This window comes from Pseudomonas sp. VE 267-6A (assembly GCF_024126555.1).
GTDB lineage: Bacteria > Pseudomonadota > Gammaproteobacteria > Pseudomonadales > Pseudomonadaceae > Aquipseudomonas > Aquipseudomonas palmensis.
In genome coordinates this window covers 222,208-279,385 of sequence record NZ_JAMYBY010000005.1, presented here as the reverse complement: position 1 = coordinate 279,385, position 57,178 = coordinate 222,208, and the positions used below count along the sequence as shown (strand labels likewise).

The window sequence follows — 57,178 nt, the reverse complement described above, 5'->3', positions numbered from 1 at the left end:
GCCGCGGGTGCAGCAGGTATTCGGGCTGATCGAGGAAGGCGTGCAGCAGGTGGGCGCGCAGCGCACCACCCTGCAACTGAAGGCGCCGACCTGCGTGATGCGCTGGTTGCTGCCGCGCCTGATGGAATGGCAGGCGCTGCACCCGGAAGTGCCGGTGGAGCTGACCACCACGGTGCAGCACGGGGTGGATTTTCGCCGGGAAGCGTTCGATGCGGCGGTGGTGTATGGCGCCGAGCCTGATCCGGCCCTGCAGGTGCTGAAGCTGTTCGATGAACAACTGACACCGGTGTGCGCGCCGCAGTTGCCGTTGCGCACGCTGGATGATCTGCAGCAGCACATGCTGCTGCACCCGGCGCGGGACGAGAAGGACTGGGCGACCTGGCTTGGCGCAGCCGGCGTGCAACTGCCCAGGCAAGGCCGGCGCCAGCATTTCGAAACGTTGGACATGGCCATGTCGATGGCGTCCCAGGGCACCGGGGTGGCGATAGGGGATTGGGCGTTGATCGGCGATGACCTGGCCAGCGGACGGCTGGTGATGCCGTTCGACCTGCGGGTCAAGACCGGCAAGGGCTATTACCTGGTGCGGCCCGCGCAGGTGGCGGCGCCGGGGTTGATGGCCTTGCTGGAGTGGTTGGGCGGGCAGGCAGGGGCACCGCGTTGATGCAGTCGCCGGCAAGGCCGGCTCCTACACCTGTAGGAGCCGGCCTTGCCGGCGAATGCTTTCTAGGCTCTGTACGAAAAGCCTTGATACTCGGTGATGCTGCGTTGAAAACAGCCTCGGAATGCTCATTTACAACCCGTAAACTCCGCTTCCTCGGCTGTTTTCGCCTTGCCTGACCTTCGTCTCAAGACTTTTCATACAGCCCCTAGTACCCCACAGTAAAGCGCTGACGCGAATGCGCTGGCATCTCTACCTCATCGAGCAACGCAATCGCATAGTCGGCAAAGGTGATCCAGCTCCTGCCCTTCGCGTCGACCAGCAGGTGATCCTTGCCCACCCTGTAGCTACCGGTGCGCTCGCCTTCGACGAACTCCGCCGACGGCGACAGGAAGGTCCAGTCCAGTTGCTGCTCCTGACGCAAGGCCTGCAGAAAATCGCCACCTGCGCTCGCCTCGGCCTTGTAGGCCTCGGGGAAGTCCGGCGCGTCGATCACGCGCTCCCCTGACGGCAGCAGCAGGCTGCCCGCCCCGCCCACCACCAGCAGGCGCTTGACCCCGGCCTTCTTGACCGGCCCGATGATCGCCTGCGCCGGCACCGTGGCAAAGTGCGCGGCGCTGAGCACCACGTCATGCCCGGCAACGGCCTGCTCCAGCCCCTCGCCCCGGGTCACGTCCAGGGCTACCGTGCTCACCCCTTCGCGCCCCTGCAGGCGCGACGGGTCACGGGCTATGGCGGTGACGCTGTGGCCACGGCGCAGGGCCTCTTCCAGCAACTGGCTGCCGGCACGTCCGGTAGCACCGATGATTGCGATCTTGCTCATGGAAACCTCCGATCAGGATTGAACGACACTTACCACTTCATTTCGCCCTTGGCGACCTTGGCGCCGAGCTCCAGCGAGCTCTCCTCGCCCAGGCCGGGGTAACGTTTCTTCATTGCAGCGACCAGCTCGGCCGAGTTGGCCGCCCTGGCGCTTTCGGCATCGAAGGCGCGGATGTAATCGGCGGTGAAGCGCACCGCCTCGAGCGACCCCTTGCTCTGCCCCAGGTAATGCCCCGGCACCACCGTCTGCGGCGCCAGCTGCTCGATGCGCGCCAGGGTCGCGAGCCAGTCCTTGTGCGACTGCGCCGACTGGGTGTCGGCCATCCACACGTGCAGGTTCTCGGCCACCACTACCCCGCCGACCACTGCCTTGATCGACGGGACCCATACAAAGCTGCGGTCGGGCTGCGGGCCGTCAAGGCCGATCACTTCAAGACGCTGCCCTTCAAGGGTGAGCACGTTGCCGGGCAGCACTTCAGGCACGATGAGCCGGGCTGGCTTGTCGGCCCCCATCTGCGGGCCCCAGTAGGCAAGCTTGGCAGCCATGGTCTGCTTGATGTGCGCGACCGTCGCCTGCGACGCCAGCACCTTGGCCTTGGGGTAGGCACGGGTCAGGGTGTCGAGGCCGAAGTAATAGTCCGGGTCGCCATGGCTGATGTAGATGGTGGTGAGTTGCTTGCCGCTATCGCGAAGCTTCTTCAGCACCTGCTCGGCCTGGCCCTTGCCGAACTGTGCATCCACCAGAATCGCCTCGTGCTGGCCACTGACGATCACCGAGCTGACCGGAAACAGCGCCTCGCTGCCGGGGTTGTACACGTCCAGTTTCAGCGGTGCGTCGCCGGCAACGGCCTGGGTGATCGCACCGAAAGCGGCACACGCCAGCAGCAGGCGACGCAGGGAAAAGAAAGCAGCCATCAAGCAATACCTGTTCAAGTCATCGATGAGGCACAGCTTAGTTGCACGAACCATCACAAAAAATGCGATGCTCCAACATAGTTTGTTTCTGAAATCGGGCAGATCATGGACCGTCTCACCGCAATGAAAGTGTTCGTCAGCGTAGTCGACCTGGGCAGCCAGTCGGCCGCCGCCGACCAACTGGACCTGTCGCGCCCTGTGGTTTCGCGTTACCTGGCCGAGCTGGAGGACTGGGTGGGGGCGCGCCTGATGCAGCGCACCACGCGCAAGCTGAGCCTGACTGCCGCCGGCCTGGAAACCCTGCCGCGCTGCCGGCAGATGCTGGAACTGGTGGGCGACCTGCACGCGGCAGTGGGCGCCCCGGATGACGCCCCGCGGGGTGAACTGCGCATCAGCGTCAGTACCTCGTTCGGGCATGCGCAACTGGTGGAAGCGGTGGCGGACTACGTCAAGCGCTACCCGCTGGTGAAGGTCGACCTGCAGATGCTCGACCGCACGGTCAACCTGGTGGACGAACGCATCGACCTGGCCATCCGCGTCAGCAACGACCTGGACCCCAACCTCATCGCCCGCCGCCTGAGTTTGTGCCGCTCGGTGGTGTGCGCCTCGCCAGCCTACCTGCGCGAGCACCCCATACCGCGCCAGGTGCAGGACCTGAGCCAGCACAACTGCCTGACCCATTCGTACTTCGGCCACAGCCTCTGGCATTTCGAGGTCGACGGCGAACAGGTGTCGGTGCCGGTGCAAGGCAATATCAGCGCCAACGAGGCCCTGACCCTGGAGCGCGCCACCCTGGCCGGCACCGGTATCGCCATGCTGCCCACCTACCTGGTGTGGCAAGCCCTGCGCAGCGGCACGCTGGTACGCCTGCTGCCCGAGGCCAGGCCCCGCGAACTGGGCCTGAACGCGGTGTACACCTCACGCAAGCACATGCCCGCAACCCTGCGCAGCATGCTCGACTTTCTGGCGGCACGCTTCACCGACCCGCCCCACTGGGACCACGGCCTGGACTGACCGGCAGGCACCTGGCGCAATGCTGGCCTATGCTTGTAGAAGCATCTGTGTGCGGGATACAGGAGGTTGGTGCCATGATCCTGAAATCCAGAAAGTGCGCTGCCCTGTTGGCCATCACTGCCGTGCTCGGGGTGTACGGGGCAGCGGCGTATCGGGTCGAGCTGCTGCGCCAGCAACCCTATGCGGCGTCCAGCTGCAGCTCCGCCCACTGCCTGCCCCATGCCGGCACGCTGAGCGTGGTGAGGTAGCCAGCGAAGGTTCACGACGACGAAAGTCGCGGGGCGAAAGGCCGGTCATGCGCCGGAAGAAGCGCGAGAAGTATGCCGGGTCGGCAAAACCCAGGCTGTCAGCCAACTGGTTGATCGTGAGGCTGGTGTAGATCAGGTCGCGCTTGGCTTCCAGCACGATGCGCTGGTGCACGATCTGCAGCGCCGACTGCCCGGCCAATGCCCGGCACAAGGTATTGAGCGTTGCCACCGACACCCCCACCTGATGCGCCAGCTGCTCCACGCTCGGCTGCTGGCGAAACTGCTGCTCCACCAGCCCGTTGAAACGCTGCAGATACTCGCGCCCACGTTCCGGCACCTGGGCACCGGCACTGCGGCGCAACTGTTGGCGGCTGATCCACACCACCATCAGGTTGATCAGCGAATGCAGCTGCAACTCGCGCCCGGGCAGGTCTTGCTGGTACTCGGCCTGCAGGGTGCTGAACAGGCTGTTGAGGTAATCGGCGTCGGCCCCGGCCAGGTAACTGGCGCCGCGCTGCAGGGCGGCTGGCACGCCCGTCAGTTGCCGCTGCAGCAACTCCACCAGCGGCGCCGCCAGGGTCACCACATAACCGTCGACGTCTTCGGAAAAACGAAAGCCGTGCACGCACAGCGCCGGCACCACCTGGATCGCCGCCTGCTCCAGGCGACACACCTGCCCCTCCAGCTCGATCTCGGCCTGGCCCCTGTACAGAAACAGCAGCTGCCACAGGTCGGCATGCCGGTGCGGCTCGATCTCCCACTGGTGCAGGCGGCTGCGCGCCGGGATCGACTCGCTGTGCAGCAGGTCGGGCGTCGGCCAGCCCAGCGTCTCGCCGTACAGCTTGAATACCGGAATCGACACCCTGCTCATCACACCCTCGCTTCCCGACCACTGTCCGATAAACGCACCCATTAGCGAAAAGTACCGCTTTGTGCTCGGTTTGTCCCTTCAGAAGGCCAGCCGGCAAGCGAAAAATGCAGGTACTCCAATCATAAAAAGTCCAACAACCATGAAAACCCAAGTCGCGATCATCGGTGCGGGCCCGTCCGGCCTGCTGCTCGGCCAGTTGCTGCACAACGCCGGCATCTCCAACGTCATCCTCGAACGCCAGGGCCCCGACTATGTACTGGGGCGTATCCGCGCCGGCGTGCTCGAACAGGGCATGGTCGAGCTGCTGCGCGAAGCCGGGGTCGGTCAGCGCATGGACGCCGAAGGGCTGCCCCATGCAGGCTTCGAGCTGGCCTTCGACGGGCGCCGCGAGCACATCGACCTCAAGGGCCTGACCGGCGGCCAGGGCGTGATGATCTACGGCCAGACCGAAGTCACCCGCGACCTGATGGCCGCCCGCGCCGACAGCGGTGCGACCACGTTCTACCACGCCGAGAACGTGCGCCCGCACGACATGAAGACTGGGCAGCCCTACGTCACCTACGAAAAGGACGGCCAGCAGCATCGCCTGGACTGCGACTACATTGCCGGCTGCGACGGTTATCACGGGGTGGCACGCCAGTCGATTCCGAGCGAGGCGCTGCAGGTGTTCGAGCGGGTCTACCCGTTCGGCTGGCTGGGCATCCTGGCCGACACCCCGCCGGTCAGCGACGAGCTGGTGTACGCGCGCCACGAACGCGGCTTCGCCCTGTGCAGCATGCGCTCGCCCACCCGCACCCGCTATTACGTGCAGGTGCCGGCCGAAGAGAAGGTCGAGGACTGGTCGGATGAGCGCTTCTGGGAGGAACTCAAGTCGCGCCTGCCCGACGAGTTGGCCGAGCGCCTGGTCACCGGCCCGTCGATCGAGAAAAGCATCGCCCCGCTGCGCAGCTTCGTGGTGGAGCCGATGCAGTACGGGCGCCTGTTCCTGGTCGGCGACGCCGCGCACATCGTGCCGCCCACCGGGGCCAAGGGCCTGAACCTGGCCGCCAGCGATGTCAGCACGCTGTACAACATCCTGCGCAAGGTCTACGCCGAAGGCCGCACCGACCTGCTGGAACGCTACTCGGCGATCTGCCTGCGGCGCATCTGGAAGGCCGAACGCTTCTCATGGTGGATGACCTCAATGCTGCACCGCTTCCCCGACAGCGACGCCTTCAGCCAGCGTATCCAGCACACCGAGCTGGACTACTTCGTGGGCTCCGAGGCCGGGCGCAGGACCCTGGCAGAAAACTACGTGGGCCTGCCCTACGAGCCCATCGAAGACGCTTAGCAGGCTATCGAGTACACTGGGCAGCACCCCGGTCCACTTGCCCAGAGCTGCCCCGTGACGCAATTGAACACTCCGCAACCCGCCCTGCGCAGCGTGCTCGTCGCGCTGATGCTGGCGATCTTCCTCGGCGCGCTGGACCAGACCATCGTCGCGGTCTCGATGCCGGCGATCTCCGCGCAATTCAACGACGTGACCCTGCTGGCCTGGGTGATTTCCGGCTACATGGTGGCCATGACCGTGGCGGTGCCGATCTACGGCAAGCTCGGCGACCTGTACGGCCGACGGCGCATGATCCTGACCGGTACCGGGCTTTTCACCCTGGCCTCGCTGTTCTGCGCGCTGGCACAGAACATGGAGCAACTGGTGCTGGCGCGGGTACTGCAGGGCATCGGCGCGGGCGGCATGGTGTCGGTCAGCCAGGCGATCATCGGCGACTTCGTGCCGCCCCGCGAGCGGGGTCGCTACCAGGGTTACTTCAGCAGCATGTATGCCCTGGCCAGCGTCGCCGGCCCGGTGCTGGGCGGGCTGCTGACCGAGTACCTGTCGTGGCGCTGGGTGTTCTGGCTGAACCTGCCGCTGGGGCTGACCGCCTGGTGGGTCACCGAGCGTACCCTGCGCGGGCTGGCCACGCCGCAACGCAAGGCGCAGGTGGACTACCCCGGCGCGGTGCTGTTGATCTTGGGCCTGACGGCTTTGCTGCTGGGCATCACCCTGATCGGCCAGGGCCAGCCCATCGGGTCCGGCCCGGTTGCCGGCCTGCTGCTGGCAGCCCTGTTCGGGCTGGGCGTATTCGTGCTGCACGAACGCCGCGCCGTCGAGCCACTGCTGCCGTTGCAGCTGTTCGGCAACCGGGTGGCGGTGCTGTGCTGGTGCACGATCTTCTTCACCAGTTTCCAGGCCATCTCGCTGACCATGCTGATGCCGCTGCGCTTTCAGAGCATCACCGGGGCGGGCGCCGACAGCGCCGCCCTGCACCTGCTGCCCCTGGCCATGGGCCTGCCGATCGGCGCCTATTGCGGCGGCCGCCTGACCAGCCTGACCGGGCGCTACAAGCCGCAGATTCTGGGCGGTGCACTGTTGATGCCGGTGGCGATCATCGGCATGGCCCTGAGCCCGATCGACAGCGTACTGCTCAGTGGCGCGTTCATGCTGCTGACCGGGATCGCCTCGGGCCTGCAGTTCCCCACCTCGCTGGTGGCAACCCAGAGCGCAGTGGAGCCGCGGGACATCGGTGTGGCGACCAGCACCACCAACCTGTTCCGCTCGCTGGGCGGGGCGATGGGCGTGGCCTGCATGTCGGCACTGCTGCTCAGCCTGCTGCACGACAGCGGCTTCAGCCTGGCCGGCGAGGCGTTGATCGGCAGCCTCAAGGACGGCCAGGCCAGTGCGGCGGTGCAGGCGCAGTTGCTGCAGACCTTTCGCAACCTGTTGCTGGGTAGCGCCGCCGTCTCCCTGCTGGGATTGTCGGCGGCGCTGGCATTGCCCAACCGCGAGCTGCGCGGCCGGCAGTAGTCAGTTGCGCCGCTGCGCCCAGGCCACCGCCAGGCCGCTCAGGCAAATGACCGCAATGCCGACCACGCCGTAGGCGTCCGGGGTGTGATTGAAAATGAGGTAGCCGTACAGGCCGGCGAACAGGATCTGCCCGTAGCTGAAGGGCGCCAGCATGGCCGGCGCGGCATGCCGGAAGGCCTGGGTCAGCAGCATGTGCCCGAGCATCCCGCAGGTGCCCAGGCCGATCATGAACAGGCCATGCCCCAGGGTCGGCATGCTCCAGAAGAATGGCACCAGCGCGGTCATGATCAGGCTGTTGAAGATGCCGGTGAGAAAGTTGCTGGTGGTCGGGCTGTCGATGCCGCTGAGCTTGCGCGTGAGCAACTGGTAGCAGCCAAAGCAGAAGGCCGAACACAACGGCAGCAGGATTGCGGGGGTGAACAGCGCCCCGCCCGGGCGCACCACGATCAGCACGCCGACAAACCCGGCCAGCACCGCCAGCCACTGGGCGCGGCTGACCCGTTCACCCAGCAGCGGTACCGACAATGCGGTTACCAGCAGAGGCGCAAGGAAGTTCACGGCGGTGGCTTCGGCCAGGGGGATGTAACGCAGGCCGGTGGTGAAGAACAGGCTGGTGCCGATCAGGCACAGCGCCCTGGCCAGTTGCAGGCCGGGGCGGCGTGTACGCACCACCGCCGAGAAGCCGCTGCGCGGCACGAACACCACCAGCATCAGCAGGGTGTGCACCACATAGCGCGCCCACACCACCATGACGATGGCATAGAAGCCGGAAAGGTATTTGGACAGGGCATCGTGGCTGGCGAACAACAGCACCGCCATGCACATCAGGGCGATTGCCTTGAGCGGCTGCTCGGCACCTTTGAGGGTCGGGTTGTGCGCACTCATGCCAGGGCTCTACGAAAAGTTGATGGTCCTTGGGGGCAGACTACCCGGTCACCGACTACCGTTCCAAGCAGCGCGGGTGTTTTTTGTTGACCGGGCACGGGGCACGACAGGGAAACGTCCTATGCCAACCTTCACAAATGCTCACAAATGCTCAATTGCGCAGCGACGGGCTCAAGCGCAGCATATCCAGCCCGGTATCCACCCACCGCTCGGCATCCCCGGCAATATCGAAACTGTCCGGCAGCAGCAGCCAGCTGCCAATGATGCCGTCGATGTAAGCGAATATTGCAATAGCGGCACGCTGCGGGTCCATGTCCGCAGGCAATTGCCCACGCCTGACTGCATTGGTCAACGTCAGCGCTATACGCTCGTAGCAGTCGCGGGTCGTGGCCTGGCGCTGCTGACGGATCTCACACATGTCATCGGTGAATTCACACTTATGATGCAGGATCTCATTGATGCGCCGGGTACGCGGCTCGTGCAGCATCTGCTGCATCAGTTGAATCAGCAACTTGCGCATGCAGCCCAGCGGGTCCGGCTCGTCTTCGCTCTCGCCGGCCTGGGCCAGCGCCTCGATCGGCTCACGCAGGCTGTCGAGCAGGGCCTGCACCAGTTCGCCCTTGTCCTGAAAGTGCCAGTAGATGGCACCCCGGGTCACCCCGGCCAGCTTGGCGATATCCGCCAGGGTGGTACGCGCCACCCCACGGGCATGGAAAGCTTTTTCGGCGGCCTCGAGTATCTGTTGGCGGGTTTCCTGAGCTTCCTCTTTGGTGCGACGGACCATGGCAGTACAACCTCATCAAGGAGCCGGACGCGCGCTGCGGGCGTCCGGGTTCTGAGCCGGTATGGCCACTGTCGGGCCCTCTACCGGGTGTCTTAATCAAGCCTGTGGTCACCTCGACAAGGTGCGCCACGGGTATTTACAAACAAGCATGAATGTAAGTATATTCCTTAGCATCCTACTTATCCACCCGGAATTAATTTTCCCTTCATCCCGTTTCCATTACTCTTGAGCGTCTTCAGCTCTTTCGACCCGAGGATCTTCATGCAATTCAAGCCAGCTGTTTCCGCTCTGGTTTCCGCCGTCGCCCTGGCAACACTGCTCAGCGGCTGTAAAAAGGAAGAAGCGGCGCCTGCGGCGCAAGCTCCTCAGGTCGGCGTCGTGACCCTTCAATCCCAGGCCTATACCCTGACTTCCGACCTGCCGGGGCGCACCATCGCCTACCGCGTGGCCGAAGTGCGTCCACAGGTCAACGGCATCATTCTCAAGCGTCTGTTCAAGGAAGGCAGCGAGGTCAAGGAAGGCCAGCAGCTGTACCAGATCGACCCGTCGGTGTACGAGGCGACCCTGGCCAGCGCCCAGGCCAACCTGCAATCGACCCGTTCGCTGTCGGACCGCTACAAGCAACTGGTGGCCGAGCAGGCGGTGAGCCGTCAGGAATACGACGACGCACAAGCCAAACGTTTGCAGGCTGAAGCCTCGCTGCGCAGCGCACAGATCGACCTGCGCTACACCAAGGTGCTGGCGCCACTGAGCGGCCGTATCGGACGCTCGATGTTCACCGAAGGTGCGCTGGTCAACAACGGCCAGGCCGATGCCATGGCGGTGATCCAGCAGCTGGACCCGATCTACGTCGACGTCACCCAGTCTTCGGCCGAGCTGCTCAAGCTGCGCCGCGAGCTCGAAAGCGGGCAACTGCAGAAGGCCGGGGCCAACGCCGCCAAGGTCTCGCTGAACCTGGAAGACGGCACCACCTACACCCACGAAGGCCGCCTGGAGTTCTCCGAAGTCTCGGTCGACCAGACCACCGGCTCGGTAACCCTGCGCGCCGTGTTCCCCAACCCCGAGCACAACCTGCTGCCAGGGATGTTCGTGCATGCACGCCTGGCCGCCGGCGTGAACGCCAACGCGATCCTCGCCCCGCAACAAGGCGTGACCCGTGACCTCAAGGGCCAGCCCACCGCGTTGATCGTGGACAAGGACAACAAGGTCGAACTGCGCCAGCTCAAGGCCAGCCGTACCGTTGGCAGCGACTGGCTGATCGAGGAAGGCCTGAAGCCGGGCGACCGCCTGATCACCGAAGGCCTGCAGTTCGTCAAGCCGGGTATCGAGGTCAAGGTCAGCGAAGCCACCAACGTCAAGCCTGCCCAACCGTCCCAGGCCAATGCAGCGTCAGCAGGGGCCAAAGGGGAATAAACCATGTCGAGATTCTTTATCGATCGCCCCATCTTTGCCTGGGTAATCGCCCTGGTGATCATGCTGGTCGGGGCCTTGTCGATCGTCAAGTTGCCGATCAACCAGTACCCGAGCATCGCGCCGCCGGCCATCGCCATCGCCGTGACCTACCCGGGCGCCTCGGCGCAGACCGTGCAGGACACCGTGGTCCAGGTGATCGAGCAGCAGCTCAACGGTATCGACAACCTGCGTTATGTGCAGTCCGAGAGCAACTCGGACGGCAGCATGACCATTACCGCCACCTTCGAGCAGGGTACCAACCCTGACACCGCGCAGGTCCAGGTGCAGAACAAGCTGAACCTGGCCACCCCGCTGTTGCCGCAAGAAGTGCAGCAGCAGGGTATCCGCGTGACCAAGGCAGTGAAGAACTTCCTGCTGGTGATCGGCCTGGTGTCCGAAGACGGCAGCATGACCAAGGACGACCTGTCGAACTACATCGTCTCCAACATGCAGGACCCGATCTCGCGTACCGCCGGTGTGGGTGACTTCCAGGTGTTCGGTGCCCAGTACGCCATGCGTATCTGGCTCGATCCGGCCAAGCTGAACAAGTTCCAGCTGACCCCGGTGGACGTCAAGACCGCCGTGGCCGCGCAGAACGTGCAGGTGTCCTCCGGTCAGCTGGGCGGCCTGCCTGCCCTGCCCGGCACGCAGCTCAACGCCACCATCATCGGCAAGACCCGCCTGCAGACCGCCGAGCAGTTCGAGAAGATCCTGCTCAAGGTCAACCGTGACGGTTCCCAGGTCCGCCTGGGCGATGTCGCCGACGTCAGCCTGGGGGGCGAGAACTACAGCGTCAGCGCACAGTTCAATGGCAAGCCGGCCTCCGGCCTTGCGATCAAGCTGGCAACCGGGGCCAACGCCCTGGACACCGCCAAGGCACTGCGCAACACCATCGCCGAGCTGGAGCCGTTCTTCCCGCCTGGCATGAAGGCGGTGTTCCCGTATGACACCACGCCTGTGGTCACCGAATCGATCAGTGGGGTGATCCACACCCTGATCGAGGCGATCGTGCTGGTGTTCCTGGTGATGTACCTGTTCCTGCAGAACTTCCGCGCCACCGTGATCACCACCATGACCGTACCGGTGGTATTGCTCGGCACCTTCGGCATCCTTGCCGCAGCAGGCTTCAGCATCAACACCCTGACCATGTTCGCCATGGTCCTGGCCATCGGCCTGCTGGTGGACGACGCCATCGTGGTGGTGGAAAACGTCGAGCGGGTGATGTCCGAAGAGGGGTTGTCACCCAAGGAGGCGACCAAGAAGTCCATGGGCCAGATCCAGGGTGCCCTGGTCGGTATCGCCCTGGTACTGTCGGCGGTACTGCTGCCGATGGCGTTCTTCGGCGGCTCCACGGGCGTGATCTACCGGCAGTTCTCGATCACCATCGTGTCGGCCATGGGCCTGTCGGTGCTGGTCGCGCTGATCTTCACCCCGGCGCTGTGCGCCACCATGCTCAAGCCGGTCAAGAAAGGCGAGCACCATACCGCCAAGCGTGGCTTCTTCGGCTGGTTCAACCGCAACTTCGACCGCAGCGTGCAGAGCTACGAGCGCGGCGTGGGCAACATCCTGCGTCACAAGGCCCCGTACTTCCTGGCCTACATCCTGATCGTGGTGGGCATGGTGTGGCTGTTCATGCGTATCCCTACCGCGTTCCTGCCCGAGGAAGACCAGGGCGTACTGTTCGCCCAGGTGCAGACCCCGGCCGGTTCCAGTGCCGAGCGCACCCAGGCGGTGGTCGACGAAATGCGCGCCTACCTGCTGGACAAGGAGTCCGACACAGTGGCCTCGGTGTTCACCGTGAACGGCTTCAACTTCGCCGGCCGCGGCCAGAGCTCGGGCATGGCCTTCATCATGCTCAAGCCGTGGGGTGAACGTTCTGCCGAAAACAGCGTGTTCAACCTGGCAACCCGTGCCCAACAGCACTTCTTCAGCTTCCGCGACGCGATGGTGTTCGCCTTCGCCCCGCCGGCCGTACTGGAGCTGGGTAACGCCACCGGTTTCGACGTGTTCCTGCAGGATCGCGCCGGCGTCGGCCACGACAAGCTGATGGAAGCGCGCAACCAGTTCCTGGGCATGGCCGCGCAGAGCAAGATCCTCACCCAGGTACGTCCGAACGGCCTGAACGATGAGCCGCAATACCAGCTGACCATCGACGACGAACGCGCCAGTGCCCTGGGCGTGACCATCGCCGATATCAACAACACCCTGTCGATCGCCCTGGGTGCCAGCTATGTGAACGACTTCATCGACCGTGGTCGGGTCAAGAAGGTCTACCTGCAAGGCACTGCCGATTCGCGCATGAGCCCTGAAGACCTGCAGAAGTGGTACGTGCGCAACGCCGCCGGCGAGATGGTGCCGTTCTCTTCCTTCGCCAGCGGCGAGTGGAGCTACGGTGCACCCAAGCTGTCGCGTTACAACGGTGTCGAGGCAATGGAAGTACTCGGTGCGCCAGCCCCTGGCTACAGTACCGGTGAGGCCATGGCCGAGGTCGAGCGCCTGGCGGCGCAATTGCCAGCCGGTGTCGGCTTCGCCTGGACCGGCATGTCGTACGAAGAGAAGCTGTCGGGCTCGCAGATGCCGGCACTGTTCGCGCTGTCGCTGCTGATGGTGTTCCTGTGCCTGGCGGCACTGTACGAGAGCTGGTCGATCCCGATCGCGGTGGTGCTGGTGGTGCCGCTGGGTATCATCGGTGCGCTGATGGCGGCCAGCATGCGCGGGCTGTCCAACGACGTGTACTTCCTGGTGGGGCTGCTGACCACCATCGGCCTGGCGGCGAAGAACGCGATCCTGATCGTCGAGTTCGCCAAGGAACTGCACGAGCAGGGCCGCAGCCTGGTCGATGCGGCGATCGAGGCGTGCCGCATGCGTCTGCGTCCGATCATCATGACCTCGCTGGCGTTCATCCTGGGCGTGGTGCCGCTGACCATCGCCACGGGTGCAGGCTCCGGCAGCCAGCACGCCATCGGTACCGGTGTGATCGGCGGCATGATCACCGCAACGGTACTGGCGATCTTCTGGGTACCACTGTTCTTCGTAAGCGTGTCGTCGCTGTTCGGTAGCAAGAAGCCCGAAGAAGAGGACGCCAAACCTGAAACCCCACGCTATGAGGCCGGGCAATGAGTAAGTCCCTGTTGTCCCTGGCAGTCACCGCCTTCATTCTCGGTGGCTGCTCGCTGATCCCTGATTACCAGACCCCCGAGTCGCCGGTGGCGGCCCAGTGGCCGCAAGGGCCGGCCTACTCGCCGACCCAGTCGGCCGACGTGGCTGCGGCCGAACAGGGCTGGCGCCAGTTCTTCCATGACCCGGCGCTGCAGCAACTGATCCAGACCTCGCTGGTCAACAACCGCGACCTGCGGGTCGCCGCGCTGAACATCGATGCCTACCGGGCGCAGTACCGCATCCAGCGGGCCGACCTGTTCCCGGCGGTCTCGGCCACCGGCAGCGGCAGCCGCCAGCGGGTGCCGGCCAACGTTTCGCAGACCGGCGAGTCGAGCATCAACAGCCAGTACTCGGCCACCCTGGGCGTGAGTGCCTACGAACTCGACCTGTTCGGTCGGGTGCGCAGCCTCAGCGAGCAGGCCCTGGAAACCTACCTGTCGAGTGAACAGGCGCGTCGTTCCACGCAGATCAGCCTGGTGGCCAGCGTGGCCAACGCCTACTTCACCTGGCAGGCCGACAAGGAGCTGCTGACGCTCACCGAAGACACGCTCAAGACCTACGAGCAGAGCTATGCCCTGACCCGTCGCAGCAGCGAAGTCGGCGTGGCCTCGGCCCTGGACCTGAGCCAGGCGCGTACCTCGGTCGAGGGCGCACGGGTCAAGCTGGCCCAGTACCAGCGCCTGGTGGCGCAGGACCTGAACAGCCTGGCCGTGCTGGTCGGCACCGGCGTGCCGGCGAACCTGCCCAACGGCATGAAACTCGACAGCGACCTGCTGGCCGACGTGCCGGCCGGCCTGCCGTCGGACGTGCTGCAGCGTCGTCCCGACATCCAGGAGGCCGAGCACCTGCTCAAGGCCGCCAACGCCAACATCGGCGCGGCGCGCGCAGCGTTCTTCCCGAGCATCAGCCTGACCGCCAACGCCGGGACCCTGAGCCCCGACATGGGCGGGCTGTTCAAGGGCGGCTCGGGCACCTGGCTGTTCCAGCCGCAGATCAACCTGCCGATCTTCAACGCCGGCAGCCTGCGTGCGAGCCTGGACTACTCGAAGATCCAGAAGGACATCAACGTCGCCAAGTACGAAAAGACCATCCAGACTGCCTTCCAGGAAGTCTCCGATGGGCTGGCGGCGCGTCAGACCTTCAACGAGCAGTTGCAGGCCCAGCGTGATCTGGTCGAAGCCAACCAGGACTACTACCGCCTGGCCGAGCGTCGCTACCGTATCGGTATCGACAGCAACCTGACGTTCCTGGATGCCCAGCGCAACCTGTTCAGTGCCCAACAGGCCCTGATCAGCGACCGGCTGTCGCAGCTGGTCAGCGAGGTCAACCTGTACAAGGCCCTGGGTGGCGGCTGGTACGAGCGCACCGGTGATGCCCGCCAGCAAGCGTCGATCGAGTCACCCAAGGGTTGATTCGATAGCGTGGCGACACAACAGCCCACCCTTCGCGGTGGGCTTTTTTGTGCCTTCAAGCCTGCCCCTACCAAAAGTAACCAGACAGTTAGTGTTCGGTTATCGCCCAATTCCGCCTGTAACGAATTGATTCCCCCCTGCCCGCCACAGCACCATCCATCCGCCATCGCCCCAACATAAAAACAAGAGACGCCCTAACGATGAACACTTTCCAGCCCGCACGTCACCTGTTCCCCGGCCTGCTTGCCATAAGCTGCGCCCTGCCCGCCCTGGCCGACGAAGGGGGCTTTGTCGAAGACGCCAAGGTAGGCCTCAACCTGCGCAACTTCTACATCAACCGCAATTTCGTCGACCCGGCCAACCCCCAGGGCAAGGGCGAGGAATGGACCCAGAGTTTCATCCTCGACGCCAAGTCCGGCTTCACCCAGGGCACCGTCGGCTTCGGCGTCGACGTGCTGGGCCTGTACTCGGTCAAGCTCGACGGCGGCAAGGGTACCGCCGGCACGCACCTGTTGCCGGTACACGATGACGGCCGCCCGGCCGATGACTTCGGACGCCTGGGCGTGGCGCTCAAGGCCAAGGTCTCCAAGACCGAGCTGAAGGTCGGCGAATGGATGCCGGTACTGCCGATCCTGCGTTCGGACGACGGCCGCTCGCTGCCGCAGACCTTTCGCGGCGGCCAGCTGACCTCCCAGGAAATCGACGGCCTGACCCTGTATGCCGGGCAATTTCGCGGCAACAGCCCGCGCAACGACGCGAGCATGGACGACATGTCCATGAACGGCCGCGCCGGTATCACCTCCGACCGCTTCAACTTTGCCGGTGGCGAGTACACCTTCAACGACAAGCGCACTCTGGTCGGGGTGTGGAACGCCCAGCTCAAGGACATCTACAACCAGCAATACATCAACCTGGTGCACAGCCAGCCGCTGGGCGACTGGACCCTGGGCGCCAACCTGGGCTACTTCATCGGCAAGGAAGACGGCGCCGAGCGTGCCGGCAAGCTCGACAACCGCACCGCCTCGGCGCTGCTTTCGGCACGCTATGGCAGCAACACCTTCTACGTGGGGCTGCAGAAAGTCAGCGGCGACGACCTGTGGATGCGGGTCAACGGCACCAGTGGCGGCACCCTGGCCAACGACAGCTACAACGCCAGCTTCGACAATGCCAAGGAGCGCTCCTGGCAGCTGCGTCACGACTTCAACTTCGCCGGGCTTGGCGTGCCGGGGCTGACCCTGATGAACCGCTACATCAAGGGCGACAACGTGCACACCGCCGTGGTCAGCAACGGCAAGGAATGGGCGCGGGAATCGGAGCTGGCGTACGTGATCCAGTCCGGCAGCCTGAAGAACCTGTCGTTCAAATGGCGCAACTCGAACATGCGCCGCGACTTCAGCACCAATGCATTCGACGAGAACCGCCTGATCGTCAGCTACCCGATCAGCTTTCTCTGAACCCCTTCGCCGGCAAGGCCGGCTCCTACAGGCCCGCGCTACCCTTGTAGGAGCCGGCCTTGCCGGCGAATAGGTATGTTCAGACACTACAAACTCATTACCCCTTCAGCGTGCGGCTACGCTGCCCCTGCACCCCCACCGGCACATCCCCCTGCAGCGTCACCCGGCGCACCACGCGCCCCTGGGTACCGTAGTCATCCACCGCATAATGCTGGGTCGCGCGGTTGTCCCAGATCGCCACGTCCCCGGCCTGCCAGCGCCAGCGCACGGTGTTCTCCAGGCGCGTCACATGGCTCTGCAGCAGGTTGAACAGGTGATCCGAATCGGCCTTCGAATAGCCCTTGATGCGCTTCACGAAATGCCCCAGCAGCAGGTGCTTCTCACCGCTCACCGGGTGCACCCGCACCACCGGATGCTCGGTCTCGTACACCGTCGAAGTGAACACCTTGCGGTAGTTCTCCAACTGCTCGAGGCTCACGTTCGGCTTGGTCGCGGCATAGTCGTACTCGTTGCTGTGCACCGCCCACAACTGCTCGGCCAGTGCCTGCAAGGCCGGTGACAGGTCGTCGTACGCGCTGGCGGTATTGGCCCACACCGTATCGCCCCCCGACGCCGGCGCCACCACCGAACGCAGGATCGACGCCTTGGGGTACGCTTCGACGAAGGTCACGTCGGTGTGCCAGGAGTTGGCCCGACGCCCTTGCCCGCCATCGAGTTCCAGCAGGTAGCGGGTGCCGTCGCGCACCGGCACGGTCGGGTGCGCGATGGGCTCGCCCAGCAGGTGCGCGAAGGCTTCCTGGGTCTGGTCGTCCAGCTGCGTCTGGCCCCTGAAGAAGATCACCTTGTGCTGCACCAGCGCGGCCTGGATCGCCTCCACCACCGCCGGGGCCAGGTCGGCGCCCAGTGTCACCCCACGAATTTCGGCACCGATGCGCCCGGCCACCGGATGAATCTCCAGCGCATGGCTGACAGGTGCTGCGGCAAATGCGGCGTTGCTCATGGTTCGTCCCTCATCGGTTGCGTCACGGTAAGTGCCGATGAAACTCTGGCGCTATCTATATGCAAATAAGCTCTAACAGATATGCAAGTGCTTCATTGACGGAATAAGAGCTTGCATTTAAAACCCAGACTCCCGGGGCGGCAAATACCTTCGCCCTATTTTTGGAATGCCGGAAAAGCATATGGATCTTCGCCAACTGCGCTACTTCATCGCCCTCACCGAACACCGCAGTTTCGTGCGCGCCGCCGACGCCATGGGCATCACCCAGCCCGCCTTCAGCCGCAGTATCCAGGGCCTGGAGCAGGAGTTCGGCTGTGTGCTGGTGGACCGCGCCAACAAGGATCTGCGCCCCACGCCCGAAGGCCAGGTGGTGCTGCAGCACGCCCTGCGCCTGGTGCAGGGCGCGGCGCAGCTGAGCAGCGAGGTGCAGCAGATGACCAAGCTCGATGCCGGCGAGCTGCGCTTTGGCTGCGGCCCTGCACCGGCGGTGAACCTGGTGCCGCAGGCGGTGGCGCAGTTCATCAACGCCCACCCCAAGGTGCGCACGCATTTCGAGGTTTCAAATTGGGAAAAGCTCAGCCGGGCGCTGAGCCGCGAAGAGATCGAGTTCTTCGTCGCCGACATCCGCCACTTCGAAGCCGACCCCAACTTCCAGACCCTGGCCCTGACCCCGCGCCGCGGCCTGTTCTTCTGCCGCCCCGGGCACCCGCTGCTGGCCAAGGACAGCCTGTCGACCAACGACATGTTCGACTACCCGCTGGCCTGTTCGCTGATTCCGCCGGGGGTGCGCAAGCTGCTGGCCAACCTCAGCGGCAAGACCGACTTTTCGCCGCAGATCCAGAGCGAGCATCAACCCACCCTGCTCAAGATCGTGCTCGGCACCAATGCCATCGGCATCGGCAGCGAAGAGGCCTACGGCGCGGCGGTGCAGGCCGGCGAACTGGTGCGCCTGCACTGGCGCAACCTGCCGGCCAACCTCGACAGCTTCAATGCCCGCTGCGGCATCGTCAGCCGCAGCGGCTACCGCCTGTCCCCTGCGGCGCGGGCGATGATCGAGACCCTGATCAACCTTGACCGCCAGCCTGCGCCACAGGCGCTGGTCGGGTAGCCTGCGGCGCCAGCCACTGGTCGACCTTGAACGGTTTGCGAATCAGGCGTTGCTGCGCGGCGAGGTCCACCGAGGCTTGCAGGCGAGCGAGAAAGTCGGGGTCCAGGGTCGAGTCGAACACCGCGCTCAGGCGCTCCTGGCTGAGGTCACGCTGCAGGATCGCCGGCGGGTAGCTGGCACGCTCCGACACCAGCTGGATGTAGGCGTCCTTGTTGGCATCGTCGGTCAGCCATTGCACCGCCGGCTGCTGCGCGGCGACGAACTTCTCGACCACTGCCGGGTACGCATCGACGAAGGCACCGGCGGCCACCAGCACCGCCTGCACATTGCCCGCCCCACCCAGATCGCGGGTATTGAGCGGCAGTTCGGCCAGGCCGCGATCGGCCAGCGCACTGATGCCGGTGGAGCCCCAGGTGGCGTCGATCTGCCTGGCCGCCAGGGCGGCGATAGCCGCGCTGAAATCCAGGTTGATGACCTTGAGGTCCTTCTCGCTCAGGCCCTGGCTGGCCAGCGCGGCATCGAACGAAAGCTGCGTGGCGGTGCCACGGAACACCGCCACGCGCTTGCCCTTGAGGTCCTGCAGGGTCTTGATGCCGCTGCCCGGCACCACCCCAAGGTAGTGTTTGACCCCGCGCGCGGTGGCGGCCACCAGGCGGGTGTCGACGCCATTGGCCTTGCCGATGATCGCCGCCAGGTCGCCCAGGTAGGCGAAGTCCACCTGGCCATTGGCGAACGCCTCGTTGATGACCGGCCCCGCACCCTTGAAGTAGTTCCACTGGATGCTGATGCCGTCGGCGGCGAAGGCTTTCTCCAGCAGCTGTTGCTGTTGCAGCACGTCGGTGATGCCACCGCCCGAATGCTGGGTGCCGGCACTCAGGTCGGGCACCGCGATGCGGATCTGCTTGAGCTCGGCGCCCTGCGCCAGTGTCGGCATCCAGCCGATCACGGCGGCCAGTGCGGGGGTGGCGAACAGGCTGAAAACACGATTGATCGACAGGTTCATGGCACACAGCTCCTTGTAATGGTGCGGCCACGCTACCCATAGCGGATGCCAATCTTTAAATACTATTAAATTACATTTTAATAACCAGATTACATATTAGCCCTGTCAGGCCCGGCCCTGCGGGTTATGCATTGCACACAACCAAAATATGCTTCGAATGCATTGGCTGCGCGGCGAGTCAGCGGCTTTAAATGCAGTTCTTATCGCTCAATCGAATGTAATTTCTTCTGCATATACCCATAAGAAATATACAAATAGCGAGGCCTGCATGACCCGTACCGCCCTTTCCTCACTGGCCCCCGCCCCTGGCCTGCCGCGTCTGCGCAGCCTGCCCTGGCAGCGCCTGCAAGCCTGGTATCTGCCCGTGCTGCTGGCGGCGGTGTGGTGGCTGGCCAGCCGCAACCACTGGATGAGCGAGCAGATACTGCCACCGCCTGCGCTGGTATGGGACAGCGCCGTGGAACTGGGTCGCGGCGAGGTGTGGGCGCACCTGGCCATCAGCCTGCAACGCCTGCTGCTGGGGCTGGTGGCCGGGGTCGGGGCCGGTGCGGTGCTCGGCGCCTGGCTGGGCTTCAGCCAGCGCGCCGAACGCCTGGTACTGCCGACTTTCAACGCCCTGGCGCAGATCCCCACGCTGGCCTGGGTGCCACTGTTCATGGTGCTGTTCGGCATCGGCGAAGTGCTCAAGCTGGTGGTGCTGGTCAAGGCGGTGATCGTGCCGGTGACCCTGCACACCCTGGTGGGCGTGCGCGATGCCCAACCGCGCCTGCGCGAAGCGGCGGCGGTACTGCGCCTGCCCACGCACCTGCTGGTTCGCCGGCTGATCCTGCCCGCTGCGCTGCCGGCGTTTCTGGCCGGTGTGCGCCTGGCCCTGGCGGCCGGCTGGACCTCGCTGCTGGCGGTCGAGCTGCTGGCCTCCAGCGAAGGCCTGGGCTACCTGATGGTGTGGGCACGGCAACTGTTCATGCTCGACATCGTGTTCGTGTGCATCGCCGTGATCGGCGTGCTCGGGCTGCTGATGGACCGCGGCCTGGGCTGGCTCGACCGGCGCCTGCTGCACTGGCCGCACCCGGCCACCGCACAACTGCGGGTGCGCCCGCTGCTTGGCTGGCAGCACCTGCATGCCCTGGGCCTGCCGCTGGCGCTGCTGGTGCTGTGGCAACTGGCAAGCCAGTACGGTTGGGTCGATGCGAACATTCTGGTGGCGCCGCTGGAGGTGGTGCACAGCACCTGGGCCGGCGTGCTCGACGGCACCTTGAGCGGCGCGCTGGCCGTCAGCGTCGGGCGAGCGCTGGGCGGCCTGCTGCTGGGCGGCAGCCTGGGCTTTGCCTTCGGCCTGCTGCTGGGCCTGTCGCGCCGCGCCGAGCGCCTGCTGGGCCCGAGCCTGGCCGGGCTGCGCCAGATCGCGATCTTCGCCTGGGTGCCGCTGCTGACCGCCTGGTTCGGCCTGGGCGAACTGGCCAAATGGGTATTCGTCGGCCTGGCGGCATTCTTCCCGCTGTTCATCGCCACCCAGCGCGCGGTTGCCAGCCTGCCTGCACAGCTCGACGAAGCCGCCCGCGTGCTGCGCCTGAGCGGTGCCCAGCGCCTGCGCAGGCTGGTGCTGCCGGGCGCCGCGCCGGGCATCTTCGCCGGGTTGCGGGTCGGCCTGATCTACGCCTGGCTGGGCACCATCGGCGCCGAGTACTTCATGCCCTCCGGCGGTGGCATCGGCAGCCTGATGATCGGCGCCCAGCAACTGCTGCGCATGGACCTGATCATGGCCGGCATGCTGCTGGTCGGCCTCACCGGCGCCCTGCTCGGCGCCGTCGGACAACACATCGAACTGCGCGCCACGCGCTGGAGACGGGCATGAATGCACTCGCTCACCCACGGGTCAGCTTCAACCAGGTCGGCAAGCGCTTCAGCGTGGCCGACGGCGAACTGGAAGCGATCCGCGATTTCAACCTGCAGATCGCCGACGGCGAATTCGTCGCCATCGTCGGCGCCAGCGGCTGCGGCAAGTCCACCCTGCTGCGCCTGCTGGTGGGCCTGGACGCCGAGTACCAGGGGCAGATCCTGATCGACGGCCAGCCGGTGCACGGCATCGGCAGCGAGCGCGGCATCGTGTTCCAGGAGCACCGCCTGTTCCCCTGGCTGACAGTGGCCGAGAACATCGACCTGGGCCTGGTCAACGAGGGCCTGGAGCGCACCCGGCGCGCCCGGCGGGTGGCCGACTTCATCAGCCTGGTGGGCCTCGAAGACTTTGCCCAGGCCTACCCGCACCAGCTCTCGGGCGGCATGGCCCAGCGCGTGGCGATTGCCCGCGGGCTGGTGGCCAGCCCGCGCATCCTGCTGCTGGACGAACCCTTCGGCGCCCTCGACGCCCTTACCCGCCAGCAGATGCAGGACGAACTGCTGGCCATTCGCGAACGGGCGCGCATCACCACCCTGCTGGTGACCCACGATGTCGAGGAAGCGATATTCCTGGCCGACCGCGTGGTGGTGCTCGAACCGCGCCCGGGGCGGATCAAGCGCATCGTCGAGGTCGACCTGCCGCACCCGCGCCAGCGCGCCAGCCTGGCGTTCCACCGCCTGCGCGAAACCCTGCTGCACGAACTGACCCACGATAAGCGCTACCTGCCGCCCGCCGTGGAGCAGATCCGCGACCTGCCCCTGACCTACCTTGCCTGCTGAGTGCCGACCATGAGCCAACGCCCCAACTTCCTGATCATCGTTGCCGACGACCTGGGCTTTTCCGACCTGGGTGCCTTCGGCGGCGAAATCGCCACGCCGCACCTGGACGCCCTGGCCACTGCCGGCCTGCGCCTGACCGACTTCCACACCGCGCCCACCTGCTCGCCGACCCGCTCGATGCTGCTGACCGGTACCGACCACCACATCGCCGGCATCGGCACCATGGCCGAGGCGCTGACCCCGGAGCTGATCGGCAAGCCGGGCTACGAGGGTTACCTCAATGACCGCGTGGTGGCGCTGCCCGAGCTGCTGCGCGAGGCCGGCTACCAGACACTGATGAGCGGCAAGTGGCACCTGGGCCTGAAGGCCGAGCTGGCGCCACATGCGCGTGGCTTCGAACGTTCGTTCGCGCTGCTGCCGGGCGCGGCCAACCACTATGGCTTCGAACCCACCTACGACGAACACACCCCCGGCCTGCTCAAGTCGACCCCGGCGCTGTACATCGAGGACGACACCTTCGTCGAAGCGCTACCCGAAGGCTTCTATTCCTCCGACGCCTTCGGCGACAAGTTGCTGCAGTACCTCAAGGAGCGCGACCAGAGCCGGCCGTTCTTCGCCTACCTGCCGTTCTCCGCGCCGCACTGGCCGTTGCAGGCGCCGGCCGAGGTGGTGGCGCGCTACAAGGGGCGCTACGACGCCGGGCCCGAGGTGCTGCGCCAGGAGCGCCTGGAAAAACTGCGCGCCCTGGGCCTGATCGGCGCCGAGGTGCAGGCGCACCCGGTGGATGAACAATGGCAGGCGCTGAGCGACGAACAGCGCCAGCGCTCGGCACGCGCCATGGAGGTGTACGCGGCGATGGTCGAGCGCATGGACTGGAACATCGGCCGGGTGCTCGGCTACCTGCGCAACCAGGGCCTGCTGGACAACACCCTGGTGCTGTTCATGTCCGACAACGGTGCCGAGGGCGCGCTGCTCGAAGCCTTCCCCAAGTTCGGCCCGCACCTGGCCAGCTACCTGGACCAGCACTACGACAACAGCCTGGACAACATCGGCCGCGCCAACTCCTACGTGTGGTACGGCCCGCACTGGGCCCAGGCGGCCACCGCACCGTCGCGGCTGTTCAAGGCCTTCACCACCGAGGGCGGCATTCGCGTGCCGGCCCTGCTGCACTACCCGGCACTGGCGCGCCAGGGGCAGATCAGCCATCAGTTCAGCACCGTGATGGACATCACCCCGACCCTGCTGGACCTGGCCGGCATCCGCCACCCGGGCAAACGCTGGCGCGGGCGCGACGTGGCGCCGCTGCGCGGCAAGTCGTGGCTGGGCTACCTGTCGGGCGAGACCGAGCAGGTACACGACGAGCACACCGTCACCGGCTGGGAGCTGTTCGGGCGCCGGGCTATTCGCCAGGGGCACTGGAAGGCGGTGTACATTCCGGGCCCGGTGGGGCCGGCCACCTGGCAGCTGTACGACCTGAGCATCGACCCCGGCGAGGTCCACGACCTGGCGCAGGCGCAGCCGGCAAAGCTGCAGGCCCTGCTCGGCGAATGGCAGAAGTACGTCGAGGAAACCGGGGTGATCCTCAGCCAGTCGCCGTTCCAGCCGGATTAGCCATCAGTGCCAGGCGCGCGGGGTCGAGAATCTCGATCTCGCCGTAGCTCAGGCGCAGCACGCCATCCTGCTCCAGCGCCTTGAGAATCTGGTTGGTGGTCTGGCGCGACAGCGCGAGCATCAGCGCCAGTTGCTCCTGGGACAATTGCAACACCCTCCTGGCCCCCTCCACTTCGCCGTAACCGGCGGCGATCTGCAGCAGCCGGTAGGCCACCCGCGGCGCGGCACTCATCAGGCTCTGCTGCTCCAGCGCGACAAAGGCCAGGCGCAGCTTGTGGCTCATCAGCAAGGCGAATTCACGCCAGTAATGCGGTTGCGCATCCAGCAATTTCACCAGCGCGCCCTGGGGCACCCGCAGCAGGTGGGTGGCACCTTCGGCATAGGCGTCGTGGGTACGTGGCTGGTCGTCGAACAGGCAGATCTCGCCGAACCAGTGCGGGGCCTCGATCAGGGTCAGCACCGCCTCCTTGCCCTGGGCGCTGACCGCACCGATGCGGATGGCGCCATCGAGCACCGCGTACAGTCCACAAGGCGGGTCGCCGCGCTGGAACAGGCAGGCGCCGGCCTCCAGGCTCACGGGCCGAGCCAGGTGCAGCAGGCTATCCTGCAGGGTAGCGGGCAACTGTTTGAACCAGTGACCCTGGCGCAAGGTTGAAGCGTTCATCGGGGGCCTCGTGGTGACACTGTCGGCTAGCCGACAGACGACGGTGCCTGCGCAGGGCAAGCTCGGGCAATCCTACAGGAGGAACAACAATGAAAAGCCTCGTCGAGCACCTGAGTCAATACGCGGCCTACCACCGCGACCCACGCAACATCGCCACGCACTTCGTGGGTATCCCGCTGATCGTGGTGGCGGTCACAGTGCTGCTGTCGCGTCCGGGCATGGCATTGGGCGGGGTATGGCTGTCGCCTGCATTGCTGGTGGCGCTGTGGTCGGCGTGGTTCTACCTGCGCCTGGACACCCGCTTCGGGTTGCTGATGAGCGTGTTGCTGGGCTTGTGCCTGTGGGCCGGGCAGGTACTGGCGGCTCAGAGCACGCTGGTGTGGCTGAGTGCGGGGCTGGGGCTGTTCGTGGTGGGCTGGGCGATCCAGTTCGTCGGCCACTATTACGAGGGGCGCAAGCCGGCGTTTGTGGACGACATCAGCGGCCTGATCGTGGGGCCGTTGTTCGTGGTGGCGGAGATGGCGTTTGTGCTGGGGTTGCGCGGGGAGTTGAAGCGGTCGATCGAGGCGAATGCGGGGCCGGTGGGTAGTCGCTCGAAAAAGGCGGCGATCTGAAGGCCCGTTCGCCGGCAAGGCCGGCTCCTACAACGGCACATACTGTAGGAGCCAGCCTTGCTGGCGAAGAGGCCCTGAAGATCAGGCGCGGGATTCGACGCCCAGTTCATCCCACACCGACTCCGCCAGGTGGAACGTGGCATTGGCCGCCGGGATCCCGCAATAGATCGCGCTCTGCATCAGCACTTCCTTGATCTCTTCGCGGGTCACGCCGTTGTTCGCCGCCGCCCGCAAGTGCAGCTTCAGCTCTTCATTGCGGTTCATGCCGATCAGCATCGCGATGGTGATCAGGCTGCGGGTATGGCGTGGCAACCCCGGCCGCGTCCAGATATCGCCCCACGCGTGCCGGGTGATCATTTCCTGGAACTCGCCGTTGAACTCGGTGAGGTTGCTCAGGCTGCGGTCCACATGGGCATCGCCCAGTACCGCACGCCGCACCTGCATGCCGGCCTCGTAACGTTCTTTTTCGTCCACAACCTACTCCTCAGCGGGCCAGCAGAAAATCGATCACGCAGCGGCTGAACGGCGCGCCGACTTCAACGTTGGACAGGTGCGCCGCCTGGAACTCGGCATACTCGGCACCCACCACATGCTCCTGGATGAAGCGCCCGCCAGCCGGCGGCGTGACCGCATCGGCACTGCCGGAAATCACCAGCAGCGGCACCTTGATCTCACCCAGCTGGTCCCGGAAGTCCGCATCGCGCACCGCGCCGCAGTTGGCCGCATAGCCATCGGGCGAAGTACCCGCCAGCATGTCGGTGATGCGCTTGGCCTGGTCCGGGTTGGCCTGCGCATAGGCCTTGGTGAACCAGCGCTCGATGGAGGCGTCGCGCAGCCCCACCATCGCCGCCTCGCGGTCGCGCAGCACCATGTCGATGCGCGGGTTCCATACCTCGTCGTTGCCGATCTTGGCTGCGGTGTTGCACACGATCAGGCGGTTCAGGCGCTCGCCGGCATGGATGCCCAGCCACTGCCCGATCAGCCCGCCCATGGACAGGCCGCAGAAATGCGCCCGCTCGATCTTCAGCGCGTCCAGCAGTGCCAGCACGTCACGCCCCAGTTGCTCGATGCTGTACGGACCCTCGGTCACCAGCGACTGGCCATGCCCGCGGGTGTCGTAGCGCAGTACCCGAAAATGCGCGGCAAATGCCGGCAGTTGCGGGTCCCACATGGTGTGGTCGGTGCCCAGCGAGTTGGACAGCACCAGCACCGGTGCGCCCTCGGGCCCGTCGAGCCGGTAGTTCAGTACGCCATCAGCGAGTTGTACGCTAGCCACAACGGCCTCCTTCAACGCTTGAATTGTTGGTGTTCAGCCACCGCCCGCGCCACCCACACGCGGGCCTGGCCCAGATAATGAGCAGGGTCGAGCAGGCGGTCGAGTTCGTCCGCCGACAGCTCGGCAGTCACCTGCGGATCGTCGCCCAGCACGTCGCGCAGCTGACGCTGTTCGGCCACCGCACGCTTGCAGCAGGTTTCCAGCAGGTGGTGTGCGGTGTCCCGGCCCAGTCGCTGGGCCAGCACGATGCTGACCGCCTCGGCCAGCACCAGGCCCTGGGTCAGGTCGAGGTTGCGGCGCATGCGCGCAGCATCCACCTCCAGGCCCTCGGCAATCACCTGGGCCTGGCGCAGGGCGCCGGACACCAGGCAGCAGATCTCGGGCAGGGTTTCCCATTCGGCATGCCACAGGCCCAGGCTGCGCTCGTGCTCCTGGGGCATGGCCGCGAACAGCGTGGACACCAGCCCCGGTACACGGGTAGCGGCGCCGATCAGCACCGCCGCGCCCACCGGGTTGCGCTTGTGCGGCATGGTCGACGAGCCGCCCTTGCCCGGCGCAGCAGGCTCGAACACCTCCGCCGCCTCGGTCTGCATCAGCAGGCTCACATCGCGTCCCAGCTTGCCCAGGCTGCCGGCGATCATGCCCAGCACCGAGGCGAACTCCACCAGGCGGTCACGCTGGGTATGCCAGGGCTGCTCGGGCAGGCTCAGCCTGAGCTGCCCGGCCAGCGCCTCGGCCACCGGCAATGCCTTGTTGCCCAGCGCCGCCAGGGTGCCGGAGGCGCCGCCGAACTGCAGGCTCAGCAGGCGCGGCTTGAGCTCCTGCAGGCGCTGACGGTGACGGGTAAGTGCACCGAGCCAGCCGGCGATCTTCATGCCCAGGGTCACGGGCGTTGCATGTTGCAGCCAGGTGCGCCCGGCCAGCGGCGTGTCGGCATGCTGCAGCGCCTGGTGCGCCAGGCTGTCGGCCAGGCGCGCCAGGTCGGCTTCGATCAGGCCCAGGGCATCGCGCAATTGCAGCACCAGCCCGGTGTCCATCGCATCCTGGCTGGTAGCGCCCAGGTGCACGAAGCGCTCGGCTTCGGGCACGCCGCTGGCAATCACCTTGCCCAGCGCCTTGACCAGCGGGATGGCCGAGTTGCCGGCCACCGCGATGGCCTCGGCCAGGGCCGCGAAGTCATAGCGCTCGGCCTGGCAGGCCGCTTCGATCGGTGCCACCGCCACCTGCGGGATCAGCCCCACCGCCGCCTCGGCGCGGGCCAGCGCGGCTTCGAAATCGAGCATGCCCTGCACTCGGCCACGGTCGGAAAACACGGCGCGCATGGCCGGCGCGGTGAAGTAGGCATCGAACAGCTGATTGCCCGGACGTTGGTTCATCGGTGGTCCTTCTCAATGATCGTGGTGCAGGTACGCCGCCTGCTTGGGCAGGCGCAGGCTGAACAGGAAGGCAATCGCCATCATCACCGTAACGTACCAGTAAAAGGCGTTTTCCATGTTCAGCGACTTGAGCCCCAGTGCCACATATTCGGCCGAGCCGCCGAAGATCGCGTTGGCCACCGCGTAGGCCAGGCCCACGCCCAGCGCACGTACCTGCGGCGGGAACATCTCGGCTTTGACCAGCCCGCTGATAGAGGTGTAGAAGCTCACGATGGCCAGCGCCAGGGTGATCAGCACAAAGGCCAGGAACGGGCTGGTGACGGTTTTCAGGGTAAGCAGGATCGGCACCGTGCACAGGGTGCCCAGGGCGCCGAACCAGAGCATCGAGGTGCGCCGGCCGATGCGGTCCGAGAGCATGCCGAACAGCGGCTGCATGCACATGTACAGGAACAGTGCGCCGGTCATGATGAAGCTGGCGGTCTTGGCGCTCATGCCTGCAGTGTTCACCAAGTACTTCTGCATGTAGGTGGTGAAGGTGTAGAAGATCAGCGAGCCGCCGGCGGTGTAGCCAAGCACGGTGATGAACGCCGCCTTGTGGTTGCGGAACAGGCCGCCGAGGCTGCCGGCGTCCTTGTCGTTGCGGGTTTCGGCGCTGCTGGTCTCTTCCAGCGAGCGACGCAGGAACAGCGAGATCACCGCCGCGATGGCACCCACCACGAACGGGATGCGCCAGCCCCAGGCGCGCAGCTCATCTTCGGTGAGCAGTTGCTGCAGGATCACCACCACCAGCACCGCCAGCAGTTGCCCGCCGATCAGGGTCACGTACTGGAACGAAGCAAAGAAACCGCGCTGACCGCGCAGGGCCACCTCGCTCATGTAGGTGGCGGTGGTACCGTATTCGCCGCCCACCGACAGGCCCTGGAACAGCCGCGCCAGCAACAGCAGCGCCGGTGCCCAGGCACCGATGCTGGCGTAGGTCGGCAGGCAGGCGATCACCAGCGAGCCGGCGCACATCATCAGCACCGAGATCATCATCGAATTCTTGCGCCCGTGGCGGTCGGCCACACGGCCGAACAGCCAGCCGCCGATGGGCCGCATCAGGAACCCGGCGGCGAACACGCCGGCGGTGTTGAGCAGCTGCACCGTCGGGTCGTCGGAGGGGAAGAAAGCCGGGGCAAAGTAGATCGCGCAGAAGGCATAGACGTAGAAGTCGAACCATTCCACGAGGTTGCCCGAGGAGGCACCGACGATGGCGAAAATGCGTTTGCTGCGTTCTTCGCCGGTGTAATGGATTGAAGTCATGGCAATTCACTCTGGGAGGATGTCTGAAGTCTAGACACACTCGGTAACACTCACGTTCCACAGAACAATCACCCCGCTGCCCCGACCTTGCGTGGAGGTCGCAGCAGCGGGGCCATTGATTTACACGCGCTCGATGGCCAGGGCCAGGCCCTGCCCGACACCCACGCACATGGTCGCCAGGCCTTTGCGCCCGCCGGATTTCTCCAGCTGGTGCAGCGCTGTCAGCACCAGGCGTGCGCCACTCATGCCCAACGGGTGACCCAGGGCAATGGCGCCGCCGTTGGGGTTGACCTGCGGCGCGTCGTCGGCAATGCCGAGTTCGCGCAGCACGGCCAGGCCTTGGCTGGCGAAGGCTTCGTTGAGCTCGATCACGTCGAAATCGGTGACCGCCACGCCCAGGCGCTCGATCAGCTTGCGCACCGCCGGCACCGGGCCGATGCCCATTACCCGGGGGGCAACGCCGGCACTGGCCATGCCGAGCACGCGCGCGCGCGGGGTCAGGCCATGCTTTTGCACCGCCTCGGCCGACGCCAGTATCAGCGCCGCGGCGCCGTCGTTGACGCCCGAGGCGTTGCCGGCGGTGACCGTCTTGGCCGCGCCGTTAACCGGCTTGAGCCTGGCCAGGGCTTCGAGGGTGGTGTCGGCGCGCGGGTGTTCGTCGTGCTCGACCACGGTCTCGCCCTTCTTGTGCGCGATGCGCACCGGCACGATCTCTTCGGCGAAGTAGCCGGCGGCCTGGGCCTTGGCGGTGCGCTGCTGGCTGCGCAGGGCGAAGGCATCCTGGTCGGCGCGCGATACCTGATAGTCGTCGGCCACGTTGTCGGCGGTCTGCGGCATCGCGTCCACGCCGTACTGGGCCTTCATCAGCGGGTTGATGAAGCGCCAGCCGATGGTGGTGTCTTCCAGCTTCATGTTGCGCGAGTAGGCGCTTTCGGCCTTGCCCATCACGAACGGTGCACGGGACATCGACTCGACGCCGCCGGCAATCGCCAGCTCCATCTCGCCGCTGGCAATGGCGCGAAACGCCGTGCCGATGGCGTCCATGCCCGAGGCGCACAGGCGGTTGAGGGTCACACCCGGCACGCTGTCGGGCAGCCCGGCCAGCAGCAGGGCCATGCGCGCCACGTTGCGGTTGTCTTCACCGGCCTGGTTGGCGCAGCCGAAGAACACTTCGTCGAGCTGGTCCCATTGCACCGTGGGGTTGCGCTCGATCAGCGCCTTGAGCGGTACCGCCGCCAGGTCGTCGGCGCGCACGCCGGCCAGGGCGCCGCCGAAGCGGCCGATGGGGGTGCGAATCGCGTCGCAGATGAATACGTCACGCATCAGGCTTCTCCCGGCGCTTGGCCGTGGGCGGCCGCCGTGCGCGCTTCGAGGTCGCGCAGCGCAGTCAGCTCGACTTCGCTCGGCGCCACGGTGGTTTCGACGCTGTCGGCAAAGCGGATCGCCCAGCCGGTGGCGGCGACGATCTGCTCGCGGGTCACCCCCGGGTGAATCGAGGTGACCACGAATTCGTTGCTGCCGGCTTCAGGTTCCATGATGCACAGGTCGGTGATGATGCCCACCGGGCCGGCACCGGGCAGGCCCAGGCGTTTGCGCGAGTCGCCGCCTTCGCCGTGGCCGACCGAGGTGATGAAGTCGAGCTTGTCGACGAAGGCGCGCGAGGACTGCTTGAGGATGATCAGCACGGTCTTGGCGGAGCCGGCGATTTCCGGTGCGCCACCGGCACCCGGCAGGCGTACCTTGGGCTGGTGGTAGTCGCCGACCACGGTGGTGTTGATGTTGCCGAAACGGTCGACCTGGGCCGCGCCCAGAAAGCCCACGTCGATGCGCCCGCCCTGCAGCCAGTAGCGGAAGATCTCGCCGGTGGGCACCACGGTATCGGCGGTTTCGGCCAGCTCGCCGTCACCGATGGACAGCGGCAGTACCGTCGGCTTGGCGCCGATAGGGCCCGATTCGTAGATCAATACCACGTCGGGCGAAGAGGTCAGGCGTGCCAGGTTGGCGGCCTTGGACGGCAGGCCGATGCCGACGAAGCACACGGCGCCGTTGCGCAGGCGGCGGGCAGCGGCAACGGTCATCATTTCATTGGTGGAGTAGCTCATTGTGCAGCCTCCGAAGCGCTGGCCAGTTTTGCCTTGAAGGCAGGGAAGTCGGCGGTGCCGCGAATGTATTCGTCGATCCAGGCGGTGAAGGTCTCACGGCTGCGGGCAATCGGGTCCCAGGCCTGGTAGAAGCGGTTGTCACGCTCGGAGTAGCCGTGCGCGTAGGACGGGTGCGCCCCGCCCGGTACCAGGCACACGGCCGACAGTGCCCAGGTGGGCAGCACGCAGGCATTCATTGGCGCGTTGAGGTCGTCGACGATCTCTTCCACGGTGACGATGCAGCGCTTGGCGGCCAGGGCGGCCTCCTTCTGCACACCCAGGATGCCCCACAGCAGCACGTTGCCCTTGCGGTCGGCCTTCTGCGCGTGGATCACGGTGACGTCCGGGCGAACCGACGGCACGGCGGCCAGCACCTCACCGGTGAACGGGCAGGTCACGCTCTTGATCAGCGGGTTGACCTTGGGCAGGTCGGAGCCGGCGTAGGCGCGCAGCACCGCGAACGGCAGGCCCGAGGCACCGGCAACGTAGGCGTTGGCGAGGTCGGCGTGGCTGTGTTCTTCGATTTCCATGGCGTGCGGCCACTGCTTCTCGACCGCGTCACGCAGGCGGTGCAGCGACCCGACACCCGGGTTGCCGCCCCACGAGAAGATCAGCTTGCGGGCGCAGCCGGCGCCGATCAGCTGGTCGTAGATCAGGTCGGGGGTCATGCGCACCAGGGTCAGATCCTTCTTGCCCTGACGAATGATTTCGTGCCCGGCGGCGGTCGGGATCAAATGCGTGAAGCCTTCAAGGGCGACGCTGTCGCCGTCGTTGACGAACTGCTTCACGGCGTCGTGGAGCGAGAGGATTTCAGCCATTGCAGACTCCTGGAGAGCGGTTTCAGAGGTGCCTCTGGGCGGCACCGGCATGAGCTCAGATTAAGGCGGCGCATTGGGCCGTACAATCCGATAATCGCCATAGCGTTCGATTATCGAACGTATTGTTGTTGTGCTAAGAATATGAATCAGGGTGGCTTCATTCGCCGGCAAGGCCGGCTCCTACAGGCTCACCGCAAACCTGTAGGAGCCGGCCTTGCCGGCGAAGCGTTCAGGGTGTCAGGTCGCGTCAGCGTGGCTCACCACACCCTTGATCACCACTGCCACCGTCGCGATCGCGGCCGGGATCACCAGGGCCGTCAGCACCTGTTCGAAGTTCCAGCCCAGGCCCAGCAACGTGGCGCCCATCCAGGCCCCGAGAATCGCGCCAAACCGGCCGATGCCCAGCATCCACGACACGCCGGTAGCGCGGCCCTGGGTGGGGTAGAAGCGCGCCGCCAGCGACGGCATCGCCGACTGCGCCCCGTTCACGCACATGCCGGCAATCAGCACCAGGGTCGCCAGCAGCGTGATGTTGCCCAGGCTCTGGCCCACCGCGTAGGCGAACACCCCGGCCAGCAGGTAGAAGGTGCCGATCACCTTGTGCGGGTTGTAGCGGTCCATCGCCCAGCCTACCGCCACCGCACTGAGCACGCCGCCGAACTGGAACAGCGCACCGATGAACGCCGCCTGCTCCATGCTCGCCCCGCTGTCACGCATCAGCGTGGGCAGCCAGCTGGTCAGCAGGTAGACGATCACCAGGCCCATGAAATAGGTCAGCCACAACAGCAGCGTGCCGACGCTGTAGGTGCCCGAGAAGATCACCGCGAACACGTTGCGCGCCTTGACCGTCTTCTGTTCCGGCACGCTGAAGCTGGCAGCCTGGTTGACGATGCCCGGCTCGATCGGCGCCAATGTGCGGCGTACCCGGTCGGTGCCCTTGTTGCGCACCACCAGGTAACGCGCCGACTCCGGCAGCCACACCATCAGCACCACCACCAGCAGCAGCGGCAGGATGCCGCCGATCAGCAGCAGGCTGTGCCAGCCGAACATCGGGATCAGCTTGGCGGAAATGAACCCGCCACCGGCCATGCCCAGGTTGAAGCCGCAGAACATGCTGGTGACCAGCAACGACTTGTGCCGCTCGGGGGTGTATTCGGACAGCAGCGTGGTGGCGTTCGGCATGCCGGCGCCCAGGCCCAGGCCGGTCAGAAAGCGCAGCACCAGCAACTGGTCGACGTTGGTGGCATAGGCCGAGGCCAGGCTGAACGCGCCGAACAGCAACACCGCGCCCACCAGCACCACCTTGCGCCCGAAACGGTCGGCCAGCGGCCCCGAGCCCAGCGCACCGAACACCATGCCGATCAGCGCGGCGCTCATCACCGGGCCCAGGCTGGCGCGGTCGATGCCCCAGTCCTGGGACAGTGCCGGGGCAATGAAGCCCATTGCGGCGGTGTCCAGGCCGTCGAGGAACACGATCAGAAAGCACAGGATGACCACCCGCCATTGGTAACGCGACAACGGCTGGGCATTGATGAACGACTGCACATCCAGGCAGTTTCCAACAGCAGCTTGGGGACTATTCATTGTTTTTATCCAGAAGATGCGCGCGAGTGTGCGGGTGCGCGCGTGAACGGCACAGACGGTCGGGTACGGGTCTTTTGGAAAGGGTCAGCTACCGTGCAGCCGGCAGGCGGGCAGGTACAGGCTGAAGCAGGACAGGGTGCAGGTCATGGGGTGTTCTCTCGCTCATTATTATTGGAGGCCGTCAGGGGCCACTTGATGCGAGGGACATTAATAAGGCGCGCGACGCGGCGCAATTCGATAAACGCAAGACTGTGCGTTTATCGAACAGGAACCGCTCGACGCATTCAACTGAACAGCTGGGTACTCAGGTCGCGGCTGGCCGCCACCATGATCGGCAGGAACTTCTGCTCCAGCTCGCTGCGACTCACCCGCCCGGCGTGGGTGCTGATGTTCAGCGCCGCCAGCACCTGGCCGGAGGCGTCGTACACCGGCACCGCGATCGAACGCAGGCCCTGCTCCAGCTCCTGGTCGACCACGCACCAGCCCTGCTCGCGCACCTGCTGGAGGATTTCCAGCAAGGCTGCCGGGTCGTGCACGGTACGGCTGGTCTTGGCCTGCAGGTCGGCGTGCTCCAGGTATTCGTGCAGGGTGGCGTCGTCCAGCGCCGCCAGCAGGATGCGCCCCATCGAGGTGCAATAGGCCGGCAGGCGCCCGCCCACCGACAGGTCCACCGAAATAAGGCGCTGCACCGTCGCCGAGCGGGCGATGTAGAGAATGTCGTCACCTTCGAGGGTGGCCATGTTGCAGGCCTCGTGCAACTGGTCGCTCATGCGGTCCAGGTACGGCTGCGCCGATACCGCCAATGGCGTCGAGGACAGGTAGGCATGACCCAGGGTCAGCACCTTGGGCAGCAATGAATAGGTGCGCCCGTCGGTGGTGGCATAGCCGAGCTTGATCAGCGTGTGCAGGCAACGGCGAACCGCCGCGCGCGGGATCTCGGTGCGGTGGCTGATCTGGGCGATGGTCAGGTGCCGCTTGCGCTCCTGGAACGCCTGCACCACCGCCAGGCCCCGCGCCAGCGACGTCATGAAATCCGGGTCGCCGGTGAACGCCTGGATGCGCTTGGCCGGCGAGGCCACGATGGGCGGCGCCAACGAAGCGAAAGAGCTGCGCACGTTGTCGTTCAGGCCTGGGCCCTTGCCCCCTGTTTCTTCACTCATGACTCACCTCGGCAAACTTCACTTGGGCGATTATCGAACCATCGGCCGATAATCGCAATTGACCGATGCCTACAATTGCTTATACCTTTCGCCTGCCACATGTGGCTTCTTGGAGAGACTGGTCAGGTACCCACCGTAGAAGTCCCAGGCACGGCCTTGCCCACCAGCAAGGCCGTTTTTGCTTCTGCCTGGCTGACAGGCCCCGACAGAAGGTGTAAAACAGCCATTCAACTGCAATCACCCTCGTCTTATATAGACGCTCGACACAATGGCCTGCGCCGCTGTCGTCGGGTTAAACGTGCTTGTGTTGAAATCGGCATCAACTCCAACTTCAGGAAACACTGTGACGAAAGATGAACTGCGCGCTGAACTCGAGCGCCAGGAACAACGTTACAAGGACGTTTATGGCGGAGAAGTCACCACATACGCCGCCCAACCAGACCCCGAACGCAAACCCTGGCGCAAACGTGCCAGCCTGCTGGACCAGGCATTTGCCGTGGAACTGCAAAAGATCGAAAAGGAGCTCAGCCCACAGGAGCCCTGACCCTCGGACAAAGCGCCCGCCCCTGGGCACGGCACCGGCACGAAGACGGTGCCTTGGGCGACCCTTGCGGCGTCGAAGATGAAACCGTTACGTAATCTCACAAATTTAATACGGTCGTTTGAATTATTCAGCCGTGGAAAACATCGGTTTTTTCTTGACCGTTCGCGTTATTTTTTCTGATTTTTGCCGATCTTTCTTGATTACCCTCCCCTCCTGCAGTGCCCTGCCCCCCCGCAAAAGCGCCCCGACCGGTCAGCACCTAGTGCATCGATTACCTAGGATTTCTGGCATAATCGCGCCCCCTTATGACCGGGTCAGAATTCCTTCATGATCGATTTATTCAGCGGACTTGATGCCTGGGTACTGGTGAGCCTGTTGCTCGCCTTGACCTTCGTGCTCGCCTTCGAGTTCATCAATGGCTTTCATGACACCGCCAATGCGGTAGCGACTGTCATCTATACCAAAGCCATGCCGCCGCACCTGGCCGTGTTCTTTTCCGGCGTGTTCAATTTCCTTGGCGTCCTGCTGGGCGGAGTCGGGGTGGCGTATGCCATCGTGCACCTGCTGCCGGTGGAGCTGCTGATCAATGTGAACACCGGGCATGGCCTGGCCATGGTCTTCTCGCTGCTGGCCGCGGCCATCGCGTGGAACCTGGGTACCTGGTACTTCGGCATCCCGGCGTCCAGCTCGCACACCCTGATCGGCTCGATCCTGGGCGTGGGCCTGGCCAACGCGCTGCTCAACGACATTCCACTGGGTGACGGGGTCAACTGGCAGAAGGCAATCGACATCGGCATGTCGCTGGTGCTCTCGCCCATGGCCGGCTTTGCCGTGGCCGCGCTGGTGCTGATCGGCCTGAAGTGGTGGCGTCCGCTGTCGAAGATGCACAAGACGCCTGAACAGCGCCGCAAGCTCGACGACAAGAAGCACCCGCCGTTCTGGAACCGCCTGGTACTGGTCATTTCGGCCATGGCCGTCAGCTTCGTGCACGGTTCCAACGATGGTCAGAAAGGTATCGGCCTGATCATGCTGGTGCTGATCGGCATCGTACCGGCGCAGTTCGTGCTGGACCTGAACAGCACTACCTACCAGATCGAACGTACCCGTGACGCGACCCTGCACCTGAGCCAGTTCTACCAGCGCAACAGCGAAACCCTGGGCGAATTCCTGGCACTGGGCAAGGCCAAGGCCGGTGACCTGCCGGAGCAGTTCAGCTGCAATCCGCAACAGACCGAGCCGACCATCACCGCGCTGCAGCAGTCGCTCAACGGCGTGGCGGACTACCATTCGCTGACTGCCGAGAAGCGCGTGGAAGTGCGGCGTTACCTGCTGTGCCTGGATGACACGGCGAAAAAGGTCAGCAAGTTGCCAGGCCTGGAAGCACGTGAAAAGGCCGACCTGGACAAACTGCGTCGTGACCTGACCGCGACCACCGAGTACGCGCCGTTCTGGGTGATCCTGGCGGTGGCCCTGGCCCTGGGCCTGGGGACCATGGTGGGCTGGAAGCGTGTGGTACTGACCATTGGCGAGAAGATTGGCAAGCAGGGCATGACCTATGCCCAGGGCATGTCGGCGCAGATCACCGCAGCCTGCGCGATTGGCGCGGCCAACATCTTCAGCCTGCCGGTGTCGACCACCCATGTGCTGTCGTCGGGTGTGGCCGGGACCATGGTGGCGAACAAGAGCGGCCTGCAAGGCGGTACCGTGCGCACCATTCTGCTGGCCTGGGTACTGACCCTGCCGGCGACCATCGCCTTGTCGGCGGGGTTGTTCTGGTTGGCGTCCAAAGCCATCGGTTGAAATAACGCAGTACCGCAGAAGGGTCAGCCATTCATTTGGCTGGCCCTTTTTTCATGGCCCTGCGCAAACGCACTGTCATTTATGTCAGTAGACGATGGGCCACCTGCAGCGCACCCTCCTTTTCACGCCGACAAGGAGAATGCACATGTCGAAGGACGGCCATATCCACGCTTGCGCTGGCGCCATGCACATCGCCCGGGCCCTGCACAGCGCCATGCGTTTGCCCAATGGCGATGTGCTGGTTGCCGGCGGCATCACCAATGGCGGGCATGCCACCGACAGCGTGGAACGCTTCAGCCTTGACCAGCGCGAATGGAAGCAACAACCTCCCAAGCAGAAGGCGGCATTCTCGCAACTCACGGTCACTCTCGACGACGGGTCCTTTCTGTTGGTCGGCGGCTCACAAACCGGAGAAGCCAGCGACCACGTCGAGCGTTTCGACCCCATCCGCTCATGCTGGACAACGCTGCGCAGCCTCCAGGTTGCCCGCTTCAGCCACACCGCTACGTCACTGTGGGGCGGCACGAACAAGGTGCTTGTCATCGGCGGCAACCACCTCAAGGGCGACACCGGGAAAGTGCTCGACATCGTCGAGCTGTACGACGTCGCCAGCGACGAGTGGCATCAGCTCGGTGAGCGCAGTCAGGCACGCATGACCCACAGCGCCACGTTGCTCGACTCCGGCAAGGTGCTGATTATCGGCGGCTATGCCCCCGACCAGGCACTGGCCCACTGCGAACTCTTCGACCCGCAGACCGGGCGGTTCGAGCCGACCACGCCACTGCCTGCCCCCCGCATGCAGCATACGGCCACGCTGCTGAACAATGGCCAGGTGATGGTGGCGGGCGGCACCTGCATGCCGTTTGGTGAAAGTGCACTGGAATCGTTTCTGTACGATCCGCTAGCCGATACCTGGCGAAGTGGTCCGCCCATGCAGCGTGGACACCAGGGGCACACCGCCACGCTGCTGCCCGATGGTCGGCTGCTGCTGGCCGGCCATACCAGACTGCCCTACCGCCCCAGCACCGAGCTGTACGACCCACGCCAGGATGCATGGGTGCTGGGCAGCGAGCTGAACGAACCGCGCTTCTCCCACAGCGCCACGCTGCTGCCCGGCGATCAGGGCGTGCTGCTGTGCGCAGGCCAACTGCTCACACCCGACACGGCCTATACACGAAGCTGCGAGCACTGCTGCGGCCCCTTGGCACAACCTGCCGAGCCTGCGCAGGGCACCGGCTCGATGCCTTCGGGCCCGCTTGAGAACTTGCCGGCGAACCGGCAACTCCACTGCCTCGACGCCTTGTCAGCGGCGCTTGCTGCCCCCCAGCAGTGAGCCCATCAAGCCCCGCACCAGTTGCCGTCCGAACTGATTGGCCGCCTGGCGCACCGCCGATTTGATCGCCTGCCCCGCCGCGCTCTGCAAGAACTCCCCGGCCTTGTCGGCCAGGCTTTCCTCGGCCGGCGCCTGCTGCGCCGATGGCACCTGCCCCTTGCGCGCCATCAATATCTCGTACGCCGACTCCCGATCGATCGGCTTGTCATAGCGCCCCTGCAACGGCGACGCCGCAATCAGCGCCGCCCGCTCGGCCTCGCTCAACGGCCCGATGCGCGATTGCGGCGGCGCGATCAGTACCCGCTCGACCATGCCCGGCGTACCCTTGTCCTGCAGGGTGCCCACTAACGCCTCGCCAATGCCAAGCTCGGTCAGCACCGCCAGGGTGTCGAACGCCGGGTTCGGCCGAAACCCATCGGCCACCGCCCGCAGCGACTTCTGCTCCTTGGCCGTGAACGCACGCAAGCCATGCTGGATGCGCAGGCCGAGCTGGGCGAGCACATCGTCCGGCAGGTCGCCCGGCGACTGAGTCACGAAATACACCCCCACCCCCTTGGAACGAATCAACCGCACCACCTGTTCCAGACGATCCTGCAGGGCCTTGGGCGTGCCGCTGAACAACAGGTGAGCCTCATCGAAAAACAGCGCCAGCAGAGGCTTGTCCGCATCGCCACGCTCGGGCAACTGCTCGAACAGCTCCGCCAGCAACCACAGCAGGAAGGTCGCATACACCTTCGGCGCCTCGTGCACCAGGCGGCTGGCATCGAGCAGGTGGATGCGCCCGCGCCCGTCGGCAGCAGGCTGCAGCAGGTCTGGCAACTGCAACGCCGGCTCACCGAACAGAGCCTCGGCCCCTTGCTGCTCCAGGGTCGCCAGGCGCCGCAACAGGGCCTGGCTGGAACCGCTGGTCATCAGCGCACTGTCTTCGCCTAGCACCTGCGGGTTGTCCTTGAGGTGGCCGAGCAGCGCCTTGAGGTCCTTGATGTCCAGCAGCAACAGGCCCTCGCGATCGGCCACCTTGAACGCCGCATACAGCGCCGCCTGCTGGCTGTCGTTGAGTTCGAGCAGGTTGCCCAGCAGCAACGGGCCCATTTCGCTCAAGGTCGTGCGCAACGGGTGCCCGGACTTGCCGTGCACATCCCACAGGGTCACCGGATACGCCTGCGGCCGATGCTCGAGCCAGGGCATGCCGGCAATCCGCTCGGCCACCTTGCCCTGCGGGTTGCCCACCGCACCCAGGCCGCACAGGTCGCCTTTGACGTCGGCAGCGAACACCGCCACGCCGGCATCGCTGAAGGCCTCGGCCAGGTGCTGCAAGGTTACGGTCTTGCCGGTGCCGGTGGCCCCGGCAACCAGTCCGTGACGGTTGGCCAGACGCATGGCCTGGCACACCGGCTGCCCCGCCAGGTCCGCACCGAGAATGAACTGCGAAGAGTCAGGCATGTTTTTTCACCCTCTGTTCAAGCTTTAGTAGTACTCGGCCGATACCAAGTGTTGATGTTTCACCCAGAAAGTCAGGAAAAGCCCGACAAGGACATGGGAACTGCACTGCTTTCAAGATGCCTTTGTGCGAATGACCCGGATATAAAGACCTTAGCGGACCCAATACGCCATGAATAAAAGCTTCCGTTTCAGCCATAAGATCTTGCTGGCTGCTTCCCTGATCGTCCTTGTGGCCTTCACCCTCTTTACTCTCTACAACGATTACCTGCAGCGTAATGCGATTCACGAAGATCTGGAAAACTATGTCGGCGAAATGGGCGATGCCGCCTCGACCAACATCAAGAACCTCTTCGAAGGACGCCTGCTGCTGGTAGAGAACCTGGCACAGAACATCGCGGCAGCTCCCGGCAACCTCGATTCGCTGCTGGACCAGAAGGTGCTGGCGTCGAGCTTCATCACGGTGTACATGGGCAAGACCGACGGCGGCTTCACCGTGCGCCCGGTGATCCAGATGCCTGACGGCTACGATCCGCGCATCCGCGACTGGTACAAGGACAGCATGGCGGCCAACGGCCCGACCCTGACCGAACCCTACCTGGACATCAGTACCGGCAAGATGGTGATCGGCATGAACGCCACAGTGTCGCGCGAACTGGGCGTGGTCGGTGGCGACATGGAGCTGGACGCCCTGGTCAAGATCATCAACTCCCTGAATTTCGGCGGCATGGGCTACGCGTTCCTGGTGAACGACCAAGGCAAGATCCTGGTGCACCCGGACAAGGACCTGGTGATGAAGTCGCTGTCGGACCTGTACCCGAACAACACCCCGCGCCTGACCAAGGAACTGACCGAGGTCGAGAACAACGGCCAGACCCGTATCCTCAGTTTCGCACCGGTCAAAGGCCTGCCATCGGCCAACTGGCACATCGGTCTCTCGATCGATAAAGAAAAAGCCTACGCGATGCTGAGCAAGTTCCGCACCTCGGCGGTGATCGTCACCGTGATTGCGGTGGCCATCATCATCGCCCTGCTCGGCATGCTCATCCGCGTGCTGCTGCAACCGCTGCACATCATGACCCGCGCCATGGAAGACATCGCCCAGGGCGAAGGCGACCTGACCAAGCGTCTGAGCATCCACAGCAACGACGAATTCGGCACCCTGGGCCGCGCCTTCAACCACTTCGTCGAGCGTATCCACAGCTCGATCCGCGAAGTGTCCTCGGCCACCCAGCAGGTCAACGAAGTGGCACTGCGCGTGGTCAGCGCCTCCAACTCCTCGATGGTCAACTCCGACGAGCAGGCCAACCGCACCAACAGCGTGGCCGCCGCCATCAACGAGCTGGGCGCCGCTGCCCAGGAAATCGCCCATAACGCCGCGCAAGCCTCGCAGCAGGCCAGCTCTGCACGCCACCTGGCCGAAGAGGGCCAGCAGGTGGTAGACCGCAGCATCCAGGCGATGAACCGTCTGTCGGACCTTATCTCCACCTCCAGCTCGCACATCGAGACGCTCAACAGCAAGACCGTGAACATCGGTCAGATCCTCGAAGTGATCACCAGCATCTCGCAACAGACCAACCTGCTGGCCCTCAACGCGGCCATCGAGGCGGCCCGTGCCGGTGAAGCCGGGCGCGGGTTTGCCGTGGTGGCCGATGAAGTGCGCAACCTGGCCCACCGTACCCAGGAGTCGGCACAACAGGTGCAGAGCATGATCGAAGAGCTGCAGGTCGGCGCCCGCGAGTCGGTCGACACCATGAGCCAGAGCCAGCGCCACAGCCAGGACAGCGTCTCGATCGCCAACCAGGCCGGCGAACGCCTGGGCAGCGTGACCCTGCGTATCGGCGAGATCGACGGCATGAACCAGTCGGTGGCCACCGCCACCGAAGAGCAGACCTCGGTGGTCGAGTCGATCAACATGGACATCAACGAAATCAACATGCTCAACCAGGAAGGCGTGGAGAACCTGCAGGCCACCCTGCGTGCCTGTTCCGACCTGGAACAGCAGGCCGGCCGCCTCAAGCACCTGGTCGGTACCTTCCGCATCTGACCGCGCGCGCCCGGCGGCTTGCTCGCCGGGCGCGCAACATGATCGAACAAACTATCCTTCACTGAGGTCCACCCTAGGGCGCGTCATCCACCGCATATCCATGCGCGATGACAACCTGAAGACGGTCTCGGAGGGATGCTGATCGTGCACATCGCTGACATCACCATGTTCTACGCCCCCGCCAGTGGCGGTGTGCGTACCTATCTTGATGCCAAACACCGCCGCCTGGGCCTGAACCCCGGCGTTCGCCACAGCCTGCTGATCCCCGGCGCCAGCGCCAGCCATGCCAATGGCATCTATCAGGTGCCTGCCCCCGCCCTGCCCTTCGGCAACGGCTACCGCTTCCCGCTGCGTCTGGCGCCCTGGCGCAACGTGCTGCATGACCTGCAACCGGACCTGATCGAAGTGGGCGACCCCTACCTCACCGCCTGGGCCGCGCTCGATGCACGGCGCCAGCTCGATGTGCCGGTGATCGGGTTCTATCATTCCGACCTGCCGCTGCTGGTCGGCAACCGCATGGGCCACTGGTTCACGCCCAATGTCGAAGCCTATGTCAGCAAGCTGTACGGCAACTTCGACCGGGTGCTGGCGCCCAGCCAGGTGATGGCCGACAAGCTGCGCGGGCTGGGCATCGGCAATGTGCATGTACAGCGCCTCGGGGTGGACCTGCAGACCTTCCACCCCGATCATCGCGACCCCGGCCTGCGCGCCGAACTGGGGCTGGCCGACACCACGCGCCTGCTGGTGTTCGCCGGACGCGGCTCCCGGGAGAAGAACCTGCCCGTGCTGCTGGACTGCATGAAACGCCTGGGCAAGCACTACCACCTGCTGCTAGTGGGTTCGCACATGCCCAGCAACGTGCCGGCCAACGTCACCATCATCAACCACTTCTGCCCGGCCACCCAGGTCGCCCGCCTTTTGGCCAGTGCCGATGCGCTGCTGCACGCCGGCGACCAGGAGACCTTCGGGCTGGTGATACTCGAGGCCATGGCCAGCGGCATCCCGGTGGTGGCGGTAGCGGCCGGGGCCTTTACCGAAATCGTCGAACCGGGCTACGGCCGGCTGTGCACGCCCAACGACGGCCAGGCGATGGCCGCCGCCGTGCGCGAGCTGTTCGAGGCCGGCGCACCGCAACTGGGGCAGCAGGCACGCCGGCATGCCGAACAGCACTACGCCTGGGACACGGTGGTCGGCGGCCTGCTCGAACACTATCGGGCCGTGCTGGGTCATCACGAGCAACCGGTGCGCGCCCATGCCTGAACAGCCTGACCTGCACAACCAGCGCCCCAGCGTGCTGCTGGTGCTGCACGACGTGGCCCCGGAAACCTGGCCCGACTACCAGCCCTTCGTCGAAGCCGTGGACGCCCTGGGCGACATCCCCATGACCCTGCTGGTGGTACCCGACTTCCACCGGCGCAACCCTGTGCAGCAGGCCCCGGCCTTTCGCCAGGTGCTGGAGCGGCGACTGAGCCGGGGCGACGAACTGGCCCTGCATGGCTACTACCATGCCGACGACGGCCCGCCGCCACGTTCGCCGCGCGAGTACTTCATGCGCCGCATCTATACCTGGGAGGGTGAGTTCTACGCCCTGGGCCAGGCCCAGGCGCTGCATCGCCTGAATGCCGGGATCGAGCTGTTCCAGGCCTGCGATTGGCCGCTGACCGGCTTCGTTGCCCCGGCCTGGCTGATGAGCGAAGGCACTCGCCAGGCCCTGCGCGAAACCCCGCTGCACTACACCAGCGACCCGCAGCACCTGTTCCGCCTGCCCGATTTCAGCCGCATCGACGCCCCGGGGCTGGTGTGGAGCGCCCGCAGTGCCTGGCGCCGCGGGCTGTCGAAAGTGCTCAGCGAGGCGCGCCGGGCACGCCTGCAGCAGGCGGCTACGATCCGCCTCGGGCTGCACCCGGTGGACATGCGCCATGCCTACTCGCGCCGCTACTGGCTCGACACCCTGCAGCAACTGCTGCAGCAGGGCCGTACCCCCATGACCAAGATGGCCTGGCTGGCCAGCAGGCCCGGCGCATGACTCGCCTGGGCTGGCTCACGCTGGCCCTGCTGCTGGCGCTGCTGGTACCGACGCTGCTGGGCGGCAGCGACCTGCTGCCGCGCCTGCAGCGGTTCCCGCTGGCGCTGCTGATGGGGTTGTTCGGCATGATCGTGCTGTGCTGGTGCATCAACGCCCTGCGCCTGCGTCTGCTGCTCGGCACCCAGGGGGCGGCGCTGGGGCGGGTGCGCAGCCTGGGGGTGATCATGGCCACCGAGTTCGCCATCTGCTCCACCCCCGGCGGCAGCGGCGGGCCATTGGCGCTGGTGGCCCTGCTGGCCAGGCACCGGGTGCGCCCGGCCCAGAGCAGCGCGGTGTTCGCCATGGACCAGCTCAATGACCTGGTGTTCTTCCTGTGCGCGATGTTCGGGATTGTCATCTACATGCTGTTCCACCGCTTCAGCGCAAGCATGCAGGGCATGCTGCTGGCCAGTACGCTGATGATGTTCGCCGCCCTGCTGGCGGGGCTGGCGATACTGCGCTGGCGCCGCGGGTTGATGCGTGCGATGGGCCGGCTGCTGCGGCGATTGAAGGTGCGTGACGCCACGTGCCGACGCTGGGCGCGCAAGGTGCTGCATTTCTTTCGCGCGTTTGCCGCCACCTGGCGCCTACCCAAGCGCGTACTGGCACTGGTGTTCGGGCTCACCTGCCTGCACTGGGCGCTGCGCTACAGCGTGCTGTACCTGGTGTTGCGCGGGCTGGGGGCAGACCTGCAGTGGGTGTCGAGCTTTCTGGTGCAGATGCTTGCCCTGAGTGCCGGCCAGTTCAGCCTGTTGCCCGGCGGGGCTGGCGCGGCGGAGTTGACCTCGGCGACGCTGCTGACGCCCATGGTGGGCAAGTCGACCGCGGCAGCGGCGATTCTGATATGGCGGGTGGTGACGTATTACTTCTATCTGGTGGTGGGCGGCCCGGTGTTCATCTGCCTGCTGGGCAAGCCGCTGCTGGAGCGGTTGCGCCTGGCACGGCGGTAGACACGCGTTGTGCCCTTCGCCAGCAAGGCTGGCGAGGGGCCGGTGTGGTCCTAGAACACCACCGTCTTGTTGCCGTGCACCAGCACGCGGTCTTCCAGGTGATAGCGCAGGCCGCGAGCCAGCACCATCTTCTCGACGTCGCGACCGAAACGCACCATGTCCTCGATGCTGTCGCTGTGGCTCACACGCACCACGTCCTGCTCGATGATCGGGCCGGCATCCAGCTCTTCGGTCACGTAGTGGCAGGTGGCGCCGATCAGCTTCACGCCACGCATCGACGCCTGGTGATACGGCTTGGCCCCCACGAACGACGGCAGGAAGCTGTGGTGAATGTTGATCACCTGCTGGGCGTATTCCTGGCACAGCTGTGGCGGCAGGATCTGCATGTAGCGCGCCAGCACCACCACGTCGGCGGCATGCTCCTTGACCAGGCGCGACACCTCGGCAAATGCCGGCTGCTTGTTCTGCGGGTCGACCGGTACGTGGTAGAACGGAATGCCGTGCCACTCGACCATGCTGCGCAGGTCATTGTGGTTGGAGATAACGCACGGGATATCGCAGTCCAGCTCATTGCTGTGCCAGCGGTGCAGCAGGTCGGCCAGGCAATGGGACTCGCGGCTGGCCATCAGCACCACGCGTTTCTTCTGGTCGGTGTCGGTAATGCGCCACACCATCGAAAACTCTTCGGCAATCGGCGCGAACGCTTCGCGCAGCGCCTCGATGCCGAAAGGCAGGGTATCGGCACGGATTTCGTGACGCATGAAGAACCAGCCGCTCAGGTCATCGGAATGATGGCTCGCTTCGGTGATCCAGCCGTTATGGGACGCCAGAAAATTACTGACTTTGGCGACGATGCCGACACGGTCGGGGCAAGCGATCACCAGCCGATAGGTGCGCATGAGAGGGGCTCCAGAGTTCGCAAAGGCGCGTATTCTAACGACTGCCCGGAAAAACTGCAGTAGTGATTGCATACCGTGTATCACAACCTCACACCGCAGCCAGCCTGGGCTTGCACCTCGTCAAGGGCACATTAAAGTTATTTAACAATTGAAGCGGATAATTGGGAGTATCTCGTCACAATACCCTTTCAATTATGAAGGTATTCCGCAATGACGGCGGTTTAATGTTTACTTGTATTAAGTGTCTGACTATTATTGCTGCACCGCTGTCCTGCGTCCCTTCCCTCCAAGGAATACCTCATGTCCCTGATCAACGAATACCGCGCTACCGAAGAAGCCATCAAAGAACTGCAAGCCCGCCTGAAGAACCTGTCCGAAGACAACAAGCTGAAAACCGAGCTGGAGTTTGAAGCCAAACTGCGCGAGCTGATGGGCGAGTACTCCAAGTCGCTGCGCGACATTATTGCTCTGCTGGACCCTGAGGCCAAACTGAACAAGGCCCCTCGCGGCCCGGTTAAAACCACCGGCACCAAGCGTGCACGCAAGGTCAAGCAATACAAGAACCCGCACAATGGCGAAGTCATCGAAACCAAAGGTGGCAACCACAAGACACTCAAAGAGTGGAAAGCCAAGTGGGGTGGTGACGTAGTAGAAGGCTGGGCGACCCTGCTCGGTTAATCGCTGGACACTGTAACCCGGTTACAGGTCAGCCCAAAACGCCAGCATGCTGGCGTTTTTTATTGCCTGCAATTACTGCAGGGCAAACCGTTCGCGCAAGTTCATGGCATGGGCTCGCCATTGCGCCAGCAACTCGCGCTGCGTGGCATCGGCATCCAGCCAGGCGCTCTGCAATGCCTGCTCGAAGCCTTCAAGGGTATTCGGAGCGCCCATTGCCGGGTCGCTCAGGCGCTGCTGGCAGAACCCGAGCCAACGCTGGCGCTCCTGTGCATCCAAGGTCTGCGGAAAATTGCGCGCACGGTAGCGAAACAGCAACTCCGGCAATCGTGCATCGTCGAACATCCACTGACCCGTGGCTAATTGCTCGGGCTCCACGGTTCTTACTTGTTCACACAGGCGTCGGTCGCGATCACCGATAAACCCGTCATACAGCTGTTGCTCGGGGTCTTCGCTCGGGGCGAATTCCTGACTGTCATAAATAGCGCTCAACTTGTTCTGCCACACGGCCTGGGCGGCACTCAACTGCTCGGCGCGCTGTTGATACAACGTCATATCCAGGCCAAGGCGTTGCTGATCTTCACCGCGCAATACACTCAAGGGCGCGACCACCGGGCAGCGATTGATCTGAATTAATTTCAACGGTACCGGCAATTGTCCCTCGGACATTTCCTCGCGTCGGGTGTACAGACGCTGACGCAACACTTCGGCATCTTCCGTCAGCAATGGTGCGATATCCTGATGCAAGTCGCACACAATCAGCGCATTGCGATTGCGTGGATGCCAGGCCAGGGGCAGCACCACGCCAAGATAATTACGTGCCGCAGAAAAGCGTCCGGAAATATGCACAAGCGGTTGCAACAAATGCACTTGATCGAGGACTTTCTGCTTGCTGCGCAACTGGAACAACCATGCATACAGCCTGGGTTGCTTCTCGCGGATCAAGCGCGCCATTGCCAACGTGGCACGCACATCCGCAAGCGCCTCGTGCGCCTGCCCGTGATCGATGCCATTGGCCGCCGTCAGCAGCTCCAGCTTCAGGCTCACCTGGCCGTCGCGCTGCGGCCACTGGATGCCATCGGGGCGCAAGGCGTAGGCAGTGCGCACCACATCGATAAGGTCCCAGCGGCTGTTGCCGCCCTGCCACTCGCGGGCATAGGGGTCGAAAAAGTTGCGATACAGGCTGTAACGCGTCACTTCGTCGTCGAAACGCAGCGAGTTGTAGCCAGCCCCGCAAGTACCCGGGCGCGCCAGCTCGGCGTGCACCCGGGTCATGAACTCGGCTTCGCACAGGCCCTGGGTGGCCAGCTGCGCCGGGGTAATGCCGGTTATCAGGCACGCCGCAGGGTGCGGCAGAATATCGTCGGCGGGTTGGCAGAAGAGGTTGACCGGCGGCTCGATCTCGTTGAGGTCCAGATCGGTGCGCACCCCTGCCACCTGCAGGGGCCGGTCGCTGCGCGGGTTGATACCGGTGGTTTCATAGTCGTGCCAGAAAATGCTGGAGCTCACGGCGTCGTCCTGAACAGAAAATCTGCCGGGAGTCTACCTCAGGCCGACGCACTCAACGGGTGGAAGCTGAAATAGTTGCGCAGCGACGACACCAGCTCGTCGTATTCGCGAGGAGCCTGCAGCAGCATGAAGCCGGAATCGTAGTGCCCCGGGTTCTCGTCTTCGTGGCACCACAGGCAGCTGGCGGTGAGGTTGATCACGTGCAGCGCACCGGCGCGCCCGGGCACCTTGAGCTGCAGTTCGAAATCGGGGCCCACCAGCAGTGGCAGGTCGCTGATCAGCATCAGGCCGTCTTCGGACACATTGCCCAGATAACCGATGGGCAACCCGGTAAACCGGTTGAAGACCTTGAGGTAATACGGGAGCAGGTGACGCTCGATTCGACGTTCGGTAAACATGATAGGAGTCGCTGTCGAAGACCCTTGAGCAGGGTCGCGCTGGATCGTTCTGGTGTACCGCATGTACCTCACAAGCCTAGCGCAACCTGACTGCCCCGTCACATTCGGACCCGCGCACTTTAGTATTAACGTCAGTATCGACGTCGTTGCGCGGCCATCAACGCCAGGGGGTGCTGCTGGCCGGACGGGCGATGGCCGGCTCGCCATTGGGGCGATAGTGGCCAAGCTGCTCGAGGGTCTGCAGGCGGGCGCGGGCACGGTAGGCGTACTCGTTGCGCGGGTACTGGGTGATGATGTACTGGTAGGTCTGCGCCGCATCCACATAGAGCTTCTGGCGCTCCAGGCACTGACCGCGCAGCATCGACGCCTCGGGGTGGATGAACGGGCGCGCACGGCTGGTGCGGTCGACCTGCGACAGCTCGAGCATGACCTGCTCGCAGTTGCCGCGATCATAGGCGCGGTAGGCATTGTTCAGGTGATGGTCCATCGACCAGCGGGTGCAACCGACGACACTGGTCGCCAGGGCTAATACGATCAAGGCTCGCATGGGGGGTCTCCTCTACTGAGCAGTGTATCGGCGCTTTCCTTGAAAGCTATAGGAGGAACAGCGGCAAGCGGACTGCATTGCGCTTGCCGCTTGCCACTCGTTCAAGCGCCCCTCCTCCTCCCACCAAGGTAGTGCAAAGGAACAATGACTACAGCGATTTTCCGGAGTAGCCTTTCGCTGCGCTTCACTACAGGAGTCTGTGCATGACCATCCGCCGCACCAAAATTGTCGCCACCCTTGGCCCCGCCAGCAACTCGCCGGAAGTTATCGAGCAACTGATCCTTGCGGGTCTGGACGTCGCTCGCTTGAACTTCTCGCACGGCACCCCGGACGAGCACAAGGCTCGCGCCCGCATGATCCGTGACATCGCTGCCAAGCATGGCCGCCACGTCGCGCTGCTGGGCGACCTGCAAGGGCCGAAGATCCGCATTGCCAAGTTTGCCAACAAGCGAATCGAACTCAAGGTCGGCGACCGCTTCACCTTCTCCACGGCTCACCCGCTCACCGAAGGCACCCAGGATATCGTCGGCATCGACTACCCGGACCTGGTCAAGGACTGCGGCGTGGGTGACGAACTGCTGCTCGACGACGGCCGCGTGGTCATGCGCGTCGAAACCGCCAGCGCCGACGCCCTGCACTGCGTGGTGCTGATCGGCGGCCCGCTGTCGGACCACAAGGGCATCAACCGTCGCGGCGGCGGCCTGACCGCCCCGGCCCTGACCGAGAAAGACAAGGCCGATATCAAGCTGGCGGCCGAGATGGACCTGGACTACCTGGCCGTGTCGTTCCCGCGTGATGCCAGCGACATGGAATACGCCCGTCGCCTGCGTGACGAGTCCGGTGGTACGGCCTGGCTGGTGGCCAAGATCGAACGTGCCGAAGCCGTGGCCGACGACGAGACCCTCGACGGCCTGATTCGCGCCAGTGATGCAGTGATGGTGGCCCGTGGTGACCTGGGTGTGGAAATCGGCGACGCCGAGCTGGTGGGCATCCAGAAGAAGATCATTCTGCATGCACGCCGCCACAACAAGGCGGTGATCACCGCGACCCAGATGATGGAGTCGATGATCCAGAACCCGATGCCGACCCGTGCCGAAGTGTCCGACGTGGCCAACGCCGTGCTCGACTACACCGACGCGGTAATGCTGTCGGCCGAGAGTGCTGCCGGTGCCTACCCGCTCGAGGCGGTACAGGCCATGGCGCGGATCTGCCTGGGCGCCGAGAAGCACCCTACCAGCAAGACCTCCAGCCACCGCATGGGCACGCAGTTCAGCCGTTGCGACGAGAGCATCGCGCTGGCGGCCATGTACACCGCCAACCACTTCCCGGGTGTGAAGGCGATCATTGCCTTGACCGAGAGTGGCTACACCCCGCTGATCATGTCGCGTATTCGTTCGTCGATCCCGATCTTCGCCTTCTCGCCGCACCGCGAGACCCAGGCGCGGGTTGCGATGTTCCGTGGCGTGTACACCGTACCGTTCGACCCTGCGGCGCTGGCGCCGGAGCAAGTCAGCCAGGCGGCGGTGGACGAGCTGCTCAAGCGTGGCGTGGTCGAGCAAGGTGACTGGGTCATCCTGACCAAGGGTGACAGCTACCACACCATCGGTGGCACCAATGGCATGAAGATTCTGCATGTCGGTGATCCGTTGGTCTGAAGCTGACCGGTTGTCACTAGAGCCCCGCCTTGATGGCGGGGCTTTTTTATGGGTGCGATACGCCGGTGCCGGTGATCTTGAGCTGGCTTTGATCTGCCGGCCCTTCAGAAGGCCGAGTGGAGTCGCCATCCAGGCTGGATAATCTCTCGACTCTGGATCAGTGGTTCCAATGACAGCAGGCATATCCAACATGAATACAGACGCCGAGGGCCCCTTCCGCTCTTACAGCGGCTTACTTTTTTCTTGGAAAAAGTAAGCAAAACCGCTCCGTCCATCATCAGGCCCTACGCTTCGCTCCGGGTCCCCTCCCTCCGGCGCCGCTCCGGGGGCACGCGACCCGAGTTGCAAGCAACTCTAACAGTCGCTCGCTTCGGCTAACGCCGAAGGGGCTTCGCCCCGCCCCCTGCACGACACCTCCACTCGGCCTTCTGGGGGACGGAAGATCAAAATCAAAAGCAGATCAAGATCAAGATCAAGAGCCAGAGCCAGAGCCAAGGCCAGCGCAAACGCCGCAGGAGCCTGCAGTACCTCCTTATGGGAACAGGAGCTCAGGCATGCCCCACGAATACATCCGCAAACAGCTGATTACGCGGCAACCCCGCCAGAAACATCCCACGCGCAAACCGCTCCACACTCGACGCAGAGCCACAAGCCAGCGCAATCGTCTGACGCGATGCCAGACGCATCGGCCCCAACTCCTCCGGTATCAGCAACTGCACCTCCACCTGCGGGTACCGCCGCGCCAGGTCATCCAGCTCCCGCTGCAGGTAATGCCCACCCGCCTCGCTCGCCACATGCACCACCCTGATCGCCCCCTGATGCTCCTGACGCAGCGCCTCGCGCACAATCCCCCACAGTGGCGCCAGCCCGGAACCCGCCGCCAGCAGCCACAACGGCCGGGCCTGCCAGTCCGGATCGTAATGCAGCGCGCCACCGCGCAACTCCCCCAGGCGCACCAGGTCGCCCACCTGCAACCCCCGCGCCGCGCTGCAGAACGCCCCGGCATGCCGACAATCCAGGTGAAATTCGAGCCATTCATCCTCGCCCGGCACGCTGGCCAGCGAATACGGTCGCGCAACACCCTGCGCGCTCCACAGCACCAGATGCTGCCCCGCCTGATACCGCAACGGCCTGTCCGGTTGCAGGCGCAAGCGCAGCACCTGCGCGCCCAGCCAGTCCAGCGCGACGACCCGCGCCGGCGCCCCATCGCGCACCGGGTCGAACACCGCTACCTGCAGGTCACTCTCGACCCGGCACTGGCAGGCCAGCCGCCAGCCCTCCAGGCGCTTGCCTTCGCTCAGCGCATCGGGCCTGGCATCACCCGGCACACCCGCCAGACAGCGCACCAGGCATGCATGGCAGCTCCCCGCCCGGCAGCTGTAGGGCACGCCCACGCCAGCCTCGTTCAGCGCATCCAGCAGGTTGCTGCCCTCGGCCACCTGCCAACTGCGCTCACCTACGCACAACTCAGGCATCCACCACCTCCCAGGCCGGCACACAGCGATTTCGGCCGCTGCGCTTGGCGCGGTACAGCGCCTGGTCGGCACGGTGCAATGCATTGTCCAGGTCATCCTCGGCTGTCAGCAGGGTCATCCCGACCGACAGGCTCAAGGGCCCCACCTGCCCCTGCATCGCCGCCGAGGGCAACGCACCGAAGGCCTGACGCAGACGCTCGCAGCAATGTTCCAGGGCCTGGGCCGTGCAATCGGGCAACAGCAGCACGAACTCCTCGCCGCCATAGCGGGCCAGCACCGCGGCGTCGCACAGGTGCTCGCTGGCAACCTGGGCAAAGGCCTGCAGTACCCGGTCGCCGACCGCATGCCCGTGGGCGTCGTTGATGCGCTTGAAATGGTCCAGGTCGATCAGCGCCAGGCCATGCCGGCTCCCCATGGGCATGCTGGCCAGGGCATCGCTGGCCATGCGCAGAAAATGCCGGCGGTTGAACAGGCCGGTCAGCTCGTCGGTGGCCACCAGTTCCTCCAGTTGCCCCATCATGCCGCGCAGGGTGTCCTGGTGCGCCTGCAGGGCGATGCGGCGCTGGCGCATGCGCTGGCGCGAGGCCTGCACGTAGCGGGCATACAGGCACAACCAGCACAGCACCACGAACAGCGTGCATACCTGCAACGCCGCCAGCGCCGGGTCCGACAGGCGCCCGTTGCCCCACTCCCACAGGTTCAGGCCGAGAAAGCTGCACAGCACCACCAGCGCGCAGCGGGTGAACGAACGGCCGTTGAGGTGGAACAGGCCGAACATCAGGATCAACGGGTACAGCACCAGGAAGGTGCCACGGGCCTGGTCCAGGTTGGCCAGCAGCCAGGTTTGCCAGGCCGCCGCCAGCAGCACCTGGAACTCCGTGAGGCTGGGGTCGCGCCAGCGCAGGTTGACGCCACTGGCAAACACCCAGCCCAGCCACGCCAGGTTGAGCAACAGCAGCACACTGCTCGCGCCGATGACCGGCACCGGCGCCTGCACATGCCCGCCCAGCACGGCGACCCAGGCCAGCAGCAGCACCAGCAGGTAACTGCCGGCAGCCAGCAGGAAACGCTTGAGAAGAAGCTTTTGCAGAGCGGTTTCGGTCACGGGTGACTCACCAGGCAGCCGAGCGGCAGCGGTTGTGACGGGGGGCAGTCGGTACTGTAGGACGTGTTCGAAATAATTGCCACGCAAAAACAGTGCCTGGCAGCAGGCGACCATGGTTGGCCGCACTGGCGCGTGTACCGGCAGGCGATGCGCGCTATACTGCCGCGCCTTTTTGCGTCGGCCACTGCGTGTCGGCGCGCCTTGAAAGGTCATTGCGACGCCTCGGCCCGTGAACGTCGCGATACCTTAATGAATGTTCCCGTCTTTAAGAGGAGCGCGCTGCATGACCGTGATCAAGCAAGACGACCTGATTCAGAGCGTTGCCGACGCCCTGCAGTTCATTTCGTACTACCACCCCGTCGATTTCATCCAGGCCATGCACGAGGCCTACCTGCGTGAAGAGTCGCCGGCTGCGCGCGACTCCATCGCGCAGATCCTGATCAACTCGCGCATGTGCGCCACCGGCCACCGGCCGATCTGCCAGGACACCGGTATCGTCACCGTGTTCGTGCGCGTCGGCATGGACGTGCGCTGGGATGGCGCGACCATGAGCCTGGACGACATGATCAACGAAGGCGTGCGTCGCGCCTACAACCTGCCCGAGAACGTGCTGCGCGCCTCGATCCTGGCCGACCCGGCAGGTGCCCGCAAGAACACCAAGGACAACACCCCGGCCGTGATCCACTACTCGATCGTCCCTGGCGACAAGGTCGAGGTGGATGTCGCGGCCAAGGGCGGCGGTTCGGAAAACAAGTCGAAGATGGCCATGCTCAACCCGTCCGACTCGATCGTCGACTGGGTGCTCAAGACCGTTCCGACCATGGGCGCCGGCTGGTGCCCGCCGGGCATGCTCGGCATCGGTATCGGCGGTACTGCCGAGAAGGCCGCGGTGATGGCCAAGGAAGTGTTGATGGAGTCCATCGACATCCACGAGCTCAAGGCCCGTGGCCCGCAGAACCGCATCGAAGAGATCCGCCTGGAACTGTTCGAGAAGGTCAACCAGCTGGGCATCGGCGCCCAGGGCCTGGGCGGCCTGACCACCGTGCTCGACGTCAAGATCATGGACTACCCGACCCACGCGGCCTCGTTGCCGGTGTGCATGATCCCCAACTGCGCAGCCACCCGTCACGCGCACTTCGTGCTCGATGGTTCCGGCCCTGCAGAGCTGGAAGCACCGTCGCTGGACGCCTACCCGGAAATCGTCTGGGAAGCCGGCCCGTCGGCCCGTCGCGTCAACCTCGACACCCTGACCCCGGAAGACGTGCAAAGCTGGAAGCCGGGCGAGACCATCCTGCTCAACGGCAAGATGCTGACCGGCCGCGACGCCGCGCACAAGCGCATGGTCGAGATGCTCAACCGTGGCGAAGAGCTGCCGGTGGACCTCAAGGGCCGCTTCATCTACTACGTCGGCCCGGTTGATCCGGTGCGCGAAGAAGTGGTTGGCCCGGCAGGCCCGACCACCGCAACACGGATGGACAAGTTCACCCGTCAGATCCTCGAGCAGACCGGCCTGCTGGGCATGATCGGCAAGTCCGAGCGCGGCCCGACCGCCATCGACGCGATCAAGGACAACAAGGCCGTGTACCTGATGGCCGTGGGTGGCGCTGCCTACCTGGTGGCTCAGGCGATCAAGAAATCCAAGGTGCTGGCATTTGCCGAACTGGGGATGGAAGCGATCTACGAGTTCGACGTGAAAGACATGCCGGTGACCGTTGCGGTCGACAGCAATGGCGAGTCGGTGCACATCACCGGGCCTGCGCTGTGGCAGAGCAAGATCGCGCAAAGCCTGGCAGTGGAAGTGAAGTAAGCGCCAGCGCTACAAGCTGAAAGCGGCAAGGGAGTGATCCCTTGCCGCTTTTTTGTTGCCTGTACCGGCCTCTTCGCCGGCACGCCAGCGAAGGCTCTCAGAGGGTAATGCGCGTACCCAGCAACCCCAGGAACCCCGCCAGCCACGCCGGGTGCGCAGGCCAGGCCGGCGCACTGGCCAGGTTGCCCTGCACATGCGCCGCCGTCACCTCGATCTCGACGTAACGCCCACCCGCCAGGCGCACCTCCGGCGCACACGCCGGGTAAGCACTGCACTCGCGCCCCTCCAGCACCCCGGCCGCCGCCAGCAGTTGCGCCCCATGGCACACCGCCGCAATCGGCTTGCCCGCCTGGTCGATGGCGCGCACCAGTTGCAGCACTTCTTCATTCAGGCGCAGGTACTCCGGCGCACGCCCGCCCGGGATCACCAGCGCGTCGTAGTCTTCGGCACGCACCTGGGCGAAATCGAAGTTCAGGCCAAAGTTGTGCCCCGGCTTCTCGCTGTAGGTCTGGTCGCCCTCGAAGTCATGGATGGCGGTACGCACCGACTGCCCGGCCGACTTGCCCGGGCACACCGCATGCACCGTGTGGCCAACCATCTGCAGCGCCTGGAACGGCACCATCACTTCATAGTCTTCGACATAATCGCCGACCAGCATGAGAATCTTTTTCGCTGCCATTTCGTCAACTCCTTCTGATGCGGGGGAAAATCGAAAGAACCTCAGTCGCGCCGGTCCAGCAGGTTGACCACCACCCGGTCCAGCCAGCCCCAGATACGCTGTTTCACACGCCGCCATAGCGGCCGCGCCTGCCAGTCGTCCAGGTCGACCTGGCGGCTCAGGGCAAAGTCGCGCTCGAAGCTCGCCACCACGTCGGCGGTCAGTTGCGGGTCGATGGCCTCGACGTTGGCCTCAAGGTTGAAACGCAGGTTCCAGTGGTCGAAATTGCATGAGCCAATGCTCACCCAGTCGTCCACCAGCACCATCTTCAGGTGCAGGAAGCATGGCTGGTATTCGAATATCTTCACCCCTGCCCGCAGCAGGCGCGGGTAATAGCGATGACCGGCATAGCGTACCGAAGGATGGTCGGTACGCGGGCCGGTCAGCAGCAGGCGCACATCGATGCCCAGCGCGGCCGCGCGGCGCAAAGCCCGGCGCACCTTCCAGGTGGGCAGAAAATACGGCGTGGCCAGCCAGATACGACGCTTGCCGCTGATCAGCGCACGCACCAGCGACTGCAGGATGTCGCGGTGCTGGCGGGCGTCGGCATAGGCCACCCGGCCCAGGCCCGGGCCTGCAACCGGCACCCGCGGCAGGTGCGCCAGGCCGAAATGGGTGGGTGGGCGCCACGCGGTGCGGCGCAGGTTGGAACGCCACTGGCGATCGAACAGCATCTGCCAGTCGGCCACCAGCGGCCCCTGCATCTGCACCATCACCTCGTGCCATTCGCTGACCGGCTCGCCCGGTGTCCAGAACTGGTCGGTGACCCCGGTGCCGCCGACCACCGCCCAGGCCTGGTCCACCAGCAGCAGCTTGCGGTGGTCGCGGTACAGGTTGCGCAGCCCCCGGCGCCAACGCAGGCGGTTGTACCAGCGCAACTCAACGCCGGCGCCCAGCAGGCGCTGACGCAGGCTCAAGGTAAAAGCCAGCGAGCCGTAGTCATCGAACAGGCAGCGTACCCGCACGCCGCGCTCGGCGGCCTGCACCAGCGCCTGCACCATGGCCTCGGCACACGCCCCGGCCTCGACCAGGTACAGCTCCAGGTCGACCTGGTGCTCGGCACCCATGATCGTCTGCAGCATGCGCGGGAAGAACTGCGGGCCGTCGATCAGCAGTTCGAACTGGTTGCCGGCACGCCATGGAAACACCGGCCCGGCCATTTCAGCGCGCCGTGAAGATCAGTACCGCACCCACCGGCACCGACAGGTTGATCGACTGCAGCCCGGCGAGCTTCTGCAATGTCTTGAGGCCGGGCAGCAGGTCGAAGTGATCGGCGCTCAGTACCAGCGGCTCCAGGGTCACCACCTGGAAGCGCCGCTCGTCGAGCCGTGTGGCGAGCAGCTGCGCGTTGTAGCTGTGGGT

At 64.9% G+C, this 57,178-nt stretch carries 50 protein-coding genes (2 of these 50 running past the window's edge); 23 read left to right on the top strand and 27 right to left on the bottom strand.

What is annotated here, in order from left to right; genetic code table 11:
• Window positions 1-661, top strand: the 3' portion of a protein-coding gene (locus NJH59_RS07935; protein WP_058540916.1) for a LysR substrate-binding domain-containing protein. Its footprint begins 206 nt before the window's first position; 661 of the gene's 867 nt are visible here — the last part of the coding sequence; its start codon lies beyond the left edge, outside the window; it ends in the stop codon at window positions 659-661.
• Between the two features lie 205 nt (window positions 662-866).
• On the opposite strand, the gene NJH59_RS07930 is transcribed toward NJH59_RS07935, so the two are convergent.
• Both NJH59_RS07930 and NJH59_RS07925 read right to left on the bottom strand, forming a co-directional pair.
• Entirely contained in the window at window positions 867-1,481 is a 615-nt protein-coding gene (locus NJH59_RS07930; RefSeq protein ID WP_253086606.1) for an NAD(P)-dependent oxidoreductase, read from the bottom strand.
• 29 nt (window positions 1,482-1,510) lie between these two features.
• On the bottom strand, window positions 1,511-2,395 hold the full coding sequence (locus tag NJH59_RS07925; RefSeq protein ID WP_253086605.1) for an MBL fold metallo-hydrolase: 885 nt from the start codon (window positions 2,393-2,395) through the stop codon (window positions 1,511-1,513).
• A 105-nt stretch (window positions 2,396-2,500) separates the two neighbouring features.
• On the opposite strand from NJH59_RS07925, the gene NJH59_RS07920 reads away from it, so the two are divergent.
• Window positions 2,501-3,409 carry a LysR family transcriptional regulator gene (locus NJH59_RS07920; protein ID WP_253086604.1) on the top strand — a complete coding sequence of 303 codons (909 nt, stop codon included), beginning with the start codon at window positions 2,501-2,503 and terminating at the stop codon, window positions 3,407-3,409.
• Between the two features lie 114 nt (window positions 3,410-3,523).
• Here NJH59_RS07920 and NJH59_RS07915 read toward each other — a convergent pair whose 3' ends face one another.
• On the bottom strand, window positions 3,524-4,528 hold the full coding sequence (locus tag NJH59_RS07915) for a helix-turn-helix domain-containing protein (RefSeq protein WP_253086603.1): 1,005 nt from the start codon (window positions 4,526-4,528) through the stop codon (window positions 3,524-3,526).
• Window positions 4,529-4,667: 139 nt separating this feature from the next.
• On the opposite strand from NJH59_RS07915, the gene pobA reads away from it, so the two are divergent.
• Complete coding sequence (gene pobA, locus NJH59_RS07910; RefSeq protein ID WP_253086602.1) at window positions 4,668-5,858, top strand: 4-hydroxybenzoate 3-monooxygenase; 1,191 nt, start codon at window positions 4,668-4,670, stop codon at window positions 5,856-5,858.
• Window positions 5,859-5,966: 108 nt separating this feature from the next.
• Complete coding sequence (locus tag NJH59_RS07905) at window positions 5,967-7,370, top strand: MDR family MFS transporter (protein ID WP_253086625.1); 1,404 nt, start codon at window positions 5,967-5,969, stop codon at window positions 7,368-7,370.
• Here the strand turns inward: NJH59_RS07905 and NJH59_RS07900 are convergent, their stop codons facing one another.
• Window positions 7,371-8,255: a DMT family transporter gene (locus NJH59_RS07900; protein WP_043860769.1), complete on the bottom strand. Its 885-nt coding sequence runs from the start codon at window positions 8,253-8,255 to the stop codon at window positions 7,371-7,373.
• A 151-nt stretch (window positions 8,256-8,406) separates the two neighbouring features.
• Complete coding sequence (locus NJH59_RS07895; RefSeq protein ID WP_043860768.1) at window positions 8,407-9,039, bottom strand: TetR family transcriptional regulator; 633 nt, start codon at window positions 9,037-9,039, stop codon at window positions 8,407-8,409.
• A gap of 261 nt (window positions 9,040-9,300) precedes the next feature.
• On the opposite strand from NJH59_RS07895, the gene NJH59_RS07890 reads away from it, so the two are divergent.
• From NJH59_RS07890 to NJH59_RS07875, 4 genes are all read left to right on the top strand, one after another.
• A complete protein-coding gene (locus NJH59_RS07890) occupies window positions 9,301-10,452 on the top strand; it encodes an efflux RND transporter periplasmic adaptor subunit (protein WP_043860767.1) in 1,152 nt (383 codons plus the stop codon).
• Window positions 10,453-10,455: 3 nt separating this feature from the next.
• Complete coding sequence (gene ttgB / locus NJH59_RS07885) at window positions 10,456-13,611, top strand: multidrug efflux RND transporter permease subunit TtgB (protein ID WP_043860766.1); 3,156 nt, start codon at window positions 10,456-10,458, stop codon at window positions 13,609-13,611.
• The gene (locus NJH59_RS07880) at window positions 13,608-15,062 is read left to right on the top strand and encodes an AdeC/AdeK/OprM family multidrug efflux complex outer membrane factor (protein ID WP_043860765.1); all 1,455 of its coding nucleotides are present in this window, start codon (window positions 13,608-13,610) and stop codon (window positions 15,060-15,062) included. Before ttgB ends, NJH59_RS07880 begins: the two co-directional genes overlap by 4 nt.
• A gap of 200 nt (window positions 15,063-15,262) precedes the next feature.
• Window positions 15,263-16,516, top strand: a complete 1,254-nt coding sequence (locus tag NJH59_RS07875) for an OprD family porin (RefSeq protein WP_196932604.1) — start codon at window positions 15,263-15,265, stop codon at window positions 16,514-16,516.
• A 97-nt stretch (window positions 16,517-16,613) separates the two neighbouring features.
• On the opposite strand, the gene NJH59_RS07870 is transcribed toward NJH59_RS07875, so the two are convergent.
• Complete coding sequence (locus NJH59_RS07870; RefSeq protein ID WP_088515517.1) at window positions 16,614-17,516, bottom strand: TauD/TfdA family dioxygenase; 903 nt, start codon at window positions 17,514-17,516, stop codon at window positions 16,614-16,616.
• Window positions 17,517-17,697: 181 nt separating this feature from the next.
• On the opposite strand from NJH59_RS07870, the gene NJH59_RS07865 reads away from it, so the two are divergent.
• Complete coding sequence (locus NJH59_RS07865) at window positions 17,698-18,624, top strand: LysR family transcriptional regulator (protein ID WP_043860762.1); 927 nt, start codon at window positions 17,698-17,700, stop codon at window positions 18,622-18,624.
• On the opposite strand, the gene NJH59_RS07860 is transcribed toward NJH59_RS07865, so the two are convergent.
• A complete protein-coding gene (locus tag NJH59_RS07860; protein WP_043860761.1) occupies window positions 18,581-19,627 on the bottom strand; it encodes an ABC transporter substrate-binding protein in 1,047 nt (348 codons plus the stop codon). The two genes, NJH59_RS07865 and NJH59_RS07860, sit on opposite strands and share 44 nt — an antisense overlap.
• Window positions 19,628-19,895: 268 nt before the next feature.
• Between NJH59_RS07860 and NJH59_RS07855 the strand changes: the two genes are divergently transcribed.
• From NJH59_RS07855 to NJH59_RS07845, 3 genes are read left to right on the top strand one after another with little or no spacing between them, the layout of a single operon-like run.
• Window positions 19,896-21,482: an ABC transporter permease gene (locus tag NJH59_RS07855; protein ID WP_078479551.1), complete on the top strand. Its 1,587-nt coding sequence runs from the start codon at window positions 19,896-19,898 to the stop codon at window positions 21,480-21,482.
• A complete protein-coding gene (locus NJH59_RS07850) occupies window positions 21,479-22,303 on the top strand; it encodes an ABC transporter ATP-binding protein (RefSeq protein WP_253086601.1) in 825 nt (274 codons plus the stop codon). The genes NJH59_RS07855 and NJH59_RS07850 overlap by 4 nt, the downstream gene beginning before the upstream one ends.
• Window positions 22,304-22,312: 9 nt before the next feature.
• The gene (locus NJH59_RS07845) at window positions 22,313-23,914 is read left to right on the top strand and encodes an arylsulfatase (protein ID WP_054914802.1); all 1,602 of its coding nucleotides are present in this window, start codon (window positions 22,313-22,315) and stop codon (window positions 23,912-23,914) included.
• Here the strand turns inward: NJH59_RS07845 and NJH59_RS07840 are convergent.
• The gene (locus NJH59_RS07840) at window positions 23,886-24,578 is read right to left on the bottom strand and encodes a Crp/Fnr family transcriptional regulator (RefSeq protein ID WP_054914803.1); all 693 of its coding nucleotides are present in this window, start codon (window positions 24,576-24,578) and stop codon (window positions 23,886-23,888) included. The genes NJH59_RS07845 and NJH59_RS07840 overlap by 29 nt on opposite strands.
• Window positions 24,579-24,667: 89 nt before the next feature.
• On the opposite strand from NJH59_RS07840, the gene NJH59_RS07835 reads away from it, so the two are divergent.
• Window positions 24,668-25,192: a DUF962 domain-containing protein gene (locus NJH59_RS07835; protein ID WP_253086600.1), complete on the top strand. Its 525-nt coding sequence runs from the start codon at window positions 24,668-24,670 to the stop codon at window positions 25,190-25,192.
• An 81-nt stretch (window positions 25,193-25,273) separates the two neighbouring features.
• On the opposite strand, the gene pcaC is transcribed toward NJH59_RS07835, so the two are convergent.
• The 9 genes from pcaC to pcaR form a co-directional block, all read right to left on the bottom strand.
• Window positions 25,274-25,666 carry a 4-carboxymuconolactone decarboxylase gene (gene pcaC, locus NJH59_RS07830; RefSeq protein WP_043860755.1) on the bottom strand — a complete coding sequence of 131 codons (393 nt, stop codon included), beginning with the start codon at window positions 25,664-25,666 and terminating at the stop codon, window positions 25,274-25,276.
• Window positions 25,667-25,676: 10 nt separating this feature from the next.
• Window positions 25,677-26,468 (bottom strand): 3-oxoadipate enol-lactonase, encoded by a 792-nt coding sequence (gene pcaD / locus NJH59_RS07825; protein ID WP_253086599.1) that lies wholly within the window; start codon window positions 26,466-26,468, stop codon window positions 25,677-25,679.
• An 11-nt stretch (window positions 26,469-26,479) separates the two neighbouring features.
• A complete protein-coding gene (locus NJH59_RS07820; RefSeq protein ID WP_043860753.1) occupies window positions 26,480-27,844 on the bottom strand; it encodes a 3-carboxy-cis,cis-muconate cycloisomerase in 1,365 nt (454 codons plus the stop codon).
• Window positions 27,845-27,856: 12 nt separating this feature from the next.
• Complete coding sequence (locus NJH59_RS07815) at window positions 27,857-29,146, bottom strand: MFS family transporter (RefSeq protein ID WP_054914806.1); 1,290 nt, start codon at window positions 29,144-29,146, stop codon at window positions 27,857-27,859.
• 120 nt (window positions 29,147-29,266) lie between these two features.
• Complete coding sequence (gene pcaF / locus NJH59_RS07810; protein WP_253086624.1) at window positions 29,267-30,472, bottom strand: 3-oxoadipyl-CoA thiolase; 1,206 nt, start codon at window positions 30,470-30,472, stop codon at window positions 29,267-29,269.
• On the bottom strand, window positions 30,469-31,248 hold the full coding sequence (locus tag NJH59_RS07805; protein WP_043860750.1) for a CoA-transferase subunit beta: 780 nt from the start codon (window positions 31,246-31,248) through the stop codon (window positions 30,469-30,471). The genes pcaF and NJH59_RS07805 overlap by 4 nt, the downstream gene beginning before the upstream one ends.
• Window positions 31,245-32,105, bottom strand: a complete 861-nt coding sequence (locus tag NJH59_RS07800; RefSeq protein ID WP_043860749.1) for a CoA transferase subunit A — start codon at window positions 32,103-32,105, stop codon at window positions 31,245-31,247. The genes NJH59_RS07805 and NJH59_RS07800 overlap by 4 nt, the downstream gene beginning before the upstream one ends.
• A gap of 237 nt (window positions 32,106-32,342) precedes the next feature.
• Window positions 32,343-33,689 carry an MFS transporter gene (locus tag NJH59_RS07795; protein ID WP_043860748.1) on the bottom strand — a complete coding sequence of 449 codons (1,347 nt, stop codon included), beginning with the start codon at window positions 33,687-33,689 and terminating at the stop codon, window positions 32,343-32,345.
• A gap of 284 nt (window positions 33,690-33,973) precedes the next feature.
• Window positions 33,974-34,849 (bottom strand): pca regulon transcriptional regulator PcaR, encoded by an 876-nt coding sequence (gene pcaR / locus NJH59_RS07790; protein WP_173925037.1) that lies wholly within the window; start codon window positions 34,847-34,849, stop codon window positions 33,974-33,976.
• 343 nt (window positions 34,850-35,192) lie between these two features.
• On the opposite strand from pcaR, the gene NJH59_RS07785 reads away from it, so the two are divergent.
• The 3 genes from NJH59_RS07785 to NJH59_RS07775 all read left to right on the top strand — a co-directional run bounded on the left by NJH59_RS07785 (window position 35,193) and on the right by NJH59_RS07775 (window position 38,526).
• Window positions 35,193-35,393 carry a hypothetical protein gene (locus NJH59_RS07785; RefSeq protein ID WP_043860747.1) on the top strand — a complete coding sequence of 67 codons (201 nt, stop codon included), beginning with the start codon at window positions 35,193-35,195 and terminating at the stop codon, window positions 35,391-35,393.
• A gap of 327 nt (window positions 35,394-35,720) precedes the next feature.
• Window positions 35,721-37,193 (top strand): inorganic phosphate transporter, encoded by a 1,473-nt coding sequence (locus NJH59_RS07780; protein ID WP_043862134.1) that lies wholly within the window; start codon window positions 35,721-35,723, stop codon window positions 37,191-37,193.
• A gap of 145 nt (window positions 37,194-37,338) precedes the next feature.
• The gene (locus NJH59_RS07775) at window positions 37,339-38,526 is read left to right on the top strand and encodes a kelch repeat-containing protein (RefSeq protein ID WP_253086598.1); all 1,188 of its coding nucleotides are present in this window, start codon (window positions 37,339-37,341) and stop codon (window positions 38,524-38,526) included.
• On the opposite strand, the gene NJH59_RS07770 is transcribed toward NJH59_RS07775, so the two are convergent.
• Window positions 38,497-39,969, bottom strand: a complete 1,473-nt coding sequence (locus NJH59_RS07770) for a helicase HerA-like domain-containing protein (RefSeq protein ID WP_043862132.1) — start codon at window positions 39,967-39,969, stop codon at window positions 38,497-38,499. The genes NJH59_RS07775 and NJH59_RS07770 overlap by 30 nt on opposite strands.
• Window positions 39,970-40,138: 169 nt before the next feature.
• Here NJH59_RS07770 and NJH59_RS07765 point away from each other — a divergent pair, with 169 nt between their 5' ends.
• The 4 genes from NJH59_RS07765 to NJH59_RS07750 all read left to right on the top strand — a co-directional run bounded on the left by NJH59_RS07765 (window position 40,139) and on the right by NJH59_RS07750 (window position 45,028).
• Window positions 40,139-42,013 (top strand): methyl-accepting chemotaxis protein, encoded by a 1,875-nt coding sequence (locus tag NJH59_RS07765; protein ID WP_043862131.1) that lies wholly within the window; start codon window positions 40,139-40,141, stop codon window positions 42,011-42,013.
• A gap of 135 nt (window positions 42,014-42,148) precedes the next feature.
• The gene (locus tag NJH59_RS07760) at window positions 42,149-43,273 is read left to right on the top strand and encodes a glycosyltransferase family 1 protein (protein WP_054914809.1); all 1,125 of its coding nucleotides are present in this window, start codon (window positions 42,149-42,151) and stop codon (window positions 43,271-43,273) included.
• Entirely contained in the window at window positions 43,266-44,039 is a 774-nt protein-coding gene (locus NJH59_RS07755) for a DUF2334 domain-containing protein (protein WP_088515525.1), read from the top strand. Before NJH59_RS07760 ends, NJH59_RS07755 begins: the two co-directional genes overlap by 8 nt.
• Window positions 44,036-45,028 carry a lysylphosphatidylglycerol synthase transmembrane domain-containing protein gene (locus tag NJH59_RS07750; protein ID WP_253086597.1) on the top strand — a complete coding sequence of 331 codons (993 nt, stop codon included), beginning with the start codon at window positions 44,036-44,038 and terminating at the stop codon, window positions 45,026-45,028. Before NJH59_RS07755 ends, NJH59_RS07750 begins: the two co-directional genes overlap by 4 nt.
• Before the next feature lie 50 nt (window positions 45,029-45,078).
• On the opposite strand, the gene purU is transcribed toward NJH59_RS07750, so the two are convergent.
• Window positions 45,079-45,927, bottom strand: a complete 849-nt coding sequence (gene purU, locus NJH59_RS07745) for a formyltetrahydrofolate deformylase (protein WP_043862127.1) — start codon at window positions 45,925-45,927, stop codon at window positions 45,079-45,081.
• 300 nt (window positions 45,928-46,227) lie between these two features.
• On the opposite strand from purU, the gene mvaT reads away from it, so the two are divergent.
• Window positions 46,228-46,605, top strand: coding sequence for a histone-like nucleoid-structuring protein MvaT (mvaT, locus tag NJH59_RS07740; RefSeq protein WP_043862126.1), 378 nt, complete (start codon window positions 46,228-46,230; stop codon window positions 46,603-46,605).
• Window positions 46,606-46,677: 72 nt separating this feature from the next.
• Here mvaT and sbcB read toward each other — a convergent pair whose 3' ends face one another.
• The 3 genes from sbcB to NJH59_RS07725 form a co-directional block, all read right to left on the bottom strand.
• Window positions 46,678-48,111 carry an exodeoxyribonuclease I gene (gene sbcB / locus NJH59_RS07735; RefSeq protein ID WP_253086596.1) on the bottom strand — a complete coding sequence of 478 codons (1,434 nt, stop codon included), beginning with the start codon at window positions 48,109-48,111 and terminating at the stop codon, window positions 46,678-46,680.
• Between the two features lie 38 nt (window positions 48,112-48,149).
• The gene (locus tag NJH59_RS07730; RefSeq protein ID WP_043862124.1) at window positions 48,150-48,509 is read right to left on the bottom strand and encodes a PilZ domain-containing protein; all 360 of its coding nucleotides are present in this window, start codon (window positions 48,507-48,509) and stop codon (window positions 48,150-48,152) included.
• Between the two features lie 157 nt (window positions 48,510-48,666).
• On the bottom strand, window positions 48,667-49,056 hold the full coding sequence (locus NJH59_RS07725) for a tol-pal system YbgF family protein (RefSeq protein WP_043862123.1): 390 nt from the start codon (window positions 49,054-49,056) through the stop codon (window positions 48,667-48,669).
• Between the two features lie 203 nt (window positions 49,057-49,259).
• Here NJH59_RS07725 and pyk point away from each other — a divergent pair, with 203 nt between their 5' ends.
• Window positions 49,260-50,711, top strand: a complete 1,452-nt coding sequence (gene pyk, locus NJH59_RS07720) for a pyruvate kinase (protein ID WP_043862122.1) — start codon at window positions 49,260-49,262, stop codon at window positions 50,709-50,711.
• A 548-nt stretch (window positions 50,712-51,259) separates the two neighbouring features.
• Here the strand turns inward: pyk and NJH59_RS07715 are convergent.
• Complete coding sequence (locus tag NJH59_RS07715; protein ID WP_104571984.1) at window positions 51,260-52,186, bottom strand: iron-sulfur-binding ferredoxin reductase; 927 nt, start codon at window positions 52,184-52,186, stop codon at window positions 51,260-51,262.
• Window positions 52,179-53,291, bottom strand: coding sequence for a GGDEF domain-containing protein (locus tag NJH59_RS07710; protein WP_253086595.1), 1,113 nt, complete (start codon window positions 53,289-53,291; stop codon window positions 52,179-52,181). Before NJH59_RS07710 ends, NJH59_RS07715 begins: the two co-directional genes overlap by 8 nt.
• A 283-nt stretch (window positions 53,292-53,574) precedes the next feature.
• Between NJH59_RS07710 and NJH59_RS07705 the strand changes: the two genes are divergently transcribed.
• Window positions 53,575-55,098: a fumarate hydratase gene (locus tag NJH59_RS07705; RefSeq protein ID WP_043862119.1), complete on the top strand. Its 1,524-nt coding sequence runs from the start codon at window positions 53,575-53,577 to the stop codon at window positions 55,096-55,098.
• A 97-nt stretch (window positions 55,099-55,195) separates the two neighbouring features.
• Here the strand turns inward: NJH59_RS07705 and NJH59_RS07700 are convergent, their stop codons facing one another.
• The 3 genes in view from NJH59_RS07700 to NJH59_RS07690 are tightly spaced (at most 41 nt apart) and all read right to left on the bottom strand, a layout consistent with a single transcriptional unit that may run on beyond the window.
• Window positions 55,196-55,777, bottom strand: coding sequence for a DJ-1/PfpI family protein (locus tag NJH59_RS07700; protein WP_043862118.1), 582 nt, complete (start codon window positions 55,775-55,777; stop codon window positions 55,196-55,198).
• A 41-nt stretch (window positions 55,778-55,818) separates the two neighbouring features.
• Entirely contained in the window at window positions 55,819-56,976 is a 1,158-nt protein-coding gene (locus NJH59_RS07695) for a phosphatidylserine/phosphatidylglycerophosphate/cardiolipin synthase family protein (RefSeq protein ID WP_054914815.1), read from the bottom strand.
• A gap of 1 nt (window position 56,977) precedes the next feature.
• Window positions 56,978-57,178, bottom strand: the final stretch of a protein-coding gene (locus NJH59_RS07690; protein WP_043862116.1) for a YceI family protein. 381 nt of this gene lie beyond the right edge of the window; 201 of the gene's 582 nt are visible here — the last part of the coding sequence; the start codon falls outside the window, past its right edge; the stop codon is at window positions 56,978-56,980.

Coding starts and splice junctions, on each gene's coding strand:
- NJH59_RS07930 (WP_253086606.1), bottom strand. CDS start 1,481: ATGAGCAAGATCGCAATCATCGGTGCTACCGGACGTGCCGGCAGCCAG.
- NJH59_RS07925 (WP_253086605.1), bottom strand. CDS start 2,395: ATGGCTGCTTTCTTTTCCCTGCGTCGCCTGCTGCTGGCGTGTGCCGCT.
- NJH59_RS07920 (WP_253086604.1), top strand. CDS start 2,501: ATGGACCGTCTCACCGCAATGAAAGTGTTCGTCAGCGTAGTCGACCTG.
- NJH59_RS07915 (WP_253086603.1), bottom strand. CDS start 4,528: ATGAGCAGGGTGTCGATTCCGGTATTCAAGCTGTACGGCGAGACGCTG.
- pobA (WP_253086602.1), top strand. CDS start 4,668: ATGAAAACCCAAGTCGCGATCATCGGTGCGGGCCCGTCCGGCCTGCTG.
- NJH59_RS07905 (WP_253086625.1), top strand. CDS start 5,967: ATGCTGGCGATCTTCCTCGGCGCGCTGGACCAGACCATCGTCGCGGTC.
- NJH59_RS07900 (WP_043860769.1), bottom strand. CDS start 8,255: ATGAGTGCGCACAACCCGACCCTCAAAGGTGCCGAGCAGCCGCTCAAG.
- NJH59_RS07895 (WP_043860768.1), bottom strand. CDS start 9,039: ATGGTCCGTCGCACCAAAGAGGAAGCTCAGGAAACCCGCCAACAGATA.
- NJH59_RS07890 (WP_043860767.1), top strand. CDS start 9,301: ATGCAATTCAAGCCAGCTGTTTCCGCTCTGGTTTCCGCCGTCGCCCTG.
- ttgB (WP_043860766.1), top strand. CDS start 10,456: ATGTCGAGATTCTTTATCGATCGCCCCATCTTTGCCTGGGTAATCGCC.
- NJH59_RS07880 (WP_043860765.1), top strand. CDS start 13,608: ATGAGTAAGTCCCTGTTGTCCCTGGCAGTCACCGCCTTCATTCTCGGT.
- NJH59_RS07875 (WP_196932604.1), top strand. CDS start 15,263: ATGAACACTTTCCAGCCCGCACGTCACCTGTTCCCCGGCCTGCTTGCC.
- NJH59_RS07870 (WP_088515517.1), bottom strand. CDS start 17,516: ATGAGCAACGCCGCATTTGCCGCAGCACCTGTCAGCCATGCGCTGGAG.
- NJH59_RS07865 (WP_043860762.1), top strand. CDS start 17,698: ATGGATCTTCGCCAACTGCGCTACTTCATCGCCCTCACCGAACACCGC.
- NJH59_RS07860 (WP_043860761.1), bottom strand. CDS start 19,627: ATGAACCTGTCGATCAATCGTGTTTTCAGCCTGTTCGCCACCCCCGCA.
- NJH59_RS07855 (WP_078479551.1), top strand. CDS start 19,896: ATGACCCGTACCGCCCTTTCCTCACTGGCCCCCGCCCCTGGCCTGCCG.
- NJH59_RS07850 (WP_253086601.1), top strand. CDS start 21,479: ATGAATGCACTCGCTCACCCACGGGTCAGCTTCAACCAGGTCGGCAAG.
- NJH59_RS07845 (WP_054914802.1), top strand. CDS start 22,313: ATGAGCCAACGCCCCAACTTCCTGATCATCGTTGCCGACGACCTGGGC.
- NJH59_RS07840 (WP_054914803.1), bottom strand. CDS start 24,578: ATGAACGCTTCAACCTTGCGCCAGGGTCACTGGTTCAAACAGTTGCCC.
- NJH59_RS07835 (WP_253086600.1), top strand. CDS start 24,668: ATGAAAAGCCTCGTCGAGCACCTGAGTCAATACGCGGCCTACCACCGC.
- NJH59_RS07820 (WP_043860753.1), bottom strand. CDS start 27,844: ATGAACCAACGTCCGGGCAATCAGCTGTTCGATGCCTACTTCACCGCG.
- NJH59_RS07815 (WP_054914806.1), bottom strand. CDS start 29,146: ATGACTTCAATCCATTACACCGGCGAAGAACGCAGCAAACGCATTTTC.
- NJH59_RS07805 (WP_043860750.1), bottom strand. CDS start 31,248: ATGAGCTACTCCACCAATGAAATGATGACCGTTGCCGCTGCCCGCCGC.
- NJH59_RS07800 (WP_043860749.1), bottom strand. CDS start 32,105: ATGGCTGAAATCCTCTCGCTCCACGACGCCGTGAAGCAGTTCGTCAAC.
- NJH59_RS07795 (WP_043860748.1), bottom strand. CDS start 33,689: ATGAATAGTCCCCAAGCTGCTGTTGGAAACTGCCTGGATGTGCAGTCG.
- pcaR (WP_173925037.1), bottom strand. CDS start 34,849: ATGAGTGAAGAAACAGGGGGCAAGGGCCCAGGCCTGAACGACAACGTG.
- NJH59_RS07780 (WP_043862134.1), top strand. CDS start 35,721: ATGATCGATTTATTCAGCGGACTTGATGCCTGGGTACTGGTGAGCCTG.
- NJH59_RS07775 (WP_253086598.1), top strand. CDS start 37,339: ATGTCGAAGGACGGCCATATCCACGCTTGCGCTGGCGCCATGCACATC.
- NJH59_RS07770 (WP_043862132.1), bottom strand. CDS start 39,969: ATGCCTGACTCTTCGCAGTTCATTCTCGGTGCGGACCTGGCGGGGCAG.
- NJH59_RS07765 (WP_043862131.1), top strand. CDS start 40,139: ATGAATAAAAGCTTCCGTTTCAGCCATAAGATCTTGCTGGCTGCTTCC.
- NJH59_RS07760 (WP_054914809.1), top strand. CDS start 42,149: ATGCTGATCGTGCACATCGCTGACATCACCATGTTCTACGCCCCCGCC.
- NJH59_RS07755 (WP_088515525.1), top strand. CDS start 43,266: ATGCCTGAACAGCCTGACCTGCACAACCAGCGCCCCAGCGTGCTGCTG.
- NJH59_RS07750 (WP_253086597.1), top strand. CDS start 44,036: ATGACTCGCCTGGGCTGGCTCACGCTGGCCCTGCTGCTGGCGCTGCTG.
- purU (WP_043862127.1), bottom strand. CDS start 45,927: ATGCGCACCTATCGGCTGGTGATCGCTTGCCCCGACCGTGTCGGCATC.
- mvaT (WP_043862126.1), top strand. CDS start 46,228: ATGTCCCTGATCAACGAATACCGCGCTACCGAAGAAGCCATCAAAGAA.
- NJH59_RS07730 (WP_043862124.1), bottom strand. CDS start 48,509: ATGTTTACCGAACGTCGAATCGAGCGTCACCTGCTCCCGTATTACCTC.
- NJH59_RS07725 (WP_043862123.1), bottom strand. CDS start 49,056: ATGCGAGCCTTGATCGTATTAGCCCTGGCGACCAGTGTCGTCGGTTGC.
- pyk (WP_043862122.1), top strand. CDS start 49,260: ATGACCATCCGCCGCACCAAAATTGTCGCCACCCTTGGCCCCGCCAGC.
- NJH59_RS07715 (WP_104571984.1), bottom strand. CDS start 52,186: ATGCCTGAGTTGTGCGTAGGTGAGCGCAGTTGGCAGGTGGCCGAGGGC.
- NJH59_RS07705 (WP_043862119.1), top strand. CDS start 53,575: ATGACCGTGATCAAGCAAGACGACCTGATTCAGAGCGTTGCCGACGCC.
- NJH59_RS07700 (WP_043862118.1), bottom strand. CDS start 55,777: ATGGCAGCGAAAAAGATTCTCATGCTGGTCGGCGATTATGTCGAAGAC.
- NJH59_RS07695 (WP_054914815.1), bottom strand. CDS start 56,976: ATGGCCGGGCCGGTGTTTCCATGGCGTGCCGGCAACCAGTTCGAACTG.